54 protein-coding genes (2 of these 54 cut by a window edge) are annotated in these 57671 nt (G+C 61.1%); 30 read left to right on the forward strand and 24 right to left on the reverse strand.

Translation table 11 applies throughout. From position 1 onward, the window contains the following. Together A8G00_RS03630 and A8G00_RS24700 are read right to left on the reverse strand one after the other, a co-directional pair. Nucleotides 1–438, reverse strand: the 5' portion of a protein-coding gene (locus A8G00_RS03630; RefSeq protein ID WP_103000042.1) for a DsbC family protein. 321 nt of this gene lie to the left of the window's left edge; the window shows 438 of its 759 coding nt (coding positions 1–438); the start codon lies at nt 436–438; the stop codon falls past the left edge of the window. Beyond that, nucleotides 422–811 (reverse strand): hypothetical protein, encoded by a 390-nt coding sequence (locus A8G00_RS24700; protein ID WP_216365590.1) that lies wholly within the window; start codon nt 809–811, stop codon nt 422–424. Before A8G00_RS24700 ends, A8G00_RS03630 begins: the two co-directional genes overlap by 17 nt. Nucleotides 812–909: 98 nt before the next feature. Here A8G00_RS24700 and A8G00_RS03640 point away from each other — a divergent pair, with 98 nt between their 5' ends. The 6 genes from A8G00_RS03640 (at nt 910) to A8G00_RS03665 (ending at nt 5484) form a co-directional block, all read left to right on the forward strand. Next, nucleotides 910–1476: a hypothetical protein gene (locus A8G00_RS03640; RefSeq protein ID WP_103000044.1), complete on the forward strand. Its 567-nt coding sequence runs from the start codon at nt 910–912 to the stop codon at nt 1474–1476. 149 nt (nt 1477–1625) lie between these two features. After that, nucleotides 1626–2045, forward strand: a complete 420-nt coding sequence (locus A8G00_RS03645; protein ID WP_146032552.1) for a helix-turn-helix domain-containing protein — start codon at nt 1626–1628, stop codon at nt 2043–2045. Beyond that, complete coding sequence (locus A8G00_RS03650) at nt 2045–2665, forward strand: GntR family transcriptional regulator (protein WP_103000045.1); 621 nt, start codon at nt 2045–2047, stop codon at nt 2663–2665. Before A8G00_RS03645 ends, A8G00_RS03650 begins: the two co-directional genes overlap by 1 nt. Before the next feature lie 193 nt (nt 2666–2858). Next, nucleotides 2859–2993, forward strand: coding sequence for a benenodin family lasso peptide (locus A8G00_RS03655; protein WP_216365591.1), 135 nt, complete (start codon nt 2859–2861; stop codon nt 2991–2993). A 53-nt stretch (nt 2994–3046) separates the two neighbouring features. Then, a complete protein-coding gene (locus A8G00_RS03660) occupies nt 3047–3712 on the forward strand; it encodes a lasso peptide biosynthesis B2 protein (RefSeq protein WP_103000047.1) in 666 nt (221 codons plus the stop codon). Next, complete coding sequence (locus A8G00_RS03665; protein WP_103000048.1) at nt 3712–5484, forward strand: asparagine synthetase B family protein; 1773 nt, start codon at nt 3712–3714, stop codon at nt 5482–5484. The genes A8G00_RS03660 and A8G00_RS03665 overlap by 1 nt, the downstream gene beginning before the upstream one ends. Before the next feature lie 2 nt (nt 5485–5486). Here the strand turns inward: A8G00_RS03665 and A8G00_RS03670 are convergent, their stop codons facing one another. The 5 genes from A8G00_RS03670 to A8G00_RS03690 all read right to left on the reverse strand — a co-directional run bounded on the left by A8G00_RS03670 (nt 5487) and on the right by A8G00_RS03690 (nt 12791). Beyond that, nucleotides 5487–7661, reverse strand: coding sequence for an Atxe2 family lasso peptide isopeptidase (locus A8G00_RS03670; protein WP_172451747.1), 2175 nt, complete (start codon nt 7659–7661; stop codon nt 5487–5489). Nucleotides 7662–7666: 5 nt separating this feature from the next. Then, nucleotides 7667–10273 (reverse strand): TonB-dependent receptor, encoded by a 2607-nt coding sequence (locus tag A8G00_RS03675; protein ID WP_103000050.1) that lies wholly within the window; start codon nt 10271–10273, stop codon nt 7667–7669. A 106-nt stretch (nt 10274–10379) separates the two neighbouring features. Then, entirely contained in the window at nt 10380–11360 is a 981-nt protein-coding gene (locus A8G00_RS03680; protein WP_253257902.1) for a FecR family protein, read from the reverse strand. A gap of 70 nt (nt 11361–11430) precedes the next feature. Beyond that, a complete protein-coding gene (locus tag A8G00_RS03685) occupies nt 11431–11982 on the reverse strand; it encodes an RNA polymerase sigma factor (protein WP_103000052.1) in 552 nt (183 codons plus the stop codon). A 239-nt stretch (nt 11983–12221) separates the two neighbouring features. Continuing rightward, nucleotides 12222–12791, reverse strand: coding sequence for a MarR family winged helix-turn-helix transcriptional regulator (locus A8G00_RS03690; protein ID WP_146032553.1), 570 nt, complete (start codon nt 12789–12791; stop codon nt 12222–12224). 292 nt (nt 12792–13083) lie between these two features. On the opposite strand from A8G00_RS03690, the gene A8G00_RS03695 reads away from it, so the two are divergent. Further along, entirely contained in the window at nt 13084–13512 is a 429-nt protein-coding gene (locus tag A8G00_RS03695) for a hypothetical protein (protein ID WP_146032554.1), read from the forward strand. 122 nt (nt 13513–13634) lie between these two features. On the opposite strand, the gene A8G00_RS03700 is transcribed toward A8G00_RS03695, so the two are convergent. The 5 genes from A8G00_RS03700 to A8G00_RS03720 form a co-directional block, all read right to left on the reverse strand. Then, nucleotides 13635–16898, reverse strand: coding sequence for an error-prone DNA polymerase (locus A8G00_RS03700; protein WP_103000055.1), 3264 nt, complete (start codon nt 16896–16898; stop codon nt 13635–13637). Next, on the reverse strand, nt 16898–18715 hold the full coding sequence (locus tag A8G00_RS03705) for a DUF6504 family protein (protein ID WP_103000056.1): 1818 nt from the start codon (nt 18713–18715) through the stop codon (nt 16898–16900). The genes A8G00_RS03700 and A8G00_RS03705 overlap by 1 nt, the downstream gene beginning before the upstream one ends. Continuing rightward, complete coding sequence (locus A8G00_RS03710) at nt 18633–19409, reverse strand: ImuA family protein (protein ID WP_103000057.1); 777 nt, start codon at nt 19407–19409, stop codon at nt 18633–18635. Before A8G00_RS03710 ends, A8G00_RS03705 begins: the two co-directional genes overlap by 83 nt. 103 nt (nt 19410–19512) lie before the next feature. Continuing rightward, the gene (locus A8G00_RS03715; protein WP_103000058.1) at nt 19513–19935 is read right to left on the reverse strand and encodes a DUF1810 domain-containing protein; all 423 of its coding nucleotides are present in this window, start codon (nt 19933–19935) and stop codon (nt 19513–19515) included. Then, nucleotides 19935–20546 carry an SOS response-associated peptidase gene (locus A8G00_RS03720; RefSeq protein WP_103000059.1) on the reverse strand — a complete coding sequence of 204 codons (612 nt, stop codon included), beginning with the start codon at nt 20544–20546 and terminating at the stop codon, nt 19935–19937. Before A8G00_RS03720 ends, A8G00_RS03715 begins: the two co-directional genes overlap by 1 nt. Nucleotides 20547–20572: 26 nt before the next feature. Here A8G00_RS03720 and A8G00_RS03725 point away from each other — a divergent pair, with 26 nt between their 5' ends. The 6 genes from A8G00_RS03725 to A8G00_RS03750 all read left to right on the forward strand — a co-directional run bounded on the left by A8G00_RS03725 (nt 20573) and on the right by A8G00_RS03750 (nt 29306). Beyond that, nucleotides 20573–21127 carry an SOS response-associated peptidase family protein gene (locus A8G00_RS03725; RefSeq protein WP_253257903.1) on the forward strand — a complete coding sequence of 185 codons (555 nt, stop codon included), beginning with the start codon at nt 20573–20575 and terminating at the stop codon, nt 21125–21127. A 15-nt stretch (nt 21128–21142) separates the two neighbouring features. Further along, on the forward strand, nt 21143–21742 hold the full coding sequence (locus tag A8G00_RS03730) for an alpha-ketoglutarate-dependent dioxygenase AlkB (protein WP_253257904.1): 600 nt from the start codon (nt 21143–21145) through the stop codon (nt 21740–21742). Nucleotides 21743–21960: 218 nt separating this feature from the next. Beyond that, nucleotides 21961–24363: a Piwi domain-containing protein gene (locus tag A8G00_RS03735; RefSeq protein WP_103000062.1), complete on the forward strand. Its 2403-nt coding sequence runs from the start codon at nt 21961–21963 to the stop codon at nt 24361–24363. A 29-nt stretch (nt 24364–24392) separates the two neighbouring features. Further along, a complete protein-coding gene (locus A8G00_RS03740; RefSeq protein ID WP_146032555.1) occupies nt 24393–25631 on the forward strand; it encodes a hypothetical protein in 1239 nt (412 codons plus the stop codon). Nucleotides 25632–25726: 95 nt separating this feature from the next. Beyond that, nucleotides 25727–27529 (forward strand): ATP-dependent endonuclease, encoded by a 1803-nt coding sequence (locus tag A8G00_RS03745; protein WP_103000064.1) that lies wholly within the window; start codon nt 25727–25729, stop codon nt 27527–27529. After that, entirely contained in the window at nt 27522–29306 is a 1785-nt protein-coding gene (locus A8G00_RS03750) for an ATP-dependent helicase (protein WP_103000065.1), read from the forward strand. The genes A8G00_RS03745 and A8G00_RS03750 overlap by 8 nt, the downstream gene beginning before the upstream one ends. An 81-nt stretch (nt 29307–29387) precedes the next feature. Here the strand turns inward: A8G00_RS03750 and A8G00_RS03755 are convergent, their stop codons facing one another. After that, nucleotides 29388–30221, reverse strand: coding sequence for a hypothetical protein (locus tag A8G00_RS03755; protein WP_103000066.1), 834 nt, complete (start codon nt 30219–30221; stop codon nt 29388–29390). Between the two features lie 107 nt (nt 30222–30328). Continuing rightward, entirely contained in the window at nt 30329–30778 is a 450-nt protein-coding gene (locus A8G00_RS03760) for a DUF488 family protein (RefSeq protein WP_103000067.1), read from the reverse strand. A 409-nt stretch (nt 30779–31187) separates the two neighbouring features. Between A8G00_RS03760 and A8G00_RS03765 the strand changes: the two genes are divergently transcribed. Together A8G00_RS03765 and A8G00_RS03770 are read left to right on the forward strand one after the other, a co-directional pair. Then, a complete protein-coding gene (locus tag A8G00_RS03765; RefSeq protein ID WP_103000068.1) occupies nt 31188–31628 on the forward strand; it encodes an NUDIX hydrolase in 441 nt (146 codons plus the stop codon). Nucleotides 31629–31780: 152 nt separating this feature from the next. Beyond that, a complete protein-coding gene (locus tag A8G00_RS03770; RefSeq protein ID WP_103000069.1) occupies nt 31781–32041 on the forward strand; it encodes a hypothetical protein in 261 nt (86 codons plus the stop codon). Nucleotides 32042–32158: 117 nt separating this feature from the next. Here A8G00_RS03770 and A8G00_RS03775 read toward each other — a convergent pair whose 3' ends face one another. The 5 genes from A8G00_RS03775 to A8G00_RS03795 form a co-directional block, all read right to left on the reverse strand. Next, nucleotides 32159–32869: a hypothetical protein gene (locus A8G00_RS03775; protein WP_103000070.1), complete on the reverse strand. Its 711-nt coding sequence runs from the start codon at nt 32867–32869 to the stop codon at nt 32159–32161. 238 nt (nt 32870–33107) lie between these two features. Continuing rightward, nucleotides 33108–33632 (reverse strand): glycine cleavage system protein R, encoded by a 525-nt coding sequence (locus tag A8G00_RS03780; protein WP_103000071.1) that lies wholly within the window; start codon nt 33630–33632, stop codon nt 33108–33110. Between the two features lie 144 nt (nt 33633–33776). Next, the gene (locus tag A8G00_RS03785) at nt 33777–34505 is read right to left on the reverse strand and encodes an alpha/beta family hydrolase (protein ID WP_216365592.1); all 729 of its coding nucleotides are present in this window, start codon (nt 34503–34505) and stop codon (nt 33777–33779) included. Nucleotides 34506–34603: 98 nt separating this feature from the next. Then, the gene (locus tag A8G00_RS03790) at nt 34604–35470 is read right to left on the reverse strand and encodes a MucR family transcriptional regulator (RefSeq protein WP_103000072.1); all 867 of its coding nucleotides are present in this window, start codon (nt 35468–35470) and stop codon (nt 34604–34606) included. A gap of 397 nt (nt 35471–35867) precedes the next feature. After that, entirely contained in the window at nt 35868–36089 is a 222-nt protein-coding gene (locus tag A8G00_RS03795) for a hypothetical protein (protein WP_103000073.1), read from the reverse strand. A 44-nt stretch (nt 36090–36133) separates the two neighbouring features. Here A8G00_RS03795 and A8G00_RS03800 point away from each other — a divergent pair, with 44 nt between their 5' ends. Further along, nucleotides 36134–36823 carry a hypothetical protein gene (locus A8G00_RS03800; RefSeq protein ID WP_253257905.1) on the forward strand — a complete coding sequence of 230 codons (690 nt, stop codon included), beginning with the start codon at nt 36134–36136 and terminating at the stop codon, nt 36821–36823. Between the two features lie 220 nt (nt 36824–37043). Here A8G00_RS03800 and A8G00_RS03805 read toward each other — a convergent pair whose 3' ends face one another. Both A8G00_RS03805 and A8G00_RS03810 read right to left on the reverse strand, forming a co-directional pair. Next, entirely contained in the window at nt 37044–37319 is a 276-nt protein-coding gene (locus tag A8G00_RS03805; RefSeq protein ID WP_103000074.1) for an HU family DNA-binding protein, read from the reverse strand. Nucleotides 37320–37758: 439 nt separating this feature from the next. Further along, a complete protein-coding gene (locus A8G00_RS03810) occupies nt 37759–38037 on the reverse strand; it encodes a type II toxin-antitoxin system ParD family antitoxin (RefSeq protein WP_103000075.1) in 279 nt (92 codons plus the stop codon). Nucleotides 38038–38262: 225 nt separating this feature from the next. Between A8G00_RS03810 and A8G00_RS03815 the strand changes: the two genes are divergently transcribed. Both A8G00_RS03815 and A8G00_RS03820 read left to right on the forward strand, forming a co-directional pair. Further along, nucleotides 38263–39354 carry a winged helix-turn-helix domain-containing protein gene (locus A8G00_RS03815; RefSeq protein ID WP_253257906.1) on the forward strand — a complete coding sequence of 364 codons (1092 nt, stop codon included), beginning with the start codon at nt 38263–38265 and terminating at the stop codon, nt 39352–39354. A gap of 189 nt (nt 39355–39543) precedes the next feature. Further along, complete coding sequence (locus A8G00_RS03820; protein ID WP_103000077.1) at nt 39544–39744, forward strand: hypothetical protein; 201 nt, start codon at nt 39544–39546, stop codon at nt 39742–39744. A gap of 200 nt (nt 39745–39944) precedes the next feature. Here A8G00_RS03820 and A8G00_RS24705 read toward each other — a convergent pair whose 3' ends face one another. Beyond that, nucleotides 39945–40208: a hypothetical protein gene (locus A8G00_RS24705; RefSeq protein WP_146032556.1), complete on the reverse strand. Its 264-nt coding sequence runs from the start codon at nt 40206–40208 to the stop codon at nt 39945–39947. Between the two features lie 80 nt (nt 40209–40288). Between A8G00_RS24705 and A8G00_RS03825 the strand changes: the two genes are divergently transcribed. After that, the gene (locus A8G00_RS03825; protein WP_146032557.1) at nt 40289–40810 is read left to right on the forward strand and encodes a hypothetical protein; all 522 of its coding nucleotides are present in this window, start codon (nt 40289–40291) and stop codon (nt 40808–40810) included. Nucleotides 40811–40853: 43 nt separating this feature from the next. On the opposite strand, the gene A8G00_RS03830 is transcribed toward A8G00_RS03825, so the two are convergent. Continuing rightward, nucleotides 40854–42206 carry a nucleotidyltransferase domain-containing protein gene (locus tag A8G00_RS03830; protein WP_103000079.1) on the reverse strand — a complete coding sequence of 451 codons (1353 nt, stop codon included), beginning with the start codon at nt 42204–42206 and terminating at the stop codon, nt 40854–40856. 253 nt (nt 42207–42459) lie between these two features. Between A8G00_RS03830 and A8G00_RS03835 the strand changes: the two genes are divergently transcribed. Further along, nucleotides 42460–42801 (forward strand): hypothetical protein, encoded by a 342-nt coding sequence (locus A8G00_RS03835; protein WP_103000080.1) that lies wholly within the window; start codon nt 42460–42462, stop codon nt 42799–42801. Nucleotides 42802–42831: 30 nt separating this feature from the next. On the opposite strand, the gene A8G00_RS03840 is transcribed toward A8G00_RS03835, so the two are convergent. Then, nucleotides 42832–43626, reverse strand: a complete 795-nt coding sequence (locus A8G00_RS03840) for a fructosamine kinase family protein (protein ID WP_172451757.1) — start codon at nt 43624–43626, stop codon at nt 42832–42834. A gap of 776 nt (nt 43627–44402) precedes the next feature. On the opposite strand from A8G00_RS03840, the gene A8G00_RS03845 reads away from it, so the two are divergent. The 10 genes from A8G00_RS03845 to A8G00_RS03890 all read left to right on the forward strand — a co-directional run. Then, nucleotides 44403–45287, forward strand: coding sequence for a toprim domain-containing protein (locus tag A8G00_RS03845; RefSeq protein WP_103000082.1), 885 nt, complete (start codon nt 44403–44405; stop codon nt 45285–45287). A 33-nt stretch (nt 45288–45320) separates the two neighbouring features. Continuing rightward, nucleotides 45321–47336, forward strand: coding sequence for a ParB N-terminal domain-containing protein (locus tag A8G00_RS03850; RefSeq protein ID WP_103000096.1), 2016 nt, complete (start codon nt 45321–45323; stop codon nt 47334–47336). Nucleotides 47337–47469: 133 nt separating this feature from the next. After that, nucleotides 47470–51813 carry a strawberry notch-like NTP hydrolase domain-containing protein gene (locus A8G00_RS03855; RefSeq protein WP_253257907.1) on the forward strand — a complete coding sequence of 1448 codons (4344 nt, stop codon included), beginning with the start codon at nt 47470–47472 and terminating at the stop codon, nt 51811–51813. 73 nt (nt 51814–51886) lie between these two features. Continuing rightward, a complete protein-coding gene (locus tag A8G00_RS25430) occupies nt 51887–52201 on the forward strand; it encodes a hypothetical protein (protein ID WP_216365593.1) in 315 nt (104 codons plus the stop codon). 66 nt (nt 52202–52267) lie between these two features. Continuing rightward, the gene (locus A8G00_RS03865) at nt 52268–52732 is read left to right on the forward strand and encodes a hypothetical protein (RefSeq protein ID WP_103000083.1); all 465 of its coding nucleotides are present in this window, start codon (nt 52268–52270) and stop codon (nt 52730–52732) included. 124 nt (nt 52733–52856) lie between these two features. Further along, nucleotides 52857–54536, forward strand: coding sequence for an ATP-binding protein (locus tag A8G00_RS03870; RefSeq protein WP_103000084.1), 1680 nt, complete (start codon nt 52857–52859; stop codon nt 54534–54536). A gap of 104 nt (nt 54537–54640) precedes the next feature. Beyond that, on the forward strand, nt 54641–55831 hold the full coding sequence (locus A8G00_RS03875; RefSeq protein ID WP_103000099.1) for a DUF932 domain-containing protein: 1191 nt from the start codon (nt 54641–54643) through the stop codon (nt 55829–55831). A gap of 57 nt (nt 55832–55888) precedes the next feature. Continuing rightward, entirely contained in the window at nt 55889–56473 is a 585-nt protein-coding gene (locus A8G00_RS03880; protein WP_103000085.1) for a hypothetical protein, read from the forward strand. A gap of 61 nt (nt 56474–56534) precedes the next feature. Continuing rightward, nucleotides 56535–56837 (forward strand): hypothetical protein, encoded by a 303-nt coding sequence (locus A8G00_RS25435; RefSeq protein ID WP_216365594.1) that lies wholly within the window; start codon nt 56535–56537, stop codon nt 56835–56837. 20 nt (nt 56838–56857) lie between these two features. Next, on the forward strand, nt 56858–57671 hold the 5' portion of the coding sequence (locus tag A8G00_RS03890) for a hypothetical protein (protein ID WP_103000086.1). It continues 29 nt past the right edge of the window; 814 of the gene's 843 nt are visible here — the first part of the coding sequence; it begins with the start codon at nt 56858–56860; its stop codon lies beyond the right edge, outside the window.

The following is a 57671-nucleotide window of genomic DNA, read 5'->3' on the forward strand; positions in this document are numbered from 1 at the left end:
CTTGGCTTTCCAGAAGCGATCGAGCGCCCTGCAATAGGGGCAATCGGGATCGGTGAACTCGATGACCTTGGGCGCACCCGCTGGGCCGATCACCAGCGCGTCGGCGGGATCGATGGCGGCGAGGCGCTTGCGAGCGCCCGCATCCTGGGCAAGCGCGGTGAGATTGGTGCCGTTCCTGTCATAGACCGCGGCGAACAGCAGATGCTCGCTTTCCGGCGCGAAATATATGACGCGCCCGCCGGCCAGAGCCTGGTAGATCGGCCCCTTGACGGGGGACGGGCCGAAATCCTCGAACTGGAGGTTCGTGAAGCTTTGCCGCAGCTGTTGCTCCGCCTGCGCGGCGGCGCTGGCGAGAGGATCAACTTTCGGGGTCTGCGCCATCGCTGGAATGGCCACGCAGGCCAGCGACGTGGCGAGCAATTTACTGGCCCAGCGCATGGTCGCCTCCAGTGAGGATGGGGCGCGACCGACGAAGCAGTCGGCTGTCGAGCTTGATGGTTCGCCCAACGCCGATCGCCGGTGCGATCACGACGTCGCTGGATGCCTTCTGGATGACGAAGCCGGCGCTGCCCTGGATGATGACATGGGATGCCGGGGCCCTGTTCGTATAGGCGGGCGCCGCGTTCCCTGCAGTCCGCGCCAACAAGGGGGGACTGGCGATGAGCGGCAGGACTGCCGCTGCAACCACAAAACTGGTATTTGGTAAGCGCATGGCATGCGTCTCCCGTGGCGCCCGATCGCGCAATGGATGAAAACTGGACTGTGACGGATTGATCGTCGTCAGCTGACCTGAGCAGGTGGCTGCGATCAATCGCTCCGTGACAATGGCATGACGTGCCCGCTCGGGCGCCGCAAGGGGCAGGGCACTGAAGTGCCGAACCGGCGAAAGAAAGCGCAAACGTCCCAAAAATGGCGCTCGCCGCCTCGGTTGGTCAAAATGGGCCGATGTTGAAAGAATTCGGCACTTTAATGCCGCTATTGCGTCCACAATCCAAGGAAAACGGCTTCGCCAGGCCCAATGGTGAAGTCTTGAGCCACCCAGGGCAGGGAGATAGCAAGATGAGTCGCGCCACGCGCAGCTTTAAGCTCAAACTTTCGCAGGCCGGTATCGACACGTTGATCGAGACCCACTGTCATCTGATTCGCACGACCCGTGCATTGATCGCCTGGGGGACCACGCTTCACGTCGCGGTCGATCATCTCGGCACCATTCCGGCCGCCCGGATATTGGCGCTCCTCGCAAGCCTGGATGTGAGCCACTATAGCGGGCAGCAGGAGCATCATGTCGGAGCCCCGCATCGTCTCTGGTCTGTCGCGACAGGGATCGTGGAGCGTCTCAGACAGGCCGCGCCCGAGCGCTCGCCCCCGACGCTCGGCACAATCTATATTCTCGCGCTCCATGAGCTGTCGAGAGCTGCACAACCGGCGATATTGGAAGCCTATGTTCGGTCCCAGTCTCTGGACGGTCCGGCCTGATCGAGGCCAGAGTGAATAAATACAGTGGGATATGGTCACGCGATCCCGACAATTTGACCGATGTTCTGTTTGACAGTGGTGGTATGCACACCTAGCACTTGATTTCGCTAGGGCCTTGGCGGGCGGATCCTCCATAAAGGAGATACGGTATGTCGCATGAAGAAGCGACTTCCGTTGCTGAATTCCCGCTATTGTATATCAAGCTACAATCAGGACGGAGAATTGAGGAAGCACGGAAGAAAAGACGGATAACGCAAAGCCAGCTTGCGCGAGAACTTGGTATGGGTGTGCGCTGGCTGCGTGAGATCGAATCTGGAAACCCCAGGTCACGACTGGATGACCATCTCCTCTGTGCCTATCGGCTGGAGCTGTCCACCGGACACATCCTTATCCCGCTCCTGTTCGCGGGGCAGAAGATGAGCTTTCCCCGGCAACTTGCCACAGGTGATATGGGCGAAATCGAGCGCCTGTGCATCGAAATGATTTCGAGGCGGAACCTCGACCATCTGACCCGCGCGCTGACGCCGGCCTGGCAGTCACCGCCCGGTGATACAGGAGAAAAATTCTGATGGCGGCAGCAATGCCTTATGTGCAGGAGCGCATCTATACTGCGCTGAAAGCCGATTATATAGCCGGTATCTTCACGCCGGGCCGCAGGCTGGACATCCAGGAGATTGCCGATCGGCATTCCGCGAGCAAGACCCCTGTTCGCGAAGCCGCCTGCATCCTGGTCGGACAAGGCATTTTCGTTCACCATTCGGAAAGCGGCTTCATGGTCCCGGACATGGCGCCGGCTATCATCGCCGATCAGCTCGCTTGGCATATGCAGATGCTGATCGCCATCGTGTCCGGGCTCAAATCTTCGGCGCTTCATTCGACCTTGCTTCGATTTGAAGGTGCTGTTGGAGCGCTGGGGCCAGTCGGCATCGCCCAGCTCACAGCAGAAATCTTCAAATCTATCGCCGCCGCGACGTCCAATCCGCGGACGTTGGACGATATTTGCCTCATGAACGAGCGCCTTCACTATGCGCGCATCGCGGAGGTGACCAGCGTGCCGGCAGCGCTCGTGGAACTTCGAACGCTGGTGAAGGCAGACGTTACGGACCTTCAGAAGAACATGCGGAGACGGCTTGAATCCTATCATCTGCGGAGAATTCGCCGTCTGGATGCAGGGCATGGAGGTCAGTGACAATCTGGAGGTTTCAATAATATTGATAAATATCAATTAGATGTGTCTGCCGGGCTCATAGCTTGAGCGCTTAGTCCGGTAGTGCAGGATATTTCACGCCACAGTGTCTGGAAATATCTGGGAAATTCTCCGCGTCCTCCGGCCTATTGTACGCAGGCCGCCAATCTTCGCGGCTGATGTGAAGGAGTGTGTGATGCAGAATATCGAAACCCATGAGGAAGACCTCATCGACCTGGGCGTTGCCACCGAGGAAACCAAGGGCGGCATCTTTGGCGTCCTTGACCTCCAGCAGTCGCTAGAGATCACCGGCGGAATCTCCGACGATTGATCAATCAGGGCGCACGATCTTCCGATCGTGCGCCTATTTGCCGAGAATTTGCCATGCATGTACAGTTGCGGAATGGATTACATTTCTGCAAGTGCGCCGAGAGGTTCATCTTTCTCGATGTGCATACCGATCGCTATTTTGCCCTTTCTGGACAAGTCGATCTGGCTTTCCGAGCGTGGATCGCGGGCGAAGTGTCCACTGAAGAACCAAGCGAACACCTGAATATCTTGATAAGGACCGGACTACTCGTGCCAGCGCCGGGCGAAGCCAAAATAGGTGAAGGCTCTTCGCTTGAGCCTGCAAAACGGGATTTTTACGCGCGAGTGGTTGGGCGCGTGGGCGTTACCGGCGCCAAGGCCTTTTTGCTCCGATATAGGGCTCGCAGAAACATGCGAACGCAGTCCTTTAGGGCCGTTCTCCGGGACGTCAGCGATCGCAAGGCGGCACTGACGTCGATCACGAACGACGCGGTGGGAGAAATCTCACTTGCTTGCAAGGCCTTCGGTTCAACGAGTTGGGTGTTCCGGGCAAGAGACCAGTGCGTGCCGGAGTCGATTGCGTTTCATCGGCTCTGCCTCGATCGGGGCGTCCCGGCGACCCTCTTCATCGGTGTCAAGGTCAATCCTTTCGCTGCGCACTGCTGGGTTCAGCATGGCGATGTTGTGATCAACGACAGGATGGAGCGCATACGCCAGTTCACGCCCATATTGGAGATTTGATGGCACATCGATACCTGATCCTCATTCCCCGGGGAAGCCGGAATGAATTGGCCATCGGCGCGATCGCAGCGCGGACTGGGCTGACCCATCATAGCGCTATGGGGTCAGTCCATGTGCTGACCAACCAGGCTGGATCGGTGCTGCAATTTTCCGCGGGCTTGGTCATCGGTACTCTTTTCCATCGCCACGGTGTGGGACCGGCGCTGTCCGAGCTTGAAGCAACGGATGCAGCAGCGATCGGACACAATGTTGTCGAGACGCTCGCCACGCGCTACTGGGGGTCCTATATCGCCCTGTGGAACGGTGGCGGTCGAACCTCTATCCTCCGCGATCCTTCCGGCAGCACGCCATGCTATTATAGCCAGAGCCCGCACGCGATTGGCCTTGCATCGGATGCTGAACTGCTGATGGACGCAGGCATCGCCAAACCGTCAATTGACTGGGGCGGCGTCGCCAGGACACTCTATGCCAGAGACCTCCCGCTTAGCGAAACGGGATTGGAAGGCGTCATGGAACTGCTTGCCGGTCGCATCGCCACGATCGCCGAGGATGAGGTGGCAACCAGCGCATTCTGGTCTCCATGGGACTTTGTGACCCATGATTTGAAAATCAGCCCCGAGAAGCAAGCCGAGCGCCTGGGCCGTGTTGTCCATAATTGCACGCGCAGTTGGGGCGCGACGCACAGCAAAGCGGTGCTCGCGGTTTCCGGGGGGCTCGATTCCTCTATCGTAGCGACCTGCCTGAAGGGCGCGCTGGATATGGAATGCTTCACGATTTCGACCGTCGAGCCGAGGGGCAATGAGGAACCCTTCGCCCGGGCGCTTTGCGATGAACTTGGGCTCGACCTGACGGCCATGACCTATCAACTGACTGATGCAAATATAGGCATCTCAACCTTTGCGCATTTACCCAGGCCCGGGGGGCGTACCCATGGCCTCGCCTATGATGCGCCGCTCATTCGGTTGATCGAGGAGAAGGGGGCGGATGCATTCTACACGGGCAGCGGCGGGGACAATGTCTTTCATTCCAGCCATTCCGCCCGTCCGCTTGTCGACCAGTATCTGGCAACGGGACTTCATGGTGATCTGATCTCAACCTGGCGCGACATTTCTGCCCTCACCGGTGCGAGCGCATGGGAAGTGCTTCGTCACGCTTTGCGTGTGCCGCGACGCGGTGGCCCGAAATATCGTTGGAAGTTCGATCCTGAATTTCTTTCGCGCGAGGCGCTCGACATTGTTGAAGAGCGGCCCCCATCTCACCCCTGGCTCGACTCTCCGGTCAGGGCGTTGCCGGGGAAGGCTGCACATGTCGGTATGGTATTGCGGGCTCAGCATTATCTTCACGGCTATGATCGGCGGCTTCCCTTCACGCCCGTCGCGCCCTTGCTGTCTCAGCCCGTAATCGAACTGTGTTTGTCGATTCCAAGCTGGTATGTCTGTCGGGGCGGCGTGGACCGGTCAATTGCGCGCGCCGCCTTCTTCGACCGGCTGCCCCCCTTGATCCGTGATCGCAGGGTCAAAGGCGGGCCAGACAGCTTTGCCATTGAACTTCTCCAGGCTAATCTCCCGGCTGTCAGGGAGCGCTTGCTGGATGGCCAACTGGCGGCGCGACGGATCATTGATCGCGCCGCCGTGGAACGGGCTCTCCAGCCATCTAGGCTCGCAACCCGGTTAGAATATGTCCGCCTGCTCCTGCTGCTCGATACCGAAGCCTGGATCGACGCATGGCAATCACGCGTCGGAAAACCAGCAGCGCGGAAGGTAATGGGATGAGGTCAGCCACCTTCGGCTTCGAGAGTAGAATGTGTCCGAGACATGGCGCCACTGGCTCTGTCTTGCCGGTCACGGAGTTTCTCCCAAAATTGAGCTTCCGCCAGTCGCCGACCGCCATCAGGAAGCTCGCGCTTGAGCCAGAAGTTGAACCAATCGAGAGATCGCTCATAAACGGCCAGACGATGCGCTGGCTGCCATTTGATATGGTGTTCGTCCGGGAAAACGAACATGTCGACGGGCATGTCAGCCTGTCGGAGAGCTGTGTAACCCTGAAGGGTCGAAAGATATTCGTCGTCCGGGCTGTTGAGCAAAAGGGGAAAGCGCATCTTGCGCGGATTTTGGGCCAATGAAACCTTAGACCAGAGGGCCCGGTTATCGTCGATGAATTTTGGCCACCCTATCCGGTTCAACATGGCAGCGGTTTCGGGGCCGAATATGGCGTCTTGGGAGGTATCCCAGCAGCAGGATGCGACTGCGCCTGCGGTAAACAGGTCGCTGTGGAGTGCAGCAAACTGGACTGTTGACGAGCCATCGCTCAGACCCGTGATGCCAATATGTTTTTGATTGACCATGCCCCTTTGGATGAGGTCTTTCAGGGCGACTTCGATCGATGACAAAATGCTTCGGCGCTCGGTAAAGCCGACAAAATTCTTGGCGTTGACTTCGTCGGCAGTCTTCGCGCTTCCATCATACCCGACCGAACGTGGCTTGTTCACGCTCAAGACCGCATATCCGGCGTTGGCATAGAGCTGGATAGGGAATTCATCCCCGGTGCCGCCTCGCAAAAAGCCCCTCGAAATATATTGCACGACGATAGTAGGATAGGCACGACCGGGCTGATAGTTGACCGGATAGACGAGATCGGCGTAGCTCTGGAGCCCTTGCGAATTGAGACTGTTGATACGCTCCACCCTCCCCAGCGACACGTCCGTAAATTCGGGGTTGGGATCGAACACAGTCTCCGCACGCGATCGTTTGAGGTCGATGTGGGCCAGGTGCCGGGGAACCAACGACTGCTCGCGAGCGCAAAGCAGGTCATCCCCAAGAGGCTGACAGTCGACGAGATAATCCTGTGTCTGGTAGAGCCGTTTGACATGGCCGGTCGTCAAATTCCATTCATAGACGCCGGTCAGACTGTTGGCCCAACCTTCGCGACGAAGGAAGCGCACCGATTTGCCAGCTTGGGGCTTCCAGACCGGTCCAATGGCGTTGGCGCAACTGTCGACCAGGCAATGCATGACGCTCCCGTTCCGCGCTCGCGTCGCCGGTCGGGTATCAGGAGGAAGTCCGGTCGATCCCATCGTCGAGAGCCAGGCGTCGGGAGAACCGGGCTCCCTTAAAACAGTTTCGTCTTCGCGCGGGGAGCGGGGGGCGGGTGCATCGAGCGCCGCGCGCTCCGCCTCATTCGCGGGACGGGTGTTCCCGCTGGCGAGGTCGAACGTTGTGAACGCGAATGGCAAACCGCCTTTCGGGATCGGACGATCGCTGAGGACAGGTGAATAACGGTCGTCATAATGATAGCCGGTGCGGCCTTCCGCATCGATCGCGGCTCTCGCCTGGATCAGGGCCGGTCGGCTCGAGTAGACCAGGCTCGTTCCGTCGGCCAGCAACAGGAACGCTTCGACATCGATCGGACTGTTTGTAAGGGCATGGCTACCGCTTCCGTCAGCACGGGCCATCCAAACCTGCGTTGGGCCGTTTTCGCGCTTGAGAAACAGGATGGACTTGCCATCGCTCGACCATTGTGGCGTGATTGGAAGAGGAACTCCAGACGGCATGCCGCTCTTGCCGAAGCCATCGAGCGTAGCCCGGATCAAGTTTCCACCCACGTCGATAGCCCGGGGTGTAGCTCCTGCCTGCAATGGAACTACGAACATGCCGAGGCAATAGCTGTTGGTGTTCACGCTCGCTCGCCGTAGTTGCAATGCTACGGACCGCCCGTCCGGCGAGATGGTGAACAAGCTGCTTTCTGGCAGTTCATTATTGGCTGGACCGATGTCACGCAGGTGGACGAGATCTTCGGCATTCAGCGCCCGGCGATGCTCGTTGGGAATAAGAGAGGAAGGGGGAGCAAGGCTCGCACATTCCGTCGGAGTGGTTTGTTGATCGATCTGTGCTTCCGTCGGAGACAGGGCCATTGACGAGGACGCCAACAATAAGGCGATGTTGATCGGCATGGTGATTACCATTTCTTCGAAAGGGTGAGGCTGACAGCACGGCCGGTGGCCGGGTAGTTGGTCGAATCGAAGCCTGGATCGACGCTGCTGGCGCTGCGAATGGAGGAGGGTCCGCGATCGAAGAGATTCGAGACGGACAAACTCGTCTGCACGTCCTTGAGCGCCCCGGACGGCGCGCTGCTGCGCCACTGCGCGACGAGGTCGATCGAGAAAAACGACTTCACGCGGGAGAGGGTGACCAGGCGGTTGTCCCATGTGCCGCCGATAAAGCTTCCAAAAACGGTAAGGCTGAAAGGCTCATGATCCCACGTTCCGCCGCCTTGGGTGCGCCAGTGTGGCGGATTGAATATCGTTCCGGCCTTCTGAATGGGCACCTGCCCGGGGATAAGCTGCAGCTCACTTTTGAGATAGCTGGCCGATCCGCTCAGGTTCAGCTTGTCGTTCGGGCCGAGCTTCATGGTGTAATTCAGCGCAAGGTCAAAACCCTGAGTGGTCTGCGTCGAAATATTCTGCAGCCTGTTGTCGACCAGTGCAGTGACGCTGGTCGGATCATAGGGGCGGCCTGTGAAGTTCTCGAGGCCGAACAGGGCCGAGGAAGTTATAGCATCGATTGCCGCTGGGGACGGCTCGCTCTGGATAAATGCGCCATAGAGCGGATTGGACAACACACCGAAAAGAGAACTCATCGGAGTTCCGACCCGATTCTTATAGTGAATGTGGAAATAGCTACCGCTGATCTTCAGTCCTTCGGCAAATTGCGGCGACACTTCGATCGTCGTAGACCAGGTGGTCGCTCTCTCTGGCTTCAGGTTGTCATTGCCGCCAGCGGCATAGAGGACGCTGCTATTTGCCCCCGCACCGCTTGCGCCGAAAAAGGACGCCGGCAGCAGGAGCGTCTGATAGCCTCTCGATTGATCGTAGAGCGTGGGGGCCTTGAAGGATTTGCCCCAGCTCGCCCGAACCGCAATACTGCGGTCGGGCCGATAGACGATTCCGACTTTGGGTGCCGCAATTTGACCGATCTCATAATGTTTTTCATATCGCAGTGCGCCGGTCAGCAGCAGGGAATAGACAAGTGGGAGGCTATTGCCTTCTCCGAAAATGGGAAGTGCGACTTCTCCGAAGGCGTAGGCAACATCGCGGTGACGATCGAAGGACTGGATCGGCGTGACCGTCGTGCCGGCCGTTAGGGTGCTGTGCGTGTCAAGGCTGACGGATCGATAGCCCGCGCCGAGTGCCAGGCGAAGGTCGCCGCCCGGCAGATGGAATAGGGGACCTTCCGCGAAGCCCTCGATATTTTTTGTGCCGTTTCTGTATCGCACGTCACGATGGCTCGATAGGCTGCCGTTCGTGAATGTATCACCGGGCACCTGGCTGGTGCTGATGCCATAAGTGCCGTTCAATCGGGCTTCCCATCCGCTCACTAAGCGCACCTTCAGCGACGGCGTGATGCTGAAGGCTTCGACATGGGGCCGCGTGATCACGCCGTACATGAAGACGTCCTGGTCGGCGAAACTTGGCAGGAAGAGCGTCGATCGCCGATTATTATATTGCCCATCAAACTCGAATGTTACCGAGTCGCTCAATTCCTGGTGCCCGGAAATGATAGCGCTGATCTGTCGCTGTCGGGGGATAAGAGTTGCTGAGCCGTCCACGGTGTCGGCGAACGAGCGCTGCTCTGCCCTGATGCCCGTCGAATGCCGATAGTCCCCGGTCGCGAGGATGCCGCCTGTCGACCATTTTGTACCGGTGACGGCGCTATATTGCTGCTCGGTCCCGCCGCCCCGTGTCGTCGTTCCGATGCGCGCGGAGGTCCACAGCCCGTCAAAGTCGCGTCTCAGCAGAATGTTGGCGACGCCGGCCACGGCATCGGACCCATAGAGGGCTGACGCTCCGTCTGCGACGATCTCGATCCGGTCGACAGCTGCGAGCGGAATAGCCGATATATCGACGCCTTGGGTTGCGCCATCGTAGGCGACGCGATGACCGTTCACGAGCGTTAAAGTTGCATCGGCCCCCAGTCCTCGCAGATTGAGGGTCGAGGAGGAGTTCAGATTCTCGTTGCGGCCCTGAGCGCCTGCACCGACCACACCGGGGTTTTGTCCGCCGCTGTAGTTTTGCGGTAGGTCGCGCGCATAGGAGCCAAGGTCAGATCGGCCACGACGTGTGATATCGTCCCTCGTAGCGGAAATGACCTGTGAAACAGGCTCCGTGCCGCGGATGCGGGAACCGGTAACGAAGAGTTGCACTACATCCGCCGGATGGCCTTCGGCCACACCCGACGGTTCGGATCGCCCCCGGATCAGGATCACGTCCTTTTGATATTCGGCGAAAAGACCCGAGCCGCGAAGCAGGGCTTTAACGGCATCGTCTGCGTTGAAGCGGCCCTGGAGCCGTGGCGAGCGCTTGCCTGCGACCGCATCTGTATCGATGATGATCTCGCGCCCCGAAAGGCGGCTGACGGCCCGCAGCGCGCTTCCAAGGTCATCCGCGGGGAGGTTATATTCCTGGCTGTTGGCCGCCTGCGCATAGCCGCTCGGCACATGGGTCACTTGCACTGCCGCTGCCGCAAGAAGCAGCTGAAACCTAAGCTTATTCCGCATGATCACCATCACCGTCCCCCGCTCAATTCCCGCCCTTTTGGCGGGACTTCACGGAGAGCATCGCAACAAAATTGCAATCTACGGGGTGGCTTTCCAAAAAAATATTACAGAGGCGCTATTTGCGGCGAAGGACAATCATGTTCGGGGTCTCGTGCTTGGCCTCGAGGTCGAAGAGGGACGCCAGGCGACCGGCCACCTGTTCCGGGCTGTCGACGCGGAAGCGGCCGGAAACCTTGATGTCGCCAATCGAGGGGTCGGCCAGACGAATGGCGGTCAGGGAATCGCGGTTCGTTTCTGTGACGATGGCCGACAGCGGTGCGCCATCAAACTCGCGGATCAGCGAGAAGTCAGGTTGACCGGATCCCGCATCATTGTTTGCCAGCTGCGCTGAGAGACCTTGTTGGACCGGAACCGCAAAGCTCAGTTCGTCTCCGACAGCCAATCGCGTGACAGCCGGAGTGGACGGCGTGTCCGATCGCGGTTGCTGATCCGGGCGTTCGACATCGATGGCGCCGCGCAGCAGGCGGACGACGACGCGGCCGGGCGAAGCCAGGCTGACATCGAAGATCGTGCCGCGCGCCGTCACCCGTCCACCGCCGGCGATCACGGTGAAGGGGCGCCGCTCATGTGCCACATCGAAACGGGCGCTCCCGCGCTCAAGTCGCAGCTCGCGCCGGTCGCCATCGAATTTCGTGCGTAAGATCGTGTCCGGTTCGAGAGCGACCATCGATCCGTCCGCGAGCTTCACGCGGCGCGCGGCGGCGCCGACCGTGGAGAAGGACTGGGCATCGATAGCGGCTACTCGGGAGGGCGCAGACGATGGGGCCTTGTGGACGGGAGCCTGGTTGAAGGCAACCCAGCCTGTCACGCCCAGAGCGAGAACGAGCGCCGCTGCCATCGCCCAGACGCGCCAGGCGGCAGGCACCATGTCCGGGACGTCCGCTGGCTTATCCCTGTTGGCTGCCCTTTCATGCGCGAGGAACCGCCCGACCGCGAAGATTTCTCCAGCGCGATTATAGGCGCCCAGATGCGCCGCGCCCAGCGAGAGCCACCTCTCGAATTCGGGGCGATAGCTTTCGGCGTCGGGGCCGCGCATCCTCGCGAACCACAAGCTCGCTTCTTCCAGAAGCTGGTCCCTGCGCGCGGGGCCCGATGTCATGCCGGGGTCAGACATCGGGCCCGATGGACCTGCTGATGCGCACAATTGCTTGGGCCACATGCCACTCCACAGTCCGTATACTGATGCCAAGCTGCTCGGCGATCTGCCGATAGCCAATCTCTTCAGCGCGGTGGAGCAAATACACTTCCTTGGTCTTGGGCGGAAGACCTTCAATGGCCTCGCGATAGCGTTGTTTCAGATCGCTGATCTCTGCGGCGACGTCGGGCGCTAGCGGTTCCATCGCGTCTCCGATCTGCATGGGCTGGCATCGCTGGATTTTCGCCCAGGCGCGAACCCGGTCCGCGAGAAGATGGCGCACGATGCCCTGGAGATAGGCGCCCGGATTGCTTCGCGCCGCGCCGGATCGCGACGCGACGAGCCGCAGAAATGCCTCCTGTACGAGATCATTGCGATCTTCCTCCGCCCAAATCCTGCGCTTGAGAAATTGGCGCAAGCGTGGCGCTTCCACACGATAGATGCGATCAAAGGTTGTTGTATCGAGGCGTGCTTCGACACTCGAAGCCGCCTCCGCCCGATCCCGATGCCGATGCCGAAACATCGGTCAACGCGCCCGGCCATCCGGGAAGCAGGCAAACGATCGGCAATGAATTTTCGACAACATGACAGGGCCACCAGATGGCGGCAGGGTTCTGTCCAATGCGTGTGCCCAACCCTCATGGATGGGCACCTGTCATGCCTGGTAGGATAATCCTGCAACGGGTCCCAGCCATATTTCCGCGCTGCTGCATAAGGTTGCTACAATTTTTCAAGGCTTGCAAGTCGCCTTCTTGAGGGAGGTTAACCGTTGAGCTGGTCGTGAATTTGGTCGGGGTTCAGGGACTGGGCCGGTTTGACGTGGGCCGGTCTGACGAAGGTCACGAGGTGGTCGAAGTAGCTGTCGAGCGCGATGATCGCTCCGGGCGACAGTTCGACGATCTTTCGGCGTCCGTCCGATGGATCCCGGTAACGCAGCAGCAGTCCTTGCTTCACCATGCGGTGGATGATCCGAAGCGCATTGCGTTCCGAGGCGCTCGAAGCAGCGGTAAGGGCTGTCAAGGAGCGGGGAAGTGGGTCTGCCTGCATATAGAGGTCGAGCAGCATCTCGAACCCCGGGGCGGAGACCAGGTCCTTTCCGAACTGTCTGATCTTGAGTTGCTGCGCCTTGGATGCGAGGTTCGTCATGGCGGTCCGGTCCAGCGGGGTCGTCGACCAATTTGTTTCGTGCTTCATGGTAATGCGCCCATCTTGATAGCGTCGTCGCTTATCCAGTTGACCGTATCCGCGCGCCTTTTTCTGCGGTCGCCGGCAAATATTCCCAATTTCGTCGGCGGGCCGCAAAGAAGGGTTTGCCGATTCATTGGAAGCCAAGTGAATATGTCTTCGACAATTGTTTTTCCTCCAGCTGGCTCAACGACAAATGAGAAATAATATCCGAAAATCCTTTCCAGGAGGCTTCATCAGTCGCTCCATCTCTGGTGCTGATTATGACCACTGTCGTGGCCGCCTCTTGTAAAATCCTGCCCTAAAAATGGGACCGCATTCCTATCCTCATCCATATTGGAGGTGATTAGCGGTGCTCTCGTCAGACGGTGCCGCAGGGCGATCCTGCAAATGTCGGCGCTGCGGCGCAGGCAATTGACGCCCAAAGCTGGAGACGGCAATGGGCCATCCGCTCTCACTATCTGAGGATCTGATGTCCGACGTTGCCTTGCCAAAAGACCTACGCGGGCGACTGATCAATTTGTGGAACGCGCCGGTCGAAAAGCCCAAGGCGCTCATCAGCCTGATTGCACCGGGTCGCGATGCGATCGCGGAATTGCGTCAGGTAGCGGACGAGCTGGGTCTTCAATTAATCGGGGTCCATCTCGATCAGGTGTTCAAGCCCGAGCAGCATATCGCGTTCACCCAGGACAAGCCCCGGCTGGTTGCGATTTCCGGGATCGATCGTCTGACGCCTGGCGAACGGGACGCACTTGCGCGGCTCATCGAGAATGGGCCGAGAACGCTGACAGTCATTCTCTGCCCCGTTGAGGGTGACCAGGCGCACAAGATCTCGCGCGCATGGGAAACCCTGCGCCTGTTGGAATAGGAAGAGGCGAGCAGGGCTGCTCTCCCGGGGACCGCTCGCGAGGAGACGGATGCTGCATCGGGTGCTTCTCGGCGGAAGCCGACCTGAGCATTGCCGCGCTACAAACCAGCGTTCAGTCGTTCTCAATGGAAATCATGGCTTCGAATCGGCATGATTTCGTCCTCGCGCGCCTTGGCGGTGCCGTAGGGCGGCAAGGCCAGGGTTCGACCATGCGGGAAGGCCGGGTCGCGCGGGTCCGGGCCACCGCCGTGGCTTGCCCCATCACCGCGTCCCGGCGTGACCGCAAAGTCCATGCGCCCGATCGACCGCAGCATTTCATCATGGTCTGTGATCCGGTCGCAGATGATATGGATGATCTCGCCTTCCTTCTGCAGGCGGCCGCGCATCGCGATCATGGAGGCGGACATGACCTGTCGCCGGTAGATTTCGAACCGATCGGGCCAGAGGATGCCGTTCGCTACGCCGGTCTCGTCCTCGATGGTCACGAACAGCACGCCTTTGGCCGAACCCGGGCGTTGGCGCACTAGGATGACGCCCGCGACTTCGACATTGCGGCCGTCGCGGATCGATCGAAGATCGGCGCAGCGCACGATCTGCATGTCGTTGAGCTGCGGGCGCAGAAAACTGAGCGGGTGGTTCCGCAGCGATAGTTGGAGCGAGCGGTAGTCCTCGACCACCTCACGCCCTTCGGTCATCGGCCGAAGCGCCACCGACGCCTCCTGACCTTCTGCCGAGAATTTGCCTTCACGCGCATCGGCCGCCGCGAAGAGGGGCAGGGGTGCGTCGCCTAGACCCTTCACTTTCCACAGTCCCTGCCGCCGATCCTGCGCAATGCAGGCAAAAGCATCGGCTTCCGCCAGCCGCTCGATCGCGGCACGGGGCACACCGGCCCGGCGCCAAACTTCTTCGACACTCTCGAAAGGCGCTGGTCCGCGTGCGCCAACAATCGCCGCGCCGTGGAGATTGGCAAGGCCGCGTACCTGCCGAAATCCCAGCCGCACGGCTTTGTACCTTCCACGCGCCGGTTCGACCGTACAGTCCCAATGACTGTGATTGATCGAGACCGGTCGAACCTCGACGCCGTGGTTGCGGGCATCGCGCACGATTTGCGCAGGGGCATAAAAGCCCATGGGCTGGGCATTGAGCAAAGCCGCACAGAACACATCGGGATGATGATGCTTCATCCAGCAAGATGCATAGGCTATCTTGGCGAAGCTGGCGGCATGGCTCTCGGGGAAGCCATAGCTGCCGAACCCCTCGATCTGCTTGAAGGTGCGCTCGGCGAAATCCTTAGGGTAGCCGCGCGCAATCATGCCGTTCACAAGTTTGTCGTAGAAATGGCTTACCCCGCCCGTCAGCTTGAACGTCGCCATGGCGCGGCGCAGCTGGTCGGCCTCGGCGGGCGTGAACCCGGCCCCGACGATCGCGACCTTCATCGCCTGCTCCTGGAACAGCGGCACGCCCAGTGTCTTCTCCAGCACGGCCCTGAGTTCAGGCTTGGGATATTCCGGCTTTTCCTTGCCCTCCCGCCGCCTGAGATAGGGGTGCACCATGTCGCCCTGGATGGGGCCGGGCCGGACGATCGCCACCTCGATCACCAGATCGTAGAATTTGTTGGGCTTGATCCGGGGAAGCATCGACATCTGCGCCCGGCTCTCGATCTGGAAAACGCCGAGCGTGTCGGCGCGCTGGATCATCGCATAGACGTCGGAGTCATCATCCTGGAGGTCGGCCATGCCGACCCTGATCCCCTTATGCTCGTCGAGCAGGTTAAAGGCGCGGTTCATGCAGCCCAGCATGCCGAGGCCAAGCACATCGACCTTCATGAACTTCAGCGCGTCGATATCATCTTTATCCCATTCGATGATCTGCCGGTCTTCCATCCGCGCCGGCTCGATTGGGACCAGATCGTCAAGCCGGTCCTGCGTCAGCACGAAGCCGCCGGGATGCTGGGAGAGGTGGCGTGGCGAGCCGATCAGCTGGCGCGACAGTTCCAGTGTCAGTTTGAGCCGATGATCGTCGGTGTTGAGATTGAGGCTTTCGATCTGTTCGTCGGTGATCCCGTCCATCGACCAGCCCCAGACCAGACCGGTCAGCATCTTGGTCAAATCGCCCGGCAGCCCCAGAGCTTTGCCCACTTCAGCAACCGCGCCACGGGTGCGATAGCGGGTCACCACGGCGGTCAGCGCCGATCGGGTGCGGCCATAGGTTTCATAGATCCACTGGATGATTTCCTCGCGCCGCTCATGTTCGAAATCGACGTCGATATCGGGCGGTTCCTTGCGCTCGCCCGACACGAACCGCTCGAAGAGCAACTCATGCTGGATCGGATCGATCGAGGTGATGCCGAGCATATAGCAGACGCAGCTGTTCGCGGCCGACCCGCGACCCTGGCAGAGAATGCCGCGCCGCCGGCTTTCAGCTACGATCGAATTGACCGTCAGGAAATAGGGAGCGTAACCGAGCTGGTCGATCAAATTTAGCTCATGATCGATTTGTTCGGAGTAAGCCTGCGGGAGACCGGCGGGGAACATCCGGGCCGCAGCCGCTTCCGTGAGCGCCGCGAGCGCCTGCTGCGCCGTGCGTCCCTCCATCACCTGCTCATAGGAATATTGATACTGGATCTCGCCCAGATCGAACCGGCACTGAGCGGCGATATCCGCGCTGGCCTCAATCGCGTCGGGAAAGGCGGCGAACCGCCGCTCCATCTCCTCCGGGCTTTTGAGGTTACGGTCCATATAGCGCTCGCGCTTGAAGCCCAGGCCATCGATCGTGGTCCGTTCGCGAATGGCGGTCATGACATCCTGAAGTGGGCGGGCCTCGGGCGTATGATAGAGAATATCGCCGGTCGCGATGCTGCGAACGCCCGCTGCCCGCGCCATCGAGTCAAGTCCATGTAGGCGTGCCGCATCGTCTGGCCTGCGGCGGAGCGACAGCGCCATATAGGCGCGAGCTCCAAAGACATCGCGCAGTTCGCAGAGGCTGGAGAGGGTCGCATTGCACGCCATGTCCGGCACTAGGATGGCGATAAGGCCCTCGGCATGATGGGCGACGTCGCTCCAGTTGAGCAAACAGCGGCCCTTGCCGCCGCGCGCCTTGCCGACCGAGAGAAGTCGGGTCAGCCGCGACCAGGCTGGACGGTCGGTCGGATAGAGCAACAAAGCGCGGCCATCGGTCAGATCGACCCGCGCGCCCGCAATCATTCGGACGCCGGTCGTCTTTTGCGCGTCCCACCCGCGCACCACGCCCGCGACGCTCCCCCAATCGGCAAGCCCCAGCGCCTCGTGCCCGAGCAGCGCCGCGGCGGAGAAAAGCTGTTCGGGCGAGGATGCGCCGCGCAGAAACGAGAAATGGCTCGTTACCTGAAGCTCGACATAGCGGGTCATCAGCCGAACAGCCCATGCATGTACCAGCTTAGATCCCCGGTCGGCGCATCGACGCCATCGCCCCGGCGGAAAATCCAGAAGCGCTCGCCGCCCGCCGCCTCGACCCGGAAATAGTCTCGGACTGCCCACATTTCGCGGGCATTGCGCCACCACTCGCCATGGATGCGTTCGGGGCCATCGCCCGCAACCACGCGATAATCCGTCCGTCGCCAGGTGAACCGGCGAGGCGGATGATCGGGAAGCAGCGCCACGACGTGGGAGAGAAGCTCAGGCTTTTTGAGCATGCGCACGGGCCGCTTCCAGCCCGGCCAGCCAACCGGCCTAGCGAGCGGCTCCGTCCGGCTGACCGCGCGTTCGGGCACGTCGCTCTCGCGGGAGGACAGACGGAACGGGGCATCGGGCTCGATCCGGCCAGCCAGCTGATCGACCAGCGGCGCGATATCGGGCGGCCGACGGCTGGACCCAAGCCCGGCTTCCAGCGTCTGCGCCCTCAACGCCTCGACTCGCGGCGTCGTGAGCGTCATCGCCTCGATGCCGAGACCCGGATCGATCTTCTCGACCCGCATGACGAGCATCCGTTTGAGATGTCTGGGATCGCGGGTAGCGCGCGCGGTACCGATCGCCACCCGCTGCTCCGAGCCGTCGACAATCAGGCAGCTGAGATGCGCCGATCGCAAGCCCACACCGCGTTCCTGTAGCAGCGTCACCAAATCATCGATCAGATCGCCGATCACCTGGGTGATGGCTTCGGCAGTGCCGATGGGTTCGAGCAATCGTCGCTCCACGCGCGGCGCCTCGAACGGCACGACCGGCACGATCGGTTCCGCCACCATACCGCGCGCCTGGTCTAGCCGCCGGACGGTGGCGAGGCCGAGGCGCTTTGCCAGTGGACCGCGTGGCATAGGATCGAGATCGGCGATGCGATCGAGGCCGAAGCGGGCGGCCGACGCAAGCGCTTCTGGATCGAGGCGCAGAGCGGCCAGCGGCAGATCGGCAATCGCCTGGGTTTCTTCGCCGCGAGGCAACAAGGTGATGGCCTGCCCGCTGTAACGCGCGAGCGCATGGGCAGCGCCCGGCGTCCCGGCAATGGCGATGCTCGCGGTAAAGCCCAGGCGCTCCAGGAAACGAAGCAGACGGCGGCAGAAGCGGGCTTCGCCGCCGAACAAATGGGTCGTGCCGGTGAGATCGAGCCAGAGCCCATCCGTGCCGGAAACGCAGGCGGTGGGCGTCCAGTATCCCACGGCGTGAAGAGCCAGCCGATCGAGCCAGGCCTGGTCGGCTTGAGGATCGGCATCGCGTACCTCCAGGTCGGTTACCAGCGCGCGGGCATGGGCGGCTGCCATGCCGGGGCGCAGGCCAAGTTCAAGCGCGATAGGGCAGGCAGCCGTCACCACATCGCGCTGCCCCGCGCGTTCGATCAGGATCGTGGGCTGTCCCCAGAACGTCGACCATGTGAGTGTGGGCGTGCTTCCCACGCTCTTTCCCCCTTCATCGGCCGGCATGGCCTTGAAGGGATGCTCGGCGGACTCGCTGCGTCGCCCCATTTCGCGCAGGGTGGGGCGCTGATGGGCAGGGAGCGCATCGATCTCGGCCTGGCTCGGTCGGCTCCCAAGCGCGCCATCGCGCGCCCAGCGGGCACCGGGGCGCCAGCCGCCGCCGCGCGGCACGGAACAGGCGCCGGGATCATCGTCGACAGGGGACGCAAAGCGCGGGGCGGCCGGCAGCCCCGTCGGCTCAAGCGGCCTGGCTGGTCGCTCTGTCCGCCGGAGCCGCTCGATTGCGAGCTGCGGCAGGTAGATCGAGGCGACCCGTATCATCGCACGCATCCAGTTCGAGGGAGAAGGGGTTGCCGTTACGCTGGCGGACAAGCTCGACCGACCACCGCGGGCGGCCGACCCCGGGGTGGGGGAGGCGGGCCGACGGCACGCAGCCGATCCGCCAACGGGTCATGGCAGACGAAAGCCCGGTCAAGGGACATCGGTCGCGAACGCGGTGCCTGCGATAGAGCAGCATCGGTGTCTGGCTGTCGGATGCGGCGAGCTGGAGGCGACGAGTTGCGGTCTGGTCCGCCGCCTTCACCTCGGCGATGACGCAGGCCAGCGATCCGTCGCGCAGCGCGTCCTCGGCCATGGCCAGCACCACGCTGTCCTTCTGGCCCTGGGCATAGAAGACCTTGTCGGGCCCAAGCCCGACCTGCTGGAGGCCAGGGGCATAAAGATCGAAGCTGGTCAGCGCCCAGAAGACGGTGAGGCCAGGCTGCGCGGCGAAGCGCGCGGCCACGCCGGCGGCGAACAGGGTGGCAGCGGCATCGTCGCTCAGCGTTGCGGACGCAGCCGCAAACTCATGCAGTCCGGCACCGTTCAATCCATGATCGGCAAGCCGATCGTCCAGCGCGGGAACGTCAAAGGGAAGTGCCGGACCGCTGGCAGCGCGGGCATGGGCCAGCCCGGCGCGAAGCGCGGCAAGCTGATCGGCGCGCAGCCGATCGGGAGAAGGGGACAGCGTGGACATGGGAACATAACGACTCAAATGTTCCCTATATGTTCCGTTCGATGCGCGGTTTCGTCAAGGGCGATGAATCTCGATTTTTGCGCCGCTTAAGTCCCAACATGGTTCAACCTTCGAGTATCTGCCGAGTCGCGGGATCGCGCTCGCCGGAAAACCAGCGATCCAACGCTGCGGCAAACAAAGGGGAGGGGGCCGCTGCCTCGAATAGGGTGAGCGACGAGCGCAGCTTCATGGCGTCGACGGTACGGAAGACAGCAACAGGGTCGCTGGTGCCAAGCTGCTGCAATGCCTCGACGCATTCGCGATAGCGTGGCCCGAGGATCGGGTGGTTGAGATAGGCCCGCGCCTCCTCAAGCGAGGCGATGCCGTAATAATGGGCGGTGGGACTAAGCCCGAGCCCTCGCAGCTGGGGAAAGATAAACCACATCCAATGGGATCGCTTCGCGCCGGCGCGGATCTCGGACAGCGCCGTCGCGTAGCTGTTTGTCTGAGCATCGACGAATCGAGCGATGGTGGCATCAGTGGTCATCAGAGGAGCGCTCCCTGCGCCGGCGGGGCGCCGTAGACCTGGGTGACGGGTAAACTCCCCGCAGGCAACCAACGCAGAACTTCCTTGGCCGCGACATTGGGATCGAGCCAGTCAGCCCACTGGTCCCGCGCGAGCGGAATGACCTGGCGGTGATGGTAAGGGGCGACGTCCGGCCCTGCATCCATGGTCAGCATCGTGAAGGCTTCGCCCAGCGGGCTTTCCCGCCAGATGCCGGCGATGCAGAACCATTTATGGTCGGCCATGGTGAAGAGCCATTTGTCGAGTCGCTTCTGGCTGGGATCGGCGGGATCGGTAAACTCGTAGAAGCCGTCGGCCAGGATGAGGCAGCGCTGTGAGGTGAACGCGCGGCCTTCGCTTCGGAAATTATAAACAGGCTTGCCATTATGTCCTGGCCAGCTCCAGCGCCGGTTGACGAGTTCGCCCGCGCCGCGCTCTCCTTCGATGCTCCGCACGATCGGCGCCATGTCGGTCATTTTGATATCAGCCCGCGCCGGCACATTCGGGGTGCCCTCGGGCATCTTGATCTTGAGATCCTCAAAGTCCTCGACGATCGAGGCGATATCCACCTCAAGCCGATAGTCGTTGCACATCAGGCCTCCTGATTGATGGCGGCGGCTTGCTACCGCTGTTCGTTCCCTGTATGTTCCAATCCATGGACTCGAAAGCAACTCCCTTCGACTCCGAGGCGCTCGGAAGTCGCCGTGCCATCATCCGGCGCAACCCGGATGACATGCAAGAGCTTGAGATGATCGAGGCGGCATGGGGTTCCAACCCACGCTTCAGCGACGGGGTTCGCTATGAATTCATCCGCTCGGAAGGGCGGGATTTTCCCCGCAATCGCTGCCTGGTGCCGGCCTCGGAATTTCACATCCGCAATGGCGAGAAGAAATTCCGCGTGACGATGGAGGACGGCAATTTCTTCTATCTCGCCGCCATCTGGGAGCCAGCCATGGGCGACTGGCCGGTCAGCTATAGGATCATCACCGTGGACGCGAACCCTGAGGTGATGCGCTATCAGGAGCGGCACGGCGCGATCATCCACCGGCGGCAGGTGATGCAGTGGCTGGATTACAAGATGCCGGAGGCTGATCTGCTGGTGACGCCGCCAGCGCATATTTTTTCCATCGAGGAAATTCTGACCAAGCCGGTGCAGATCAGCCTGGCCCTCTGAGCGGTTGCGCGTAACATGACCATGCTGCGCCATCCTGCCAATGGGCAAGCCGACCTGTTTGGCCAACCCCTGCTACCTGGACTGCACCAGGCGGAAAACTTCATCACGCCCGAGGAGGAACGGGCGCTGATAGCGCAGATCGACGCTGTGGATCTCAGCCCTTTTCGATTTCAGCAGTGGACCGGCAAGCGGCTGACGCGCAGCTTTGGATGGAGTTATGATTTTCAGACAGGAGCTTTCGCGCCCACGGAGCCGATTCCGAACTGGCTTCAGTCTGTGAAGGCCCGCGCCGCCCGTTTCGCTGGCATTGAGCCTGCGGATCTCGTGCAGGCCTTGGTCATCCGCTATGATCCCGGCGCCGGCATCGGCTGGCACCGGGATCGACCGGTGTTCGAGCATGTGGTTGGAATATCGCTGGGTGAACCGGCGACAATGCGATTTCGCCGGCGGCTGGGCAGCCAGTTCCAGCGAGCCTCTGCGCCACTGGTACCGCGCGGGATTTACCATATGGCAGGTGAGGCGCGGCACCTCTGGGAGCACAGGATCGCCGAGATGGAGGCCGTGCGCTGGTCGATCACATTTCGCAGTCTGGCACACAGGAAGGAGCATCACTGACAGGCGGCATTTAGGCAGGAGCGGGGACTTTCGCGACTGTCAGGTTCCGGGTGATGATCTGAGGACCGCAGACATCCGGAATGGACCGGCGATTCGCTTTGGGCCTATCTGGTGCGCGATGTCGACGGCAAACGTTCAACAATCACGGCTCAAGATAACATGGACATATCGGGAACGCGTGATATCTTGAAAGTGTGAGAGCCGAAATCGAGACGCGCATGCGCGAAGATGCTGGGAGCCGCACAGCTCCCGCCCAGCCGCCCATCAAGCAGTTCGGCTATACCAACCGACTGGGTCTCAATCTGGCGCCTATCCGCTTCTCAAACGAGGAGTTCGAGGCTGGGCGGACGGCATACAAGGATGAGGAGCAATATCGGGCCCTCCGCGAGGCACACCAATCGACACATGCCTTCCGTTATGATGCCCGGAACTCCGCAATCTATGACATCCCGATGGGGCAAGGAGCTAGGCCTTTCGGAGCGCCCGTCAGGATCAACACCCAGGATCATCTCGCGCTCCTCGGAAAGGCGGTCAATCACGCGTTGCTCAATTGGCTGGCTCCGCGCCGGACGATCCTGAGGCGTGCCCGCCCGCTTCAATGCTGGGGTAACCGCAAGGCCTCACTGCTTTCGGCGGCAGTACGTGCCCAGGGTCTCGCGGAAACGAACGGCCTCGACGTTCTGGTTCGCCACAGTTTCGATCTTCGCGTGCTCGGAGCGCCGCATCAGGGCGCCGAGCCTTTTCTCGCGTTGATGCTCGATGTCAGCACCTCCAACGAGCTCGAGATGCCGGTCGGTGAGCTGATCCGCGACCGGTTCGATCCGATCGGCTGTTATGTCTGTGCGCGCGCAGATAGCGGCCAGGACAATGTGCTGGCACGGCTGGAGACGCTCGGCAGGGTCATCGGTGTCAATGGCGGCAAGCTTCAGCTGAATGACTTTGCCGGCGAGGAATTTGTCGACCCCGATCATGTCACGCTGGAACCTCGGCAGGAGAATTTGGAAGCGTTGATCCGTCATTTCTATCCACGCGATGCACCGAAAATCCTGGAAGGCTTGCGCAAGCGGCGCGCGCCCTTCTCGACCGCCAACGACAAGCTCGCGAAGATCCGTGAGGTTCATGGCGGCGTCGCCGGTCATCTCGAGACGCTTCGCATCGCGGGAATGGCAGTTGAGGTCGGTGCGCTCGTGCAGCGCGGAAATACCCTGTTTCCACCGCTCATCTCGACCGACCGACCCGGCTTTCTGTTTGGCGCGCAAGGCCGCGAGACGGGCGCCCACCCAGACGTGGGCGTGAAGCAGCACGGCCCGTTCAAATATATGCAGCACGAGCGCAACGAGCCGGTCATTGCGATCATCTGTGAGTCCCGCTTCCGGGGCCGGATCGATCAGCTCGCCCGCACGCTAAGAGACGGCATCGCCGAGGATGCATGGCAGGACGCCGTGCGGGGACGTAGCAAGATTCCGGAAAATCCCTTTCGCGGCGGGCTGATCGGCAAGCTTCGATTGTCGAGAGTCCAGTTCGAATTCGAGGAGGTCGCCGAACCAACGCCCGAGGCCTATCGCGAGGCCATTCAGCGCTTGCTGACGCGTCTGCCCGAAACGCCCGATCTCGCGCTGGTCCAGATCCGGGCCGACTTCAAACAACTGCGCAACGACCGCAATCCCTATTTCGCCGCCAAGGCAGCGTTCATGGCGGTCGGTGTTCCGGTGCAGAGCGTCCAGGCTGAAACCGCCGATATGCAGCAGTCCAATCTCGCCTATATGGCGAACAATCTGGCGCTTGCATCCTATGCGAAGCTGGGCGGCTCTCCATTCGTGATCTCGACCCGCATGCCGGCAACGCATGAGCTGGTCGTGGGCCTCGGCTATACTGAAGTCAGTGAGGGCCGTTTTGGGCCGAAGTCACGGTTCGTCGGCATCACCACCGTCTTCCAGGGCGATGGCCGCTATCTCGTCTGGGGCCAGACGCGTGAGGTCGAGTTCGAGAACTACGCCGATGCCCTGCTCGCCAGCCTCAAGACGACCATCGATACGGTGCGCAAGGACAATAACTGGCAGCCGCGCGATCGCGTTCGCCTTATCTTCCACGTTTATAAGCCGCTCAAACATGTCGAAATCGACGCGATCAAGCAGCTCGTCCAGGACTTGCTGAAGGGTGAGCACGAGGTCGAGTTCGCCTTTCTCGACATTTCGCGCTTTCATGATTTCGCGCTGTTCGATCCGTCCCAGGAAGGCGTGACCTATTACGCCGACAGGCGGCGGCTCCTGAAAGGTATCGGGGTTCCGATGCGCGGCATCTGCCTGCAGCTCGATGAGCGCTCGGCTCTCTTACAGCTGACGGGCACGAAGGAGGTCAAGACGGCCGAACAGGGATTGCCGCGTCCGCTCAGGCTGACGCTCCATCCCGAGTCCGATTTCAGCGACCTCACCTATCTGGCACGGCAGGTCTACAGCTTCTCCTATCTGTCATGGCGAAGCTATTTCCCGTCGATCGAGCCCGTATCGATCGCCTATTCACGTCTCATCGCCAACGCCCTCGGGAATCTCCGCTCTGTGCCCGGCTGGAACAGCAGCGTGCTGACCGCCGGCGCGCTGCGGAGCAGGATGTGGTTCCTCTGAACGCATCCGGAATCCTCGAGGCGAAGCTCATGGCACTCGAAGCCGTGGTTGCCGGCTCGCTGCCCCTGGCTTCGGAAACCTCTCTCGGTTTCGCACAGGCGATCTTACGGGATCGAGGAGGTCTGTTCGCCAGTGCCTTGCCTTCCGGCGACCTCGATTATGGCGGCATTCCAGCGCTTGCCCGCGTTGGATATCTAGCGGGCGGTTCGGAATTTGACGCTTCTGCGTTTGCGCGCGCGGTCGATCGCCTTCGCGGACGATCGAAAGGCGGACGCGGCGAGCTTGGGACCGATGACCTCGCCCTGCTCGGCATCGCAACCGGGATCGCTGCGGCGGGCGATACCGATGGCCTCGGCGCCGAGCGGTCCAAATGGCTGCTCGGCATCGCAAACGAGAATACCGAGCCTGATGCCTGGTCGAACCGGGCGCGGCAGCTGGCCGCCGACCTCCTCGACGGTGCGGGGCGATTGCGTGCCGATCCGCAAGGATCGGTCGATGCGCTGGCGACCGACTTGGTCCTGCGCCAATATTGGCCGAATGCCTTTGCAACAGTTACTCCGTTTGCGGCGGAGCGGCGCCAGGAATTGATGGCGGCCCTGCTCTCCTCGGTGAACCCGGCACAGGGCGAACTCGAGCGCGGAGCAATCTGGCTGGCAACGCTCGATTTGCTCGTCCGGCGGATGTCCGTCGAGTTGGTGCCCGATTATAGCAGCTTGGTGGCGATGCTGGAGGCCACACAATCCGCCTTCAGGCGGTGGGTATGGGATGTGAAGCCCAATCGCAGCGGGATCGGGCCAGCGCGCTGGCTGATCGATTCGGAGGCTCATGTTCAGGCATTTCTCTGGGCCGTGCTTGAGCCACGTTTCGGTGAGAATCTCGTTGATGAGCAATATCTACCTGGTTTCGGACAGAAGCAGCCCCGGTTCGATTTCGGAATCCGCGGGCTCAAGACGATCGTCGAGGTGAAGATCGCGCGGAGTGCTGGCGACTTCTCCCGCATCGAGGAAGAAGTCGCCGGCGATCTAGGCCTCTATTTTACCGACCTCCGGAACTGGGACCGGATGATCGTCTACATCTACGACGACAGCAACGTGCCGCATGCCGAACGCTACGATACGCTGCGCTCGGCGCTTATGCAGCGAGACGCCCGTATCAGGGACATCGTCTTCGTCCAGCGGCCAGGCATGATCCCGCCACGCAACCAGCGTGGTCCCTGGTCGGCTGACGGTAGCGTGGGCAGATTGACGCCTTCGACTTCCCTCGAGTGAGCTGGCAGCGCGGTTGACTTCCGATAGGTGCGATTGATGGTGGCACGTCAATCATTCGCTGTATAGACGGCGACCGAGGGAAAGGGGCGAGCCATATGTACCTATCACGCATCAAGATCGAAAATTTCCGGAACTTTCGCGATCTGGATGTCGCGTTGAATGGCAACGTCGTCATTGTTGGTGAAAATAGGGTTGGAAAGAGCAATCTGTTGTTCGGACTGCGTCTGATTTTCGACGCTTCACTTCCTGACAGCAGCCGGCAGCTGGGGCTTTCGGATTTCTGGGATGGTTTAGAGGCGATAGATCCCGAGATCACGATCACCGTGTCGGTCGAGATTAAGGGCTTCGAGGACGATCTAGATGTACTCGCGGTGCTTACCGATTTTCGACTCGACGACGACCCCAATACCGTCAGGTTAACCTACCAGCTCCGCGCGCGGTCGGGGGTGCAAGGCTTCCCCGCCAGTGACAACGATTTCGAGTTCGTGTGCTTCGGCGGAGAGGACGAAGCCAAGCGTTTCTCACATGATTTGCGGCGCCGTGTTACCATGGACTTGCTACCGGCGCTTCGCGACGTAGAAAGCGATCTGTCAGCATGGCGAAAATCTCCTTTGAGACCACTTGTTGAAGATGCGTTCGTTGGCATCGACAAGGCGAAGCTCGAGGCGATTGGGGATAAGATTGCCGAAGCAAGCAAGGCTGCCGTTGACTTGAACGAAGTGAAGACGCTCGAAGCCAGCATCGCTGAGCTGTTTTCGACGATGGCGGGCTCCAAGCAGGACGTCCACCCCTCGTTGGGATTTTCCGCCACCGACGCACTGCGGATCAACCGCCAGATTCGCCTGCTGATCGACGAGGGCCGACGTGGCATCGCCGATGCCAGCCTGGGCTCGGCGAACCTCATTTTTCTCACACTGAAGCTGCTCGACCTCCAGCGGCTAATCGAGAGCAACAAGCGCGATCATTCGCTGCTTGCGATCGAAGAGCCGGAGGCGCATCTCCATCCTCACTTGCAGCGACTGGTCTACAAGCACTTGTTCGAAACCATCGTGGGTGACGAGGAAAGCAGCGAGGCAAAGCCGCTCTCGGTCATTTTGACGACCCACTCGCCGCATATTGCCAGCGTCGCGCCGCTGGGTTCGCTGCTCCTGCTTCGTTCGGTTTCTAACGAAGGGACCAAGGGCTACTCAACCGCCGCCACGGACTTTTCCGAAACTGATACCGAGGACCTTGAGCGCTACCTCGATGTCACTCGCGCGGAGATGGTGTTCGCGCGCGGCGTAATCCTGGTCGAAGGAGACGCGGAGCGATTCTTGATCCCCACTTTTGCGAACGAGCTGAATATCTCGCTAGATGAGCATGGCGTGTCGGTCTGCTCAGTCGCGGGAACTAACTTCCAGCCTTACGTAAAGCTACTCACCACGTTGGGCATTCCGTTCTGCGTCATTACTGACTATGATCTGATCGACGGCGTACCGCGCGCGTACAACCGCGCGCTCAAACTCGTGCAAACTATTGATAAGGCTGTCGGTGGCACGGATACCGATGCACTGATCCAGGGAATAAAGGACTTCACGACATACGAGGAATCACTTGATGAGTGTCAGCGATTCGGCATATTCGTGAATTGTGACACGCTCGAAACTGAGCTATTCGATGGTGATTACGCTCAGGCCATGATCGACACTCTGCGCGAGCACAATTTCAGCACTGAGCGGAAAGCGATGCTCACCGAATGGGAGGCAGCCCCCTCATCATACGATGGCAGGAAGCTGATCAAGTTGATCGAGCAGATGGGGAAGGGAAGGTTCGCTCAGCGGTTGGCGACCAGGGTATCAGACAAGGTTGTTCCCGACTATATCCAAGACGCCATCAAGCATGTGATCAGCCTTGTATAATCGCGCGCTCTATCTCAGGGCAGCGGAAGATCTGAGGCCTAACGACAAGCAGTGGGAGGCGTATGAATCCACGCACCACTGCGTGCTGCTTGCTGGACCTGGTAGTGGCAAGACCAAGACGCTTACCGTGAAGCTGGCTCGCATGCTAAGCGAGGATGTCCAAGATCCTCGCGGGATTGCGTGCATCACCTACAACAACGAGTGCGCTCGCGAGTTAGAAACCCGACTTGAGGGGCTCGGCATAGAGCCAAGCGGACGCGTGTTCATCGGAACGGTACACTCGTTCTCGCTGACCCAGATTTTGCTGCCATACGCGAAGGTCGCTGGCCTCGGTCTGCCTGACGAATTCTCCGTGGCCACCCGCCAACAGACCCGGGCCGCCCTTGCGGCGGCACACGCAAAAGTAGTGGCCGGACCGGAAAATCCTCAAACTTGGGAATTACGCATGGGACGCCATCGGCGGCGCTTCCTCAATCGCGCCCGACCTGAATGGAAGACCGACGACCCGCAGCTCTCGGATCTAGTCGAAGCCTATGAAGCCGAACTCAGGGCGCTTGCTCTTATCGATTTCGACGATATGCCGTTGCTGGCAGTACGCGCGCTTGCAGCCAACAAATGGCTCCGTAATGCGTTGGTTGCCAAGTATCCGATCCTTGCTGTGGATGAGTATCAGGATCTTGGCTTGGCGCTTCACGGGATGGTGATGGGCCTGTGTTTCAGCGCAGGCATGCGTCTCTTTGCTGTCGGCGACGTCGATCAATCAATCTATGGGTTCACTGGTGCCTCGCCGGAGCTGCTACGCAGGCTATCCGAACGCGATGATGTCGAAGCCGTTCGGCTTGGGCTGAACTATCGCTGCGGCTCGCGCATCGTAAGCGCATCGGAATATGCCTTGGGCGAAACACGAGGATACAAGGCACCCGATAATGCTCATGAAGGCACCATCTACTTCCACCCGTGCACTGGTGGCTATGCCGGGCACGCGCACTATCTGATCGAGGAGTTGATCCCCGAAATCCGCGAACGTCGGCCGGATTTGAACCTCGGCGAGATTGCAATACTGTATCCCGCCGCCTTTCTGGGCGATGAGGTCGCCCAAGCTGCCACCGCCAACGGCATTTCCATCATACGAACCGACGGAAATTCGCTGTATCCGCGGGGAAGTCGCTTGATGCGCTGGCTTGAGCAATGCGCGATGTGGTGCTGCGGTGGATGGCGATCAGGACGTCCCCGATTGAGCCGCGTAATCGGTGACGGCGCCCGGGTGTTCCATGAAGGAATCACCTACGAAGACGCTAGGGTTGAATTTCAGCGCGACCTTACTGCCGCTCTTTGGGATCGGCGTGATGAAACTCTCGGCCTACACGATTGGCTCGCATCGCTCCGCAGCGATATTATAAGACCGCGAGTTGAGCAGGCTCGGTCACTCGCGGACGAATTAGTCATCTTGGACGAATTCATCGATCGACTGGGGCCGACGGGCGATGTCGATGATTTTCCGCTCGGCGAATTTGCCGGCATCGGCACTGGGCTCGATCGCATCAATCTTTCTACGCTTCACAGCGCAAAAGGACGTGAATTCGACATCGTCATCCTGTTCGGCGCTGATGAGGGGCGACTGCCCCGAAACAATGCGACCGCGAACGAAGTACGAGAAGCCCGCAGGCTTTTCTATGTTGGTTTCACCCGCGCACGCCACGAAATCCACCTCATGCATGGACAGTTCAACCCGTCGAGATTCGTCACTGAAGTGCGGGAGCGCCTCGCTATAGAATGAACAAATCTGTGGGAATAGGGGCAATCGGAGATCGCCAGCTTGCATGGATTACCTTTTCAAGGAGGGGATACGGGCTTGCAATCAGAAAATCATCTCGGCCTGGACAGGGCGGTTTGCTGCGAGCTTTGGCGGATAGATTACGCTGATGATTAGCCACTGATCGGGAAATCGGTGGATCGTTCCCATCAGAAACTGGAGATCCTTCGCAGGCAATTCGGTTTCGAGTTTCTGCCTAAAGGGGGCCTCCCAGTCGCTGCCATGTTCGTCCACGCAACGCCAGTAGAGCGCTCCGGCTTCCCAATCGGCAATCTTGTGACGATATGTGCGTGTCTCGCCATCGACCAAGCATTCGTAATGGTAGTGAAAATTGTGAGGTAGTTTGCGCAGCGTACGGACATCACGGTGATCCTGATCGTCGAAGAGACCACCCTGATTTTGATGCTGGACTAGTTTTTGTAGCTCTTCTGCAGTCCAGTCGGCGTTATCCGCCTTGGTGATCTCGAGCCTGTCGATTCGAGCCGGACGAAGAAGTCCCAAAGTTCCTCCATTAGTTTGACGTGCGCCTTCGAGGTCTGCGAAATCTGAAAAAAGCGGGAGCTTGTTCAGTTCGCTGCGACGAGTTGCCCAGCTATTTTGGGTGCTGATCGGATTGCCGTCCAGCGCGATGGTGTCGACAAAGATCGTGTGACTTTCTGGGCGATGATCTTTCTGGGCTTTTTGTATGCGGGCCCGGATCCATTGCCATTTCTTGAATTGCAGGTCGTCACGGATAAGGCGAAAGGGAACGGGATAGAGCCTGATGAACTCGCCCGATTCAGTCATGCCTGCTACGCAAGATGTTTCGGCATATTTGCCGCTCGGCGAAGGATAAGTCTTGCACAGAATGAGTATGCGCTCGATCCGGGTGATTGCCATAAGCCTCTCCACGTCGGAAACTGCCGACGCCCAAGCAAGGCTTTAGCACGGTTCATGTCTTATTTCTAACGGCTTGGCGGCAGCTTATTCACGATTTCTTTGCCGTGTTAGGGGTTCACACCCACGTTCTTAACGTCGAACTCCGCCAAGAGGGTCATTTCCCTTGCAACCACCGATCGATGGCATTGCGCCGGACTGCGTTCGTAACAGAGCAGGATCGATACACTTTCCTCAGCAAGATTGACTGCCTCGCGCAGTGCTGCCTGTCCTGCCGGCTTCGCGATATGACTTGTATATATCTCAAGAAAGCCGGAATAATCGTTACGGCGCATGGCCTCCCGACCGGCCTTGGGGTCGCCAAGAGCCTTGAGGTGGCTGTAGGCGATGCCTTGTTCTTCTAGCGCGCTCGCCAAGGCATTTTTTGAAAAGCCGCGCTTGCGTGATACTGGAACATCGCGAATGTCGATCAGGCGTTCGACGCCACAGTCCTTCAATGTCTGTAGGAAATGAGCGATATCCGCTCCTTCGTAGCCGACGGTGTATAGGACGCTGGGCACTCATTTCTCCTCAATCCGCGGCCTGATACACAGAATGGAGGAATTCCGTTAGTCCGAATCGACCAGGATTAGATCTGCCCTAGACCGGCAACCGTCACCACGCGCTTAGGTAGGAGCGGCGGCGATATGCAGCCCGCTGACTGGAAGCTGCCAGTCTGTTCACAGCCAGCTTTGAGGGCCGTGCTTTGAATTGCTGACGGTCCGGACCTCGGCATCGAATTTTGACGGCTGAACGGCTGATTAGGGTCGACGGCAGAAGCAACAGCGATGCGTTTGTTAGCGGAGACAGGAATGTGGGTACGTCTAGCCGAAATGCATCCATCCCTTCAATGATCGGCGGCGTAAATCCATTTGGCCTGAAGTAGGTAAGCGGCGTATATATGTCGCCGGAACCTGTCGAGATCGCCCTATGACCCTTCAATCCGCAGCCATTCCCTATCGCTATGATGCTGATGGAGAATTGGAGATTCTGCTGGTGACGTCCCGAAAGAAGAGGCGCTGGGTTCTTCCAAAGGGCCATGTACGACCGGGAATGGGTGCGCATTCATCGGCAGCAAAGGAGGCCTTCGAAGAAGGTGGGGTAATCGGTCGAACCGAGGCAGATCCAATCGCGAACTATTTCCGGAAGAAACGCGACGCTGCCACGGACGAGCAACATAACGTGACCGTACATCCAATGGCCGTCATTACAGAAGCGCCGGTGTGGCCCGAGATGCGTCAGCGTGAGCGTAGATGGGCCAAGATACCGGACGCGCTTTCTCTGGTTGAGCAGAAGGGAGTGCGCAACGCCATTGCCGCCTTTGACCGAGCGTATAGTCCTCTTCGTGGGAAGCCTGTGGGCGATGGCTAACCAGCGGCAGTGCTGACCGTCCAAAATAGAAAAGCAGACGAGCCGCACCTGGAAACGACAAATCTGTGCCTGAGAGCCCGGCTAGGGTCGAATTTACTTCATTCTAAAGGTAGTGGCGGACTACCAACAGCGAACAAAAAAAAGGGGAAACAATGGCCGGGCAAAATTCAATCGACGAGCGACGGGAGCACTTCGCTTATTGCGTTCAAATATTTGGTGGAACCGCTGCCTTCTCGCGGCGCCTTGGCATAGACGAGCGCGCCGTTCGCCGATTTGTCAATGGTGAGCGGCCTCTTGGTGACGGACTTCTGAAAGACACTGCCAAGGCATTACTCGTGCTTATCGCTGAAGCAACCACTGCCGAAGGAAAGATCGCCGCCATATTGAGTTCTCTGCCGACCGATCCGTCTTAGAGTGCCCATCAAGGCCCGTCGCGGAGGCCGACGCTCAGGACGTGAGTGAGGATAAATTTCGGCTATGCAACCAATACGGTTCGCGAGCCGCCATAATCTTGCTTGCCCCGTGCATCGCTAGTGGCGGCTGGCCGGAATGAGGAATTGGTCCGTGTCGGCGCGGATGACCGTCGACCACAGCTTCGTTTTCGTGAACAACTTATGGATCGGGTAAGGCTCACCATAACGTGTTTCGTCCAGCAGGCCCAACCAACAGAGCGGGCGCAGGATATGGGCATACGCCACGGCGTGGACCCGATGGTTATCGCTATCAGCATCGAATACCGCCTTCACGAACTGGTCATCGGTGACGCCTGAATGCGCCTCGACATTCAAGACGCCCAGGAAAAATAGCCAGTCATCATCCAGTTGGTCGCCATAGAGGGTGTATCGGGAGTGATCGAGGACGAACAGCAGATGGTGGGCGAGCGCAATCCAAAGATTGCCAGGATGCTCGAGCAAATCCTTCCCAGTTGCTGTTATGTGCAGGAAACCCTTTCGGTGACGTGCCAGCTTGGCACTGATCAACAGGTCGTGCAGCAGCATCAGGGGCGGGAAGTCAGGCTCGTTGAGGACCTTGTTGACAGCGTACAAATCTTCGACGGTGTAGTAGGGCCATTCGAATGCTTCCGCCGCCCATGTGACGAAGGTCCGCTTCAACGCTTTGTTCGGTGTCAGGCCAATGGGGCCGACGTCCAGCATATATGTGAGCGTCAGTCGAGCGGCGCGCAGCAAGTGGGCGTTCGGCAAAGCCGGGTCGTCGTGCTGAGGGGCAAGGAATTCGATCATGAGGCGTGCAGAGTGCAACCTGTCAGGCTAACAGGCAACCGTCGATGTTCTGCGGTGCTCACGCGCGCTGCTTGATTGCCGCGCGGTAATAGAAAACACATCCGGGAATAGGCGGAATGTGCACTGTTAGGGACGATCGCGAAAGTTGAGTGACGAAAATGGGTCGACAGCAGCAATGAGCGTCCCCTTCTCGAGGATTGGACTGACATCGCGGCTATCTTGAGGCCTGATGTTTCCTTCAACTCGAGGCGGGCTCGCGATCGAAATCAACCATCACTTCGCTTGAGATAGCTTCGAGTGCTTCGCGCACTTTGTCGGTGGAAAGATCAGCGGGAAGCACCATCTGCACTCTTGCCCGAAACAGCGGCGCGCCGGACCAAGCGCTACCTTCGATTTTGCTGATGAAGTCTTCAATGTTGACGGAGAGCCCCGCGAGCACTGCGGTGACCTCGCGAACAATCCCGGGACGATCCTGTCCAACGATTTCGATCGCCAGCGACTGACCGCTTTGATCTTCCGACTCCGCCGCCGCGATTATCTCGACCTTGATCCCCAATGCATCGATGCCCCGAACCGCTGCCTCAAGTTCATCGAGCCGTTCTTCGGGGAGTTCAACCAACACCGATCCGACATATTTTCCGCCGAGGCGGGAGAGATGGCTCTCCAACCAGTTGCCGCCTGCAGCATAAACCGCCTCGGCGATCGCGCGAGTGAGGCCCGGTCGGTCACTTCCAACCACCGTTAAGATTACCGATCGATCCATGATTCACCTCTATGCTGACCGCTCTCCACCAACCGTAGATAGTCCATTTGGATCGCTTTGAAGAGAGCGAATAGCGGCGCGTTCGTAGCTGGACCCCGCGGATCTGGGGCTGAGCGTCCGGGTAGCTGCGAACGCGATTTGGTGTCATCCGCGAGGGCGGATCGGACTCCTTGAATTCGAGACAATCCACCCGGCTAATGCTTCCAGAACCTCTGATTCGACGGAGCTCGTCGTCCGTCCACTCTTTGCGGCGACCTTGAAGCTATGGACTGCATGATCGATAATCCGCAACGTCGAGGTCGCGCCGAGATTGGCAACGACGGGTTTTAGCAATTCCATCTCCGCCAAGGCATCGCGAGAACCAGAAATGAACAGCATCGGCACGTGAACGTCGGCAAGATGTTCGGCCCGCGCGATACCCGGCTTGCCTGCAGGATGGAGCGGGAATCCCAAAAATGCGAGGCCAAGCACGCCAGGGATGGGCGTTTCAGCCTGTGCTTGAGACGTCATGCGCCCTCCGAATGAGCGGCCGCCCGCGAATAGCGGCAGATCCGGGGCCAGCGAGGCAGCCTGGGTAGCCGCGGCGCGAACGGCGGCGTGCGCGAGCTTGGGCGCGTCCGGCCGCTTCGACCCCTTCTCCGAATAAAGAAATTGATAGCGGAGGGTGGCGATGCCTCTTGAAGCAAGGCCTTCTGCATTGGCCGCCATCGTAGCGTGACGCATGTTGGTGCCGGCGCCATGAGCGAACAGATAAAGCGCCTTCGCGCCGGGCGGCCTCATCAAAAGGCCCGATACGGTCTCCACATTCACAGGGATGCGGACTTCAGCGACATCGATCCCGTTAGAATTTTCGATTGGGCGCGAAGGGGACACGACTGGATCCTAATTTCCACAAGACGCCACGACGGCGCCGCATGCGGGAGGGGGCGAGAACCACTCTGTCGCGCCCCCTGCATCCTCATGAAGCTGGATTATTCCGGGGCTTTGTCGCCGCCGCCAAGGTGCGAACCTGCGGCCTCGAGTGCGGCTTTGAACGATTTCGATTTCGGAGCAGCCTTCGGCGCTGCCGCGGAAGTCCTGGGCTTTGCAGCAACTTTGCCTGCCTTTTTGGGTGTCGCGCCTCCCGTAGCCGGCTGATCGGATTTGGCCGACGAGGCCTTTTCATCTTTCGGCGCGGCGATTGACAGCTTCTGGCGCGAACCGGCGGAAGCGGCTTTGGCCTTCGAACTTGCTGCCTTCGGCACAGAAACCTTGGAAGCCATACCTTTCGTCACCGCCTCAGATGGCGTGTCTGCCGCTGCAAGCTGTGACGGCTTGGGAGCATCGGACTTGGCGGCAGGCTTCTTTGTCCGTGACTTGTCTGCCGCAGACCTCGGCGCCGAAGGGCTGGACGGCGCTGGCATTGCGGAGGGCGCGGCGGGCGTCTCGGCTCCGGTTGCCGGTTTCCTGCCCAGCCCAAGCTTTTCCGCAACTGCGCGCCGCGCTTCGGAATAGCTGGGTGCGACCATGGGATAGGAGGCGGGGAGGCTGTAACGCTCCCGATATTCCTTGTCGGTGAGCCCGTGCGTCGCCAGATGGCGTTTCAGCGTCTTATATGGTTTACCGTCGATCAGGCTCAATATATGCTCACGCGACGACAGGCTTTTGCGGATCGAGACCGCCGGGACATATTCGGGTGCAGTGGGTTCGACCGCGACTTCGGGACTTTCCGACAGTGCCGCCCGCGTGGTCTTGATGAGGTCGGATAGACCTTCGCTGGAGACTGTGTTCTTCGAAACAAATGCGCTGAGAAGCTGGACGGTGAGGGCGGTGATGTCGTTCTGATTTTCATCGGCCATGTGAGCAAACCCGATCTGAGATGATGTTTGCGCTTTTTGCGCAATTTGATGTGGATTGTAAATGCTCGACCTATTGCGCGAGCCTTTATTCACCCGGCTTCAAGTGAATGTTGTAAACGCAATCTTGTTCCCCGATTGCCGCTCCGCCGCAAATTTCCCCGAAACATTATGATCCCATCCTTTTTGCGGTCAGCCAAAACAAGAAAGTCTCGAATGCGTCTGAGGCCGACTGCGAACACCGAATTGGCTTTCGGGAAATATTCAGGTGCCGGATTGCCAAATTCTTGTCCGCCCAATTCCTGATAGCTTGACTTCGGGCCAAGGCAGACCGGGCAGCGCGTCGTTTGCGATACAGTTGTGGCGAGGGGCAATGTCGTCACAATCCTCGACGTATCCCTCAGCTATCACCTGGGGATGGTGACACCGCGGTGTCTTGATGAATGCCCTTTCGCAGCTTTGTCAGTTCCTTTGAACTGTTCGCTTCGCGGCGGTCCAGCGCAGCCCCGGCAGCCTCATTGAGGGTGGTCATGATGGCGCGCACCTGGTCGGCGGTGACGGCGCCGGAGGAATAAAGGCCGGCAATGACCGCGCGGATCGCAAGTTCGGTTCCGATATCCATCGTTCGCCTCCAGCGCGTTTTACGACTGCGTGAACAATTATAGCATGACCAAGCCGTTTCCGCTTCCTGGCTTGGAATGCTGCGGTACATTTCATCGTGCCTTGATCTATGACCCATGCAGAGTGGATAGATGTCCGAAAGGGGGCGGCGGATGGAACGAATATGATCGTGTTTGTCGATTTCGAAGCCTCTTCGCTTTCGAAGAGAAGCTATCCGATCGAGGTGGCGTGGGTGTTCGAGGATGGGCGCAGCGAGGCGTGCCTGATCAAACCCGCGCCGCAATGGGGCGATTGGATCCGGCGTCCGAGGCAATTCATCATATTTCCCGCGATGAACTTATGGCGCAGGGCCGCCATCATGAGATGGTCGCGCAAACCATGCTCAATGACCTGGCCGGCCATGACCTGCGCGCCAGTGCGCCGAGCTGGGACGGCAAATGGTTAAGCACGCTCCTTCGCGCGAGTGGCCTGTCGCGCCACAGCCTGCGGTTACGCGGTACCGACGCCGCGCGACGGGAGGTCGCCCAGGCAATATTCTCTGCCAGGTGGACGGATGGCGCGCTCGACCGGGAAGTCGAGGCTCTGCTTGATCGGGTCGCATCGTGCGAAGCGGCGGGTACGCCTGCCCATCGGGCACTTGCCGACGCGCGCGATGAACGTCGCCGATGGGTCGCGGTGCGGAACGCCGCGCTGGATCACCTTGGAATCTCGCCGGGCCAGGAGTGCCCGCCATAACAGACCAGCCTCGGATGGATGTGACGGCATGGTGAGTTCGGGGCGAGAGTGAAACCTTGCGGTTCCTTCTGATGGTCGCAAATTCGCGGCGATCGGCGTCAGAGGGACTCGCGCGCCTATGATGATGTTGCGGGATTGGATGTCCGGACAGACATTGGCGCGCCGCCGACGCTGTCACGCCGAATCGGTCCTTCGCCGGGTGGCGAAGGACCGGGATCGCTCAACCGTTGAGCTTGTCCTTCAGCGCCTTGGCCGGCGTGAAGCCGAGCTTCTTCGAGGCGGCGATGCTGATGGTTTCGCCGGTGGAGGGATTGCGACCCTCGCGCGCGGCGCTATGCTTCACCTTGAACTTGCCGAAGCCTGCAACCGATACTTCCTCGTCTTTGACGGCTGCGGCAGAAATATGCGTGAACAGGCCGTCGACAACCTTCTTCACGTCGGTCTTGGCGAGACCTTCGTCGGTCGCGATCGAGGCAATGATATCCGTCAGCGTCATATGCAGGTTTCCATGTTGTGATTCGAGCCAGTGTGGATGCCAATTTGTCCGTCGCGCGTCGAGTGGGGAACGTCCCTCTCGGTGTGATTGAGTGAAGGGCTGCTTTCGCTTCCATCCACGATTGTCTTTAGCGGCGATCCTCACACAGGAACGTCTCGAAATCCTGCCCCCATAGGTGAAACCGATGACGACGATCGCCGCTTGCTCGACGATGAAGGCGATTGTCACGCACCGCTGAAGAGCAAGGGGAGGCAGACCGTGCGGAAGATCGTCTCGATTGGTGCCGATCCGTGGATTGCCGGCCAGCATTGGGAAAGGATCGATGATCCTGTCCGTGAAGCGCAGGGCACTGTCCGGTCAGGCAACGTCGGCGATCGTCATAAGTCGCGTCGAGCTGATCACGCGCTTCCGGCGTGACGACGATGCGCAATGCCGTGCCTCAGTCGCGCTTGGCGGCACGCTTGTGACGGGCTGCGAACCCTGCCTTCACCTCATCGAGCGACAATCCACGCTTCGGGGCGGCCTTATAGGCGTCGTAGGATGGCAGCGCCTCATCACGAAGCCAGTTCTCCATGGCAGGGTCCCGGGCCTGGAGCTCGCGCAGGCCATCGCGGATGACCTCGCTTTCGTTCGCATATTCCCCTGACGCAACCTTGGCGCGTACCCAGGCAGCCAGATCCTTGGGTAACGTCACGCTGAATTGCTGGGTCGATCGCATATGGTCGTCCTTTCACAGGAGGGGCCGATCCTCTTGGGCTGGGTTTTCAAATCCAACGTCCCCTGCGTTCGTGATTCGCGATTTCCCTTCTATCCCATCGACATGAATGGTGGCGGGCAGCGGATACTCCATTTACCAACACCGCCCATGGCTGAGCGCATTTCACAATCCGAAGCACGACGAATCGCGCTTCAGGCCCAGGGATTCGGTACGGCGAGACCCGATATGCCTGGTGCGCTCCATCTCCGGCGAACCATAGAGCGGCTGGGCCTGCATCAGATCGACAGCGTCAATGTGGTCGCCCGAGCGCATTATCTCCCGGCCTTTTCGCGGCTGGGGGCGTATGATCGCGCACTGCTCGACCGGGACGCCTGGGGGCCGCGTCGGGGTCGCCGCCTGTTCGAATATTGGGCGCATGAAGCCTCCTTGCTGCCCCTCGCGCTTCATCCATTGTTGCGTTGGCGCATGGCGAAAGCCGATCGGGGAGAGGCGGGCTGGAATGGGCTGCGCGCCTTTGCCGGAGAACGGCGCCCTGTCGCCATGGCGGTGCTCGACCGGATAAGCGCCGAAGGTCCGCTTGGCGCGTCCGACTTCGAAACCAGCCGCAGCCGGCCCGGATGGTGGGAATGGGGAGAAACCAAGCAGGCCCTGGAATGGCTCTTCTGGGCCGGGCATCTGACCACCGCGACTCGCCGCGCCGCCTTCGAGCGCGTCTATGATCTGCCAGAACGCGTCCTGCCCGCCTCTATCCTTGACCTGCCGACACCGGCGCCGCGCGATGCGCAGCGGGCACTGATTGCCTTGTCCGCACGGGCGCTCGGGATTGCGAGCGCCGCGGAACTGCGGGACTATTTTCGTCTGAAACCCGAAGAGGCGAATGGTGCCATCACCGATCTGGTGGAAGAGGGGGTTTTGCGACCGGTGGCCGTCGAGGGCTGGCGATCGCCCGCTTTTGTTCATTGCGATGCGCGCATCCCGCGCCGGATCGCGGCGCAGGCTCTGCTGGCGCCGTTCGATCCGCTCATCTGGGAACGCTCACGCACCGAGCGGCTATTCGATTTCCACTATCGGATAGGCATCTACACGCCGGCCGCCAAGCGGACCCATGGCTATTATGTGCTGCCGTTCCTGCTGGGGAACCAGCTTGTGGGCCGGGCCGACCTCAAGGCCGACCGGCAGCAGGGCAGGTTGATCGTTCATTCCGTTCACCTCGAACCTGGCGCGCCCACCGACAGCCGAGATGCCCTGACGGCGGAGCTTGCCACCATGGCGCGCTGGCTTGGGCTCGAAGGTGGTGCAATCCTTCCCACGAGATGATCGGCCCCGCAAATGGGATAGCCGGCAGTGCAGCCGTCTGAAGGTTGACGCTGTTCCCGCTTTTGCGTTTTCGGGGAGGGACCGATCATTGCTTTGGTCGGCCCCGCTGAAGCCAAGTCGTGCTTTCGAGAAGGAGAAGGTGATTCGAGGGATTTACGCCGATGCGGGCGCGCCGCTATCGGGCCGCTCATGAGCATCATCGCAACCATCATGAACTCCGCCACAGGCCAGCCGATCCAGAAGATGACCTTCGGTCGGATGCCCAAGCCCTGGGCGACCTTCAACCTGGAAACCGGCGAGCGCGTGACCGCCGACCGCGTCCATGTCGGCAAGCCCGCGCCGGGCAAGTTCGTCGCGCCCGTGGAAGTCTGGGTCACGCCCAAGGGCTGAAAAGATATGCGGGAGAGCGCGATCCCATGAAATAGATCCTCATCGGCCTTCGGTCATGCTTCTTGAGATCGGTGAGCGGATGCCATTCCGGCTTCCCTTGGTGAGGCGCGCGCATAGCGCCCGATCATTGGCTATGGTCGTGATTCGCATCAGGAGCCGGCGCGGTATAACATCGACGACTTCTCCCTCCATGAAATCCACTATTTCCCCTCCAGAATGGCGCCTATCATCCGGTCCCAGGTCATGCTCGCGACTTGCGCGCCAATCTTGACGCCTTCGGTCGAATTCTGTTCACCGCCGGCAGCGGACACGACCGCGCCGGGATCCTTGACCGCGTGAAGCACGGTGCGCGCCTCCGGAAGGAAGCTTTGCCACATGGGCTTGCCTTCGAACGTCGAGTTCTCCGGTAGGCCCTTAAAGCTACAAAGCGCGCGGGCCGCGCGCTCCAGGGGAGATTTTGCCATGGCGGAATATTAGCAGGATATTGCCTGGCCATCGAGCCGCACAATTGCGACACATTGACTGACTTCAAGGGGATTAATTTGTGACCGAAGATGCAGGGGACATAGCGGTTACGTTGAAAGAGGCCGTGGCGGGATCGCTCGGCGCCCCCCAGACCCGCGATTATTTTGCCGAGATGTATGTGGCCGGCGTGCTGGCCGATGCCGGCTGGGACGTCTATTTCCCGCGCCGCGACAAGGGGTTCGACATGATCGTCAGCCGTCCCGCCGGCGCATCGACGATCATTCGCCCGGTCCAGGTGAAGGGCAAATATGCGACCGACGAGAAGACCGACAAGGCCAGCTACGGCTATATCGGGCGCGTCACTGCTTTCAACGAAGATATGATCCTGGCCATCCCCTATTTCACGTCGCAAAGCCTCGGTGCGCCGACGCTGATCGCGTGGATGCCGCACGGAGAAATCAAGAAACACAGCAAGGGCTGGCGGTGCGAACCCGCGCGGTTCGTCGGCGGCATTCCCCAGGCCCGGCCTGGCTACGCCCATTTTTTCGGGGCGGAGGGGCTGAGCAGGTTCGAGGCACAGGTCGGGATATCGATCATCTAAACTGCTGGATTGTTGACTATGACCGAGAGTGAAGGTTGTCTGGTCAGGCCAGCTCGATCCTCACCGACGATCGAATTCGCGCCGGCTCGATCGCCACGGCACGGGTTTCAAGCAGCGAGGCAAGCTCCGTCACGAAGTAATTTCTCATGGTGTCGGGCAGCGTGCCATTGAGGATGCGGATCGTAAGGTGGGGTGCCGTGCCGCTCTCGATCTGCCTTCGGAGGCATCGCTCGGCATCGACCGCGAGGATCAACGCCGTCGCCGCCGCCATCTCAGGCAATGTGGCGAGGTCGACATTTTTGCGGCTGCGGTGGAGAAGGAGATCCGAGAAACGGGCTTCGAGTGTTGGCGCTTGCTCGGTCCCTGCAAAGGCCCTGTGCAGCGTTATGCATGTGCCCCAATAGTCCGTAGCGGACATGATCGCGACGGCGGACCTGCCGTCCAGACCCTTTTGCTTCAGGGACCGCGGCAGCCACGGAAAGCGTGATAGGTCCGCGCTGTCGGTCGCGATCCGCAGATGCTCGGGATAATCGGGAAAGAGCTTGTGACAGTCATCGGTCCAGCCACGATAGATGTCATAGGGCGATACCCGACCCCGATTATCATAACCCGTCAGCCATCGGGCATCCATCGGCCTCAGCGTCGCCGGGGTGAGATCCGGCATCTCGGGCAGCGGGTCCACCTCGTTCGAGCGTCCTGGCGAACTGGGATGGCGGGGAAGGATGGGATCGTCGACCCGCCCGCCGCGCGCGCGATCGTAGATCAGGCGGCAAGGAACGCCCAGGGAGGCCAGATCGGTCAAACCATCCTGAACCCCTGCAAGCAGGGGTTCGCGGCGGGGGCCGAAGATCGCCCGCCGGTAAAGCCAGTCGATTCGATCCCACGGGAAGGTCCAGCTTTGCGGCGCTTCAGGATAGATGGCGATCAGCTTTCTGGCATGCTTCACCCTGTCATCCAGATCCTTGAATCGGGGATCTGACGATCGGGCGATGGCAAGATCGATGTCGCCGACGTTCGGCTCCTCCCGCATCAGGCTACCAAAGAGCCACACCTCGTCGACCCGGCTCATGGCCTCGGGATCCCGGTTGAGCGCGTCGACACGATCGAGAAAGCGCTCGAGCGCCGCCCTGGCCTTCGCATTGGGGGTGCGCGCGACCACCTTGGCCCTGACCATGACCATCCCCTGATCGGTGACCTTGAGGGTGTCGGGATCGATAAGGCCGCGATCGAGGCATTCCTCGAACATGATGGCGCCATCGCGCCGCAAGGGGAACAGGCTTGTGAGATCGATCAGCCTGCCCGGATCATAGGTGCGAAGATATCCGGAAAGACCGTTCTTGAAGGTCGCGGGCCGATAGCCGGCTATGCGCGTCTCGCGGTCGAACGATATTCCCACTCTTCCTCCCGGTTTTCACATGGCCCAGGTCATTTAGGCCCGCATGGCCTCTGCCGCATGATCTTTCTTTATCGGGTCGCAGCGAAATAGCGTGAACGAATAGCGGCTGGAATTGCGCTCCGCCGCTTTTCCCTCATAAAGCTGGTGCAGCATCGGGGCGATACAAGCATTGGGGCTTTTGGGCCTGGTTGCCTGATTTTGACCGCTGGCGCCGGCGGACGCCGCGGTGAGAAAAAAAAGGGGCAATTGTCGGATGGTCTATGAGAAGGGCGTCAGCATCGTTGCAAACTGGTCGGCGATCCTGACGGCGGCGGTCGCGGTGGTCGGCTATGGCCGCTACCTTTGGGGGCAAAGGCAGCAGCGACGCAGGCTCGAACATTATCTGCGGGAAGAAAAGCTGCGGGATCGAGATGAGAGCCGTAAGGGGATCATTCATCTCATGGGCAGCCTGTCCATGACCGAAGCGGAACTGCTGTCAGCCGCCTTTCGCAGCAAGACCGTAAAATCCTGCTTCGGCGTGGACCGGCAAGGTCGCGCCGATCGCCTTCTCTTCGAATATGTCGGCGAGGACGTGCCGGCGCCGACGCGTTTTTAGAGCGGGGCGACGGCAGTTGGTCCTGCTACGCTAAAATCCAAGGGCATCAAGGCACGCACCGGCCTGCTGATGATAGGCGCCGCCGAACAGGCGTACATGGACCAGGAGCGGCCAGAGCCGATAGACGGGCTGGCGCTCATGCCAGCCATGGGTGAGGCCGCAGGCGTCGTAGAAAGCGGCGGGCGGTTGATCGAACAGGCTCAGCATAGCAAGGTCGACCTCCCGGTCGCCATAGGTGCAGGCCGGGTCGATCAGCCCGGAGACATGATCCCGTTCGATCAGGATATTGCCGCCCCACAGGTCGCCATGCAGGAGGGCCGGGCTGGGGGAACCTGGAATATGATCAGCCAGGCGATCAGCGAGCCGGGCGACGCGGTGCGCGAGATGGGGTTCGAGGTGGGGCAGGTGACAGCGCAGGCGCTTGTCCGCCCAGAAATCCACCCAGCTATCGCTTCTGCCATTTGTGATGGCGACAGGTCCAAAGGAATAGTCCCTGTCCCATCCGTAGGGCTGGCCTGTCGGCGCGTGGAGATGATCCAATATTTCGGCGAGATGCCCCCATGATCTCGAGATCTGGCCCGTAGCGGGCAGATCCTCCAGAAGCAGCAGGCCTTTTTCCACCGCCAGTATATTGGGTACAGGCGCATGGGTTTCCCGAATGGCGGAAAGCATGGCGCCTTCTTCTTCGACCAGCGGCCCATGCTTGGCGATGATGGTCCGGCGGTCCGCCAGGACGAGCCGCGAAACGGAACTGAGGTCTCCGCCTGACAGGCGCGTGGCGCTCTCCACGCGCGTCCCGAGCAGACTGCCGGCCCGCGCAAACATCGATCTCACCCGGAATGCCCCTCTCTCTTCCAGGATAGGCCGTGTCCATCCTGTCGAGCTTTTGCCAGGGGCATGAAAATGCCCTGTGCCGCCGCCGGATGGGCGTGCGCCCGGGGCTTGCGGTCGGTCGTTCGAACATTCTGCGGTCTGGCGGTGTCCATGATCGTCTCCATAACCATGGCCACCGTGCCGGGCGAATGATTTTGACGGGGCAGGGCGGTCATCCCCTAATGCCATGGCCATGAAGCGCGGGCGTCCCCCTTGCGGGGCCGGGCTCTGCTCCGCGTGCCGCTCCGTCGAGCCTGCTGCGCCGTCTCGTCCCTTTGGGCCTCGATCCGTGACGCAGCTTCGGTCAGCGCGCTACGCGCGCTGGCATCGGTCGGTGCCGGCTTGGGCGTCGCAGGTCTTTAACCGTCTCTTCAGGGAAGAACGGACACCCGAGGACATTTCCAACATCTTCGGTCTTACTGCCTTGCAGGTGACGGGGCCCGTTGCGCTCGGCAATCTTTTGCCGCGCATGCGAGGTCTTTTTCGTGCCGAGAAGATCGACGCGACGACCGTGCGGCACCTGACCCTCGCAGGGAGAGGGGAGAGGGACGGGGTGAGTGGCCGCCGTCTGGCGCGAAATTCTCTCCTGTGAACTGGACCCTCACTATGGCCAAACATATGCCCGTCAGCGAGATTGCCTGCCGATTTGGGATGACGCGGCGTCGTGCGCGCATGCATCTACGCGGGGCCATCGCTGACATTGCGGCGATCCGGGATCAGGCTGGGCCATGAGCATCAACCTCGATCTCGCCGGCAAAAATCTTGTCCACCGGTTAGGCGGGAGCTGGTCTAACGGACGCGGCATGTGCAGGTGCCCAGCGCATCCCGACAAAACGCCAAGCCTGTCGGTGAGGACGGGTACGTCGACCCTTCTCTTCAAATGCTTTGCAGGCTGCAACGTCGGCGAGATTCTGCAGGCGCTCCGTTCCGAAAGGCTTCAAATCCCTCGTCACGCGGTGGACGTCCCCTATGTCGATGCGTCACCACGTCGCCGGGAATTGGCGTTGAAGCTCTGGTGCGAGGCTCAGCCTCTCTCAGGTACGCCAGCCCAGCGTTATCTTGCTTCCCGCCGGATCATGACCGGGTCCCCGGCGCTCCGCTATCATCCCGCCACACCGCTTGGAGCCGGAAGGAACGTGCGGTTCCTGCCCGCGATGCTCGCGGCGGTCACCTATGACCGCAAGCTACTTGGCATTCAGCGAAACTTCGTTCAGCTGAGCGGGCAGCCGGCTCCCTTTCCCAAGAACAAGCGGAGCCTGGGCACATTGGGCCGAGGAGCCGTGGAACTCGCCGCGCCGACGGCTACTCTCGGACTCGCGGAAGGCGTTGAAAATGCGCTGTCGGCCGGAATGCTGCTGGACATCCCGGTCTGGGCAACCTTGGGTGCAGAACGATTCGCCCACATCATCATCCCGCCGACCGTCACTCGCCTCGTTCTCCTCGCCGACAATGATCGGGCGGGAGAGCGTGCGGCAGCGCGCGCTCGGGAGGTCTATCGAACCGATAATCGCAACCTTGTGACGCTGTGGCCACCGCGGCCCTTCAATGACTGGAACCAACTGCTGTTGGCAGGAGGGGAGGTGGAGCGGTGGAGAGCGCGGCTTGCGACTTGATGGTCAGGGCGCGGCGCGCACCGGAGAATGTCCATGACACAGAAGCCACCCATCATCTTCGTTCCCGCCTCCAAGCTGACGGTCGCGCCGACCAACGTGCGCAAGCGGACCGATCCTGCCGCCGATGAGGAACTCAAGGCCCTTATTCTCGCCAAAGGCGTCATCCAGAATCTGGTTGGCCTGCCGGTGCCGCGCAAGAAGGGCGAATATCTGATCACGGCAGGTGGTCGCCGCCTCAAGCAGGTTCAGGCGCTCATCGCCGAGGGCAAGTTCGACCCGGACCATACAGTGCCCGTCCTGGTGCTGACCGACAAGAATGATGCGGTCGAAATCAGCCTTGTCGAGAATGTCGGGCGGCTGAACATGACGCCCGCTGAAGAATGCCGCGCTTTCCAGGCAATCATCGAGATCGAGAAGAAAGCGCCTGCCGACGTCGCCAAGCGCTTCGGGGTCACTGAGCGCTTCGTGCTCGGCAGGCTCCGGCTCGCTGGGCTTGCCGATATCATTTTCGAGGCGCTGGCCGATGGCGAAATCACGCTCGACGTCGCCAAGGCCTATGCCAGCATCAGCGACCCGGTGCGGCAGGCCACCGTGTTCGAAGAACTGGGCGACGGCTGGGGATCGACCAACTGCGGCGAAATTCGCCGGCGCCTGATTTCGGGCTTCTACCGCGGCAGCGACCCCAAGGCATTGCTGGTCGGCCGAGATGCCTATGTCGCCGCCGGCGGCCGCATCGACAGCGACCTTTTTTCCGACGCGGCGAATGAGAACTGGATCGACAGCGAGATTCTCGAACGCCTCGCCGACGAGCGGATGCAGGCGGCGGCCGAAGAGATACAGGCCCGCGATGGCTTTGGCGAACTGCGGGTCGTTTGCCAGACACGCGTGCCCTATATGGACGTCATGGCCCTCGATGAGATCGAGGGAGAGTCGGTCCCGCTGACCCAGGAAGAGGAAGATCGGCAGCGCGCCATCGAGCAGGAACTCGAAGCGATCGCCGAGAATGCCGATGAAGACGGCTATTCGGATGAGGAGCAGCAGGTCATCCAGACGCTCGAAGCGGAATATGATGCGCTCAATGAGCGGCCGCCCGTCCTGGCCGACCATCAGAAGGCCGGTTCGCTTGCTTATCTGGTGATCGGCCAGGACGGCACGCCGCGCCTCCATGAGCAATTCTACGCCATCCCGGCACCCGAACCTGAAGAGGAGGAATTCGAGGGCGAAGTGTCGGAGGATGTGGAGCAGGACGAAGAGCCCGCCGAGGAAGCCAGTTCGCGATCGCCCATCAGCCAGCGCCTCGCGGACGAGATGGCGATCATGAAGACCGAACTGCTTCGCGTCCATGTCGCCAGCGATCCCCATTTCGCGCTCGACCTCGGCACCTTCTTCATGGTCGATGCCACGCTCGGCTTCCGCCATGATCTGCCCAGCGATTTGCGCGCCACGGCACCATACTCCCGGATGCCTGGGTTCGAAAGCGACACACCGGCGGCGGAGCAATGGGAAGAGCTGAAGGAGGGCCTCGATCGGAGTTGGGCCGACTCGCCCGATATCACCGATCGCTACGAGGCCTTCTGCGCTCTGGGCGACGACGCTCGTGCCTCCTGGCTTGGCTGGGCGATCGCGCGAACCCTGCATGCGGTGCCGGCCGGCGGTTCGGGCAGCGCGATGCTCGATCATCTCGGTCGGAAGCTCAACATCAACGTCGCGGACTGGTGGCGCCCGACGGCCCGGCGCTATTTCGACCGGGTGAGCAAGACCACGATCCTCGGTCACTTCGAGGAAGTCGGCGGCGTCGAGCTTCGCAACCGCTACGGTGCATCGAAGAAGCATGATCTTTCGCTCTCGGCGGAAAAGCTGTTCGGCGGGCAGATTATCGTCGAAGCCGCCGTGAAGGAGAGGGCGCTCGCCTGGGTGCCCGAGGCGATGCGGTTCGACCAGGATGGTGAAGCGCCCCACACCATCGACGGCGGTGACGATCTGTCGGACAGCGACAGCATCGACCAGGGCGGAACTGACGAAGCCGACGGGCTTTCCGAGGCCGCCTGATCACCTACCGGGCCGGGGCTGCCATCGCGCAGCGCCGGTCCCTTGCCGCACGCCGTGGCCCCGTCCTGGAGGAGGAAGGGGGGTGGATGGTGTGCGTCGGCGCTGATCGCTGCGCTCTTCCTGGAGTTCCCCTATGACCCGTTCGTTTTTCGCGGCCCTTGAGGCCGGTTCCGATCCGCTCGACCAGAAGGTCTGGAGCCTCGCCGCCGTCGTAAAGGCGCTCACTGACCTAATCGCGTCAGGACAGTCCATCAGCCGCCAGCGGCTTTCCCGTCTCATGGAAGTGCATTTCGGGGCGAGTGACGCCAGCGGTGCCTGGTCGCTCCGCGAGGCTTTTGATGCCCTTGAAACCGCGCAGGTCGTCGCGTTGCTGGACGGCGCCATCGATCTGACCGATCCGCAGCACCCGGCCAAAGCCGTCGCGAGATTGAACGGATTGCTGGGCCGCCTGCCGACCCAGACCTTCCGGTCCGAACAGCAGATCGACATGCAGCAATTCTCCACCCCAGCTCCGCTCGCATATCTCGCCGGCCTCGCTGCCGCGATCACGCCGGCCGATATCGTGCTGGAGCCATCGGCGGGCACGGGCTTGCTCGCCGTTTTCGCAAAGTTGGCTGGTGCCGAGCTTCTGCTCAACGAACGCGATCCGGTCCGGGCGGGCTTGCTCGCCCGGGCGCTGAACCGTGATGTCACCCGCCACGATGCCGAGTTCATCGACGATCTCCTCCCGCCGGGCGAACGACCGAGCGTTGTCCTCATCAATCCCCCGTTTGCGCGCAGCGAAGGCCGGGGCAGGGACCGTCATGCCGGCGCACGCCATTTGCGCTCGGCCCTGACCCGTCTCGCGCCCGGCGGCCGCTGCGTCGCGATCATGTCGCCTGCCTTCGCCCATGATGGCAGTGGGCAGAGCGGTTATGAGGCGGTCGCAGCCCTGGTGCCCCCCCGGATCGAAATCACGATACAGGGGCGTCCTTTCGCGAAACATGGCACCAGCATCGCCGTTCGTCTTCTGATCTATGACAAGGGATGGAACGGCACCGCCGACCGGCTGACAGTGAACAGCCTCGATGATCTGCTTCCACATATCCTCGCGCTTCCGCCCCGGCTGACCGATAATGTACCGCCCGAGCCATCGGCTGGTCAGGTGAAGCCCAAGATCGCGGTTCCCGCCGTGAAGTCGGCTGTCCGATCCCTCTTCGCATCGAGCGCGCGCCCGCCAATGCCGCGGCCAAAGCCCTTGCCGGTCGTTGCGGTCGATGGAACGGTCGAGCCGCTCGCCTACAGCGTACGGGAAACGCCGCTGCCCGCCGGCGATCAGATCGGCATCTATGTGCCCTGGCGGCTTTCCCGGATGGAAATCCCGCAAGCAAAGCCGCATCCAGACCAGCTCGTCGAGTCCATCGCGATGTCGTCGATCATCCCGCCAAGTCCAACCTATGTCCCCATGCTCCCGCGCTGCGCGGTGGCGGCTCTGTCGGACGCCCAGCTCGAAACGATCATCTATGCGGGCCAGGCGTTCGAACGCGATCTTGCCGGACGGCATGCCCCAAATGGACCGGGCACGCTGCTGACACCCGACGCCCATGGCGTTGCCTATCGCATGGGTTTCTTCATCGGCGATGGCACCGGCGTCGGCAAGGGCCAGCAGGTCGCCGGCTGCATCCTCGACCAATGGTCGCGCGGTCGGCGCAAGGCCGTCTGGATATCCAAGAGCGCCGCGCTGATCGAGGACGCGCGGCGCGACTGGGCGGCGCTCGGCGGCTTGCCCATCGATATCCAGCCACTCGACGCCTTCCCGTTCGGCGCCTCGATCGCGATGGAAAGCGGCATCATCTTCCTCACCTATGCGACGCTCCGGTCCCAGCGTCACGACGAGGCATCACGCCTCCACCAGCTGCTCGCGTGGCTGGAGGAAGATTTCGAAGGGGTCATCTGTTTCGATGAAGCCCATGAAATGGCCAATGCCGCGGGCACGGAAACCCAGTTCGGCACCCAGAAAGGATCGGAACAGGGGCTTGCCGGTGTCCGGCTCCAGAATCTTCGCCCGCGCGCCCGCATCCTCTATGTCTCGGCGACCGGCGCCACCGACCCTGCCAATCTCTGCTACGCTATCCGCCTCGGTCTATGGGGACCGGGCACTTCGTTCGATGATCGCGCCGCCTTCATGGGCGGCATCGAGAAGGGGGGGATCGCCGCCATGGAGATCGTCGCGCGCGATCTTAAGGCTCTGGGCCTCTACACGGCGCGCGCGCTGACCTTCAGCGGCGTCGAATATGATCCGCTCGAACATCCCCTGACCCCCGAGCAGATCGAGATCTACAACGCATATGCCGACGGTTGGCAGGTGATCCATGCCAGTCTCGACGAGGTATTGGCCCTCACCAACATCGTCGATCGCATGGAGGACAAGGCGCTGAACGCCCAGGCCAAGGGCGCCGCCCTGTCCCGGTTCGAGAGCGCAAAGCAGCGATTCTTTGCGCAATTATTGATTGCTATGAAGGTGCCCAGCCTGATCGCGGCGATCACCCAGGAAGTGGAAGCCGGGCATCACGCCATCGTGCAACTGGTGACAACGGCCGAGGCGATGCTGGACCGCCGCCTTGCCAGCCTGTCGGCGGACGAGCGAGCGAACTTGGATATCGAACTTTCGCCCACTGCCGCGATGATCGATTACCTCAAGACGGCCTTCCCGGTTCGCATGATGAAGATCATCAAGGGCAGCGACGACGCCGAGCGCTCCGAACTGATGATCGACGAGCTTGGCAATCCGGTTTTCTGTCAACAGGCGCTGGCGCTTCGCGACGAGATGATCGAGCAGCTTTGTTCGCTCCCGCCCATCGGCCTGGCGCTGGACGAACTCATCCGTCATTTTGGGACGGACCGGATAGCCGAGGTGACCGGGCGAACGCGGCGGTTGGTTCATGATGCGACCGGACGCCAGCGCGTCGAGCGTCGGGGCGGTCGAAGCAATCTCGTCGAGGCCGAATCGTTCATGTCGGGCGCCAAGCCGATCCTAGTCTTCTCCGACGCCGGGGGCACGGGCCGCAGCTACCATGCGGACCGCAACTCCAAATCGGCCAACCGCCGCCGCATCCATTTCCTTCTCGAACCTGGCTGGCGGGCCTCCAACGCCATCCAGGGCCTGGGCCGGTCCAACCGCACCAACCAGGCGAGCGCCCCCGTCTTCCGGCCAGTCACCACCGATTGCCGAGGGGAACGGCGGTTTATCAGCACAATCGCGCGGCGCCTGGATAGCCTGGGTGCTCTGACCCGCGGGCAACGGCAGACTGGCGGACAAAATTTATTCGATCCCTCGGACAATCTGGAAAGCGACTATGCCCGCGATGCGCTCAACCAATGGTATCACCTGCTGTACCGGGGCAAGCTCACCAGCACGTCCTTCAAAGCCTTCGTCGACATGACGGGCCTCAAGCTGATCGACAAGCACAGCGGCGGACTGGTGGACGATCTTCCCCCGATCCAGCGCTGGCTGAACCGGCTCCTGGCGCTGCGCATCGAAACGCAAAATGCGATCTTCGAGGAATATATGGCGCTCATCCAGGCGCGGATCGACGCAGCGCGGGACGCCGGCACGCTCGATGTGGGCGTGGAAACAATCCAGACCGAACGGACCGTCCTCCTTGATGAACAGCTGCTGTGCCGCGATCCTGTGACCGGCGCGGAGACGCGGCTCAGCCGTCTGGAGCTGCATTATCGGCGGCGCGCAACTGGCTATGCCCAGTTGATGCGCGAGCATGGCAATGCGCTTGCTTCCTGGCTCCGCAATGGACGCTCGGGCCGGGTCGCGCTGCAACGGCCGAGCTGGAGCATCATGGATGGGGAGGGTAATGCCATCACCATGTGGGAGCTGGTCCGGCCAACGGGTCGCGAGCGCATCCGGGATATTGCCCTCAAGGAAAGCCATTGGGCGCCGATCGACGGCCACGAATTCGAAACGCTCTGGAATGCCGAGGTGGAAGAGGCGCGCGCCAGGATCGACGTTGAAACCATCAATATGGCGACCGGCCTGCTGCTTCCCGTCTGGAACCGGCTGCCTGACGATGATCTGCGCGTCTGGCGGGTCACGGACGCCCAGGGCAACTCGGTCCTCGGCCGCATCATCTCGCCCAACGGTGTCGAAAAAGTCACCCGATCCTTCGGCGTCGACATGGCGATCACCCTCTCGCCCGCCGAGTTGATCGCCGGCGCGCGCAACAGCGAGGGGGTGGCTGTGCCCGGAATTGATGCGACTCGCCTCATCTGGGTGCATGTGAACGGCAGCCGCCGCCTGGAACTGCGCGATTTTCCTGCCGCGCGGCGGGACTGGCTGAAGTCGATCGGCTGCTTCACCGAGGTCATCCAGTACAAGACGCGGATGTTCATACCCGCCGATCGGGCATCGACCATAGTCGACCAGGTCGTGCGAACGGGGACGCAATGGAACAGTCTGACCGCTCCGGCGTCGAGAGCCGCCTGATCCAAGCGGGAGGGAGGGGGAGCAGGGAAGACGCCGGTGAACGGATCATCGGCGCCTTTTCGAAAGATGCCCCATGACCGACCGCCTGATCGATGAAACCGCCATCGCCCAGTTCAACCGCGACCTCGCTGAACGAGGATGCACGGCGCATGTCGCCCTCTTTGCGCTTGAGAACGCGATGGTGGCGAGCGCGGGAAGATGCCCACAAATACTCGCCCTGATCGACGACGAGGGGCGCTTCATCACCGAACTGCCCCTCACGGTTTCTTCCGAGATGGTGGCCTTGGCCTATTCTCTCTACGGGCGGGGTGTGACCTTCGGCGTCCGGGCTGGCGAAGACGCCGCCTGGGCGAAGCTGCGGTTCCTGATCGGGGCAGCCGCCGCCTGATGTTTGTGCGCTGATCCCGCGCCCGTCGGGCGCTCGTCTTCCCCCCTTTGAAGCAGGAGCTTTGCCATGGCTGACCGAGCCAGCGTCACGATGTCGATCGGCGGCGTCCTTCCATCCGATCTCATCGGCGCGTTATGCGCTGCCATCAGGCATGACGGCGCATGCCGCGACTGGGACAGCGGTCCGTTTGTCGATGAGGACATCGTCGGCGGCGAGGCGCTCTTCCTTTGTGGACATGAAATTGCCTGGGGCATGTTCGAAGCCCTCGAAACATTCTGCCAGGCCCACAGCCTGCCCTTCGCCCGCTGGTCCGGCAGCTGCCGCAACAGCTTCGGACCGGAACGGGTCGTTTACGACGGTACGAGCGACCCCAGACATTTTCTGGCGACCGATGATGACGAAATCCTCTTTTCGATAGAGGACATCCGGCGACTTGGGACGATCGACGCCATCGAAGCGCACTATGCCTTCGCCCACATGATCGTGGGTCCGCTGACCATCGATCCCACGCCTCCCGCCCACAAGGGTTGATGTGATCTGACGGCGCAGGCGTCTGTCGGATTGCTCCGGCCGGGATCGTGATCGGGTGACATGAAGAGGAGGGGGAAGGGGGATTGGCGCGGCCATTGGTCGCTGTCACCTCGGGAGACCTCTCATGACCCTTTCGACCACCGTTTCCACCTCTGTTTCGCAGGGGGCGATCACAAAAATCACAAGGCTTTTCAATGGGACACTGCTGGACGTTCTCAATGAGCTTTTCCAGAACGGGCGGCGCGGGGCGGCCGGCCACATCTCAATCAGTACCAAGACGGACGGCGGTCGATCACTCCTGTGTGTTGCCGATGACGGCACCGGGATAGACGATCCAGCCGATCTCATCACGCTGGGGCAATCGGGCTGGGACGATGATGTGGCTCGTCGGGAAGACCCGGCCGGCATGGGCATGTTCAGCCTGGCGGGGCGATATGTCGAGATCCGATCTTGGTCGCCGCGCCATGCCACCGGCTGGAAGATGGTGATCGGCCCCGATGATTGGGAATCCAGCACCCCTATCGCCATTGAGACATGTGACATCGCTTCGGGGACCGAAATATGCTTCGAGCTGTGCCCCGCCTGGGAGAAGGCTTTGTCCTATTCGATCGCCGCGGCCGCCTCCTATTACCCCTTGCCGGTTACGCTGGATGGCGAGGCTATCGATCGGGCGGACTGGCTCGCGGAGGCCGAGCATATTGAGGTCGCCCTTGGGTGCCGCATTGGCGTTTTCAGGGGCAGGACACTCTCCGACCAGGTCCCTCGGATCAACTTCCATGGCGTCACCGTTCCCTGCCGGCTGCCCAGCCTGATCGAGTGTGGGCGCGAGGCCCAATGGTCGGTGGGGATCGACATCATCGATGCGCCGCAGCTCCAGCTGGTTCTACCGGCCCGAAAGGAAATGATCGAGAATGCAGGGCTGGAGGGAATGCGCGCCGCCGCTATGACGGCGATCTTCAGGGCCATCGCAAAGCGGGAGGGCCATCGCCTTTCCCACAAGGACTGGTTATGTGCGAGGGAGCGCGGCGTCGACTTGCCGGAACCGCGGCCCCGGCTCATGAAATGGTCCCCTTTGACCGCTGAATGCACGCATTCTGCGGCTGCGTGGCTGATCGACGCGGAGGGTGCGCTCCTGACGCCCTGTCACAATCCCAACTTCGCCCAATGCCTCGCGCGCGCACTCGAGGCCAATCCCGATTTTCCTACGCCGCTCGTCGAACCGGAACCGGGATTTGCGGGCTATGGCTGGTATGACGCCCTGCCGAGAATCGAAGATTGCGAGTTCCTGATCGTTCAGGACGGCAAAGAGCATCTGTTCGACGAGACCGACGATCGGCCTGATCTCAAATCAGGGCGCGCGGACAGCATCAGGGCGCTGTTGCATATCGCGACCGCCGAGGATGCGAAGAAGACCGTCCGTTTGGCCGCCGATCTGTTCATTTCCTATGATAGATGCCTCGATTACGAGATTGAGGACGCGGCGATTTTTATGACCCGTGCTTGCGCGATCGATGTTGATGACCTCATCGACCTGCTGGAGGCCATCTGCTTCGAGGCCCATCTGGATAGTGACGCCGACAGCTGGGAAACCCAGCACGACCAATTCCTGCTCGACGCGCGGCAGCTGGCTATCGAGCAGATCCTCGACGCGGACGAAGCGCTGATCACCCGTTGCGGCGCGGTCGTCTCCAAACATCTGCGTTGGCTGGTGCCGCAGGGCAGGATGATCATCATTCATCTCGGCGCTGACCCGACCAGGATCGAAATCAGCGACATTCCCGCCGTGGAAACGGAGCAACATTGATCTCGGCTCCGCACGACGGTCAGGAGGAAAGGGGGAAGGGAGGGGTGGCGACGTGGGGGCAGCGGCCCGGCGCGATCGCCATCCTCACAACCCTGGAGGTTCCCATGACTGCTATCACCGCAACCGATCGCGCGGGTGTGCGCCCGTATCGCGTGGATATTTCGCGCGGAACGAACAACTCCCGCGTTTCGTCCGAATGGTTCAGCCGCCCGCAGGACGAGCGCTTTCTCTCGCTCGGCAAGCTTTACGACAGCGTTCGGACCCGGGCCGACCGCGCCACCACCCGTATCGTGGAAAGCCGCAATGTCCGGGTCGAAGCGCGCAGCGACGAGCCCGAGCGCCTGTCGCTGATGATGCCGGGCGACGACGCGCCCGTCGCGCCGACCAACTGGTCCTTCGGCCAGCTCTGTAGTCTCGTTGGCGCGCCGGCGGCCTATCTGCGCCAACTCCCCGCCGCGCTCGCCGGGATCAATCTTCAACATGGCCTGATCTCGCATTCGGGCGAACATGTAAAGCTGCTCCAGACGAGCGATGGCCGGAGCGAATTGCGCGCGGTCACGGGTCTCGACTATGGCCGGATCTGGGATCATGAGCTGGTCGCGGCGGTGATGAAGATTGCAGGCAACGGCACTGGCGACACGCGCTGGAAAGTGCCCGGCGTGCTCGATTGGGGCGCGATGACCTATAACCCCCATGTCGACATCACCAGCGACACGACCACCCTCTATGCGTCGGATCGCGACGTCTTCCTCTTTCTCGTCGACGACCTTCACCCCATCGAGGCGGGCCGATTGCCCAATGGCGAGCCCGATCTCTACTTTCGCGGATTTTACACCTGGAACTCGGAAGTTGGCTCCAAGTCATTGGGAATAGCGACCTTTTACCTTCGCGCGGTTTGCCAGAATCGCAATCTCTGGGGCGTCGAAAATTTCCAGGAAATCAACATCCGCCACTCCAAATTCGCCGCCAACCGCTTCGCCCATGAAGCAGCGCCAGCGCTCGAACATTTCGCCGAAAGCTCCCCCCGATCCTTTATCGACGGTATCGCGGCCGCTCGCACCAAAATCGTCGCGCGCAAGGACGAGGAGCGCGAGAGCTTCCTGCGCAAGGAAGGCTTCTCCAAGGCCGAAACTGGGAAGATCATCGCGACCGTCCTAGCCGAAGAGGGGCACCCTCCCGCCTCGATCTATGATTTCGTGCAGGGCATCACGGCGATCGCCCGCAGCCGGCCACACCAGGATGGCCGCCTCGACCTCGAATCCAAGGCGCGCAAGCTGATGGAACGCGCCCGCTGACCTCGCCCCGGTCGGCCGCCCGTGCCGGCCTCTTCACCATTTCTCAGGAGAACGACCATGGCGACCACGCCCGATTCGACGCGCCTTTTTATGGTGCGCATCCAATATTTCAGCGCTGGTGAATGCTTTGCCAGCGAGACCATGGAGGTCGAAGTGCCCGACGGCGGCGATGTCTCGGCCGCGGTCCATGCCGCCGCGCAGGCCAGCACCTATCATGATGTGCGGATACCGGAACTGAGCTTCACCGTCGAATTCATCGCGCCCGGCCCGGACGATCCCGACCTGGCGCCGCTCGCTGGCCGGCTGAAACCGGTCTGCTCCCATTGCGGATCGGATTCGATCGTTCGGGATGCCGCCGTCCGATGGGATGTCGAGAGCCAGCAATGGGAGGTGTCGGGCATCTATGATTGCACGACCTGCGATCTCTGCGGGGCTGAGAGCGATGACCTCGCGACCTGGGTTCCCGCCGAACAGGTCACGCCGCCCGAGCAGTTTGAAATCGACCTCGCAGCCAGGATCGGAACGCCCGAATTGCGCAGCGACAGCACCTTCCAGCAATTTTGCTTCGGGCTGTTCCTGACTCACTCGGTCGATGCGGCTGCCGCCGCATGGCTCGCCTCCGACCATTCGGTTCCCCGATAATGTCGCCAGTCGACTGGTCCCTTTTGAAAATGCCGGCCCCACGCCCATGAGGAGCGATCCCATGACCATCACCGTTCCCGACAATCCGCTCGTCGAACGCTTTAATGCAAGGCTTGAGCAACTCAATTCCTCTGCCCGCGTCGCCCTCACGCGAATCGCGGGTCACACTGGCATGCTGGAGCTTCGCGATGACGAGGAGAATTTCCTCGAATTCATCCCCGCCGAGGCGTCGCCCGAAATGGCCGCCATCGCCTTCCGCCTCTACGCCCGCGGTCTCAACCGGGGCGTCCGGGCAGGCGAGGATGCCGCATGGGCCAAGCTGCGCTACCTGATAGGCGCTGCGGCCGCTCCTTCCCATTTCTGAACTGAAGAAAGGCAGATGCCATGGCTGACACCTATTTTTCCGCCTGCTTTACCTTCTGCTGCACCAATGCCGAGATGGCATTGTTGGAGGAGGCGTTCAACGCAGCCGAAGATCTCAACTGCGAACTGGAGCCATTCGCGCTCAGCCAGGAGTTTCTGGCTGCCTTCCCGCCGACGCACGCCGACGACCCATGGAGCGGCCTCCTCGCGATATTCGACGATGCGAAATTTCCGATCCTGGGGGCTGACTTGACCGGCGGGAACAGCTTTGAGGAGCCGACCGTCTCGACCCCTATGATTTCCGGGACGGTCGATTTCCAGCCCTGGCCCATCGCCGAGCTTGTCCGGCGATGCTGCCAGGTCTCGCTCTCCAAGGCGCCGGTCTGTTTCGAATGGGCTGTCACCTGTTCGCGGGCGCGTCCGGGTGAATTTGGCGGCGGACGCTGTGTGATCTTTGCAGATCGGGTCGATATTCAGTCCACCGGCGAGGCCCTGAAGGAAGCACTGGAGCGCCCGATCGACAGCGCAAGCTTGCCAGCTGCTCTGCAAATAGCTGATCCTGCGGATAGACCTCACGTAGGGCGTAGCCTGCTGATCAATGTGCCGGAATATTTCCGCGACCCGGCGTTCAGGGACTGGCTCGGCAAGCCCCAGCCCAAATTCACATGGCACCGTGGCGGCGAACCTGATGAATGGTCGGATGTGATCGTCATGGTCGATCCCAGCCTCAGCGGCGAAGGAAGCGACTCGGACATGCCTGCGCCCATCTGGGAGCGGATCGTCGATGCCTGTCGAACCCATCTCGGCCCCGGCCAGGGCTCTTCACCGCATTATA

Origin of the sequence: Sphingobium sp. SA916, assembly GCF_002894065.1 — a bacterium.
Lineage (GTDB): Bacteria > Pseudomonadota > Alphaproteobacteria > Sphingomonadales > Sphingomonadaceae > Sphingobium > Sphingobium fuliginis.

Coding starts and splice junctions, on each gene's coding strand:
- A8G00_RS03800 (WP_253257905.1), top strand. CDS start 36,134: ATGACCAAGCCGTTTCCGCTTCCTGGCTTGGAATGCTGCGGTACATTT.
- A8G00_RS03650 (WP_103000045.1), top strand. CDS start 2,045: ATGGCGGCAGCAATGCCTTATGTGCAGGAGCGCATCTATACTGCGCTG.
- A8G00_RS03820 (WP_103000077.1), top strand. CDS start 39,544: ATGAGCATCATCGCAACCATCATGAACTCCGCCACAGGCCAGCCGATC.
- A8G00_RS03840 (WP_172451757.1), bottom strand. CDS start 43,626: ATGTTTGCGCGGGCCGGCAGTCTGCTCGGGACGCGCGTGGAGAGCGCC.
- A8G00_RS03855 (WP_253257907.1), top strand. CDS start 47,470: ATGACCCGTTCGTTTTTCGCGGCCCTTGAGGCCGGTTCCGATCCGCTC.
- A8G00_RS03795 (WP_103000073.1), bottom strand. CDS start 36,089: ATGGATATCGGAACCGAACTTGCGATCCGCGCGGTCATTGCCGGCCTT.
- A8G00_RS03670 (WP_172451747.1), bottom strand. CDS start 7,661: ATGCCGATCAACATCGCCTTATTGTTGGCGTCCTCGTCAATGGCCCTG.
- A8G00_RS25435 (WP_216365594.1), top strand. CDS start 56,535: ATGACCATCACCGTTCCCGACAATCCGCTCGTCGAACGCTTTAATGCA.
- A8G00_RS03695 (WP_146032554.1), top strand. CDS start 13,084: ATGGGCCATCCGCTCTCACTATCTGAGGATCTGATGTCCGACGTTGCC.
- A8G00_RS03815 (WP_253257906.1), top strand. CDS start 38,263: ATGCCTGGTGCGCTCCATCTCCGGCGAACCATAGAGCGGCTGGGCCTG.
- A8G00_RS03705 (WP_103000056.1), bottom strand. CDS start 18,715: ATGATACGGGTCGCCTCGATCTACCTGCCGCAGCTCGCAATCGAGCGG.
- A8G00_RS03665 (WP_103000048.1), top strand. CDS start 3,712: ATGGCACATCGATACCTGATCCTCATTCCCCGGGGAAGCCGGAATGAA.
- A8G00_RS03730 (WP_253257904.1), top strand. CDS start 21,143: ATGACCATGCTGCGCCATCCTGCCAATGGGCAAGCCGACCTGTTTGGC.
- A8G00_RS03765 (WP_103000068.1), top strand. CDS start 31,188: ATGACCCTTCAATCCGCAGCCATTCCCTATCGCTATGATGCTGATGGA.
- A8G00_RS03710 (WP_103000057.1), bottom strand. CDS start 19,409: ATGTCCACGCTGTCCCCTTCTCCCGATCGGCTGCGCGCCGATCAGCTT.
- A8G00_RS03740 (WP_146032555.1), top strand. CDS start 24,393: ATGGCACTCGAAGCCGTGGTTGCCGGCTCGCTGCCCCTGGCTTCGGAA.
- A8G00_RS03790 (WP_103000072.1), bottom strand. CDS start 35,470: ATGGCCGATGAAAATCAGAACGACATCACCGCCCTCACCGTCCAGCTT.
- A8G00_RS24705 (WP_146032556.1), bottom strand. CDS start 40,208: ATGGCAAAATCTCCCCTGGAGCGCGCGGCCCGCGCGCTTTGTAGCTTT.
- A8G00_RS03770 (WP_103000069.1), top strand. CDS start 31,781: ATGGCCGGGCAAAATTCAATCGACGAGCGACGGGAGCACTTCGCTTAT.
- A8G00_RS03780 (WP_103000071.1), bottom strand. CDS start 33,632: ATGGATCGATCGGTAATCTTAACGGTGGTTGGAAGTGACCGACCGGGC.
- A8G00_RS03720 (WP_103000059.1), bottom strand. CDS start 20,546: ATGTGCAACGACTATCGGCTTGAGGTGGATATCGCCTCGATCGTCGAG.
- A8G00_RS03685 (WP_103000052.1), bottom strand. CDS start 11,982: ATGTTTCGGCATCGGCATCGGGATCGGGCGGAGGCGGCTTCGAGTGTC.
- A8G00_RS03655 (WP_216365591.1), top strand. CDS start 2,859: ATGCAGAATATCGAAACCCATGAGGAAGACCTCATCGACCTGGGCGTT.
- A8G00_RS03845 (WP_103000082.1), top strand. CDS start 44,403: ATGAGCATCAACCTCGATCTCGCCGGCAAAAATCTTGTCCACCGGTTA.
- A8G00_RS03715 (WP_103000058.1), bottom strand. CDS start 19,935: ATGACCACTGATGCCACCATCGCTCGATTCGTCGATGCTCAGACAAAC.
- A8G00_RS03810 (WP_103000075.1), bottom strand. CDS start 38,037: ATGCGATCGACCCAGCAATTCAGCGTGACGTTACCCAAGGATCTGGCT.
- A8G00_RS03700 (WP_103000055.1), bottom strand. CDS start 16,898: ATGACCCGCTATGTCGAGCTTCAGGTAACGAGCCATTTCTCGTTTCTG.
- A8G00_RS03865 (WP_103000083.1), top strand. CDS start 52,268: ATGGCTGACCGAGCCAGCGTCACGATGTCGATCGGCGGCGTCCTTCCA.
- A8G00_RS03755 (WP_103000066.1), bottom strand. CDS start 30,221: ATGGCAATCACCCGGATCGAGCGCATACTCATTCTGTGCAAGACTTAT.
- A8G00_RS03645 (WP_146032552.1), top strand. CDS start 1,626: ATGTCGCATGAAGAAGCGACTTCCGTTGCTGAATTCCCGCTATTGTAT.
- A8G00_RS03680 (WP_253257902.1), bottom strand. CDS start 11,360: ATGCGCGGCCCCGACGCCGAAAGCTATCGCCCCGAATTCGAGAGGTGG.
- A8G00_RS03660 (WP_103000047.1), top strand. CDS start 3,047: ATGCATGTACAGTTGCGGAATGGATTACATTTCTGCAAGTGCGCCGAG.
- A8G00_RS03850 (WP_103000096.1), top strand. CDS start 45,321: ATGACACAGAAGCCACCCATCATCTTCGTTCCCGCCTCCAAGCTGACG.
- A8G00_RS03870 (WP_103000084.1), top strand. CDS start 52,857: ATGACCCTTTCGACCACCGTTTCCACCTCTGTTTCGCAGGGGGCGATC.
- A8G00_RS03675 (WP_103000050.1), bottom strand. CDS start 10,273: ATGGTGATCATGCGGAATAAGCTTAGGTTTCAGCTGCTTCTTGCGGCA.
- A8G00_RS03835 (WP_103000080.1), top strand. CDS start 42,460: ATGGTCTATGAGAAGGGCGTCAGCATCGTTGCAAACTGGTCGGCGATC.
- A8G00_RS03640 (WP_103000044.1), top strand. CDS start 910: ATGGCGCTCGCCGCCTCGGTTGGTCAAAATGGGCCGATGTTGAAAGAA.
- A8G00_RS03735 (WP_103000062.1), top strand. CDS start 21,961: ATGCGCGAAGATGCTGGGAGCCGCACAGCTCCCGCCCAGCCGCCCATC.
- A8G00_RS25430 (WP_216365593.1), top strand. CDS start 51,887: ATGACCGACCGCCTGATCGATGAAACCGCCATCGCCCAGTTCAACCGC.
- A8G00_RS03880 (WP_103000085.1), top strand. CDS start 55,889: ATGGCGACCACGCCCGATTCGACGCGCCTTTTTATGGTGCGCATCCAA.
- A8G00_RS03775 (WP_103000070.1), bottom strand. CDS start 32,869: ATGATCGAATTCCTTGCCCCTCAGCACGACGACCCGGCTTTGCCGAAC.
- A8G00_RS03805 (WP_103000074.1), bottom strand. CDS start 37,319: ATGACGCTGACGGATATCATTGCCTCGATCGCGACCGACGAAGGTCTC.
- A8G00_RS03875 (WP_103000099.1), top strand. CDS start 54,641: ATGACTGCTATCACCGCAACCGATCGCGCGGGTGTGCGCCCGTATCGC.
- A8G00_RS03745 (WP_103000064.1), top strand. CDS start 25,727: ATGTACCTATCACGCATCAAGATCGAAAATTTCCGGAACTTTCGCGAT.